Here is a 44957-nt window from a genome sequence, read left to right as displayed (position 1 = left end):
CCCCCCCCCCCCCCCCCCCCCCCCCCCCCCCCCCCCCCCCCCCCCCCCCCCCCCCCCCCCCCCCCGCTCCCACAGTTTTGTGAAACAGACGGGTGGTGTCGTCTGTGGCTTGTACTTTGGCCCGTCGAGGCATTCCATGTAGAGATCCTGGCCCGCCACCGCGTGAGGTGCGCTCATGACTCTGCAAGAATTGAATGCGTATGCCGTCGCCGGAAAGGTCGATGAGCTTAACCTGATCTCGATGGAAGGCGTGTTTTACGTGCTGGAGGCACGGATGCATGGCGCGGGGCATCCATTGCGCGATGCGCACGGCGAGATATTGCATCTGCGCTCGGTCGAGCATGCGCGTGAAGTGCTTCATGCCTTTCCCAAGTTGTCGTTCAACGTCGTGCATACCTCGGTTCAGGATGAAATGTGCGGTGCCAGCACCGAGGAAAGCCTGAAAGTACCGATCACTTTCCGTTCCGCGTGACAGGCCCGACACGGCTCATCAACGTGACGGCATCTGTGCTAGTCTGCTCGCCCTTTTGATTCCGGGCGCTCCGGGATGCGCTGTGCACGCACGGCAAGTTCCAGGGCCGTCCGCACAACGGAGCAGTGTCATGTCCGAAGTAAATCTGTCTACCGACGAAACCCGCGTCAGCTACGGCATTGGCCGTCAGTTGGGCGACCAGCTGCGTGACAACCCGCCTCCGGGCGTTAGCCTCGACGCAATCCTGGCTGGCCTGACCGACGCGTTCGCCGGCAAGCCAAGCCGTGTGGGTCAGGAAGAGATGTCCGCCAGCTTCAAGGTGATCCGCGAAATCATGCAGGCCGAAGCTGCAGCCAAGGCTGAAGCCGCTGCTGGCGAAGGCCTGGCTTTCCTGGCTGAAAACGCCAAGCGCGAAGGCATCACCACTCTGGCTTCCGGCCTGCAATTCGAAGTGCTGACCCAGGGTGAAGGCGCCAAGCCGACCCGTGAAGACCAAGTGCGCACTCACTACCACGGCACCCTGATCGACGGCACTGTGTTCGACAGCTCCTACGATCGTGGTCAGCCTGCAGAATTCCCGGTAGGCGGCGTTATCGCTGGCTGGACCGAAGCCCTGCAACTGATGAACGCCGGCAGCAAATGGCGTCTGTACGTGCCGAGCGAACTGGCTTACGGCGCTCAAGGCGTTGGCAGCATTCCGCCGCACAGCGTACTGGTATTCGACGTCGAACTGCTCGACGTTCTGTAAGACCTGAGTGTCGGAACGGGCTCGGTCATGTGGGAGCGGGCTTGCTCGCGAATGCGGTGTGTCATTCAGCGATGATGTTGAATGTCATGACCTCTTCGCGAGCAAGCCCGCTCCCACAGGGCTCGCTCCGACATGTTGCATTTTCATAGTTCAATCTTGTTGTGCAGCTCATTCGTCGGGCGCAACGCCCGGGCATAGCAGAACAGAAACAGATTGCGCACCAGTTCCTTGAGCACCACCGGCTCGCTGGAGCTTAAGCCATTGACGTCCAGATCACCCTGATCCTGCAGCTCGTTCAAGGCTTCTTCTTCAAGTACCGCACAAACTTCCCCGGTTTCCCGATGCAGGATTCTGAGGTAGGGGTGTGGGCGGTCCAGCCAGGCATCGATCAAATAAGTCATGAGTCTCATCTCCTTTGATGGGTTTCAATGAGAATAATTCTTATTCATCAAATAGCAAGGGCCTATTGGCGGTTTGTGTTTTTTTCTGTGGGAAATTGCTGGGTGTCAAAACGAATGGCGTTTGGCTATTGCGCGGGAATGCTGGGTGATTCGGGGAAGGGCGAAGCACCATCCCGCGCCGGGCGCGGGATGGAATGCAGCAGACTCAGACTTTTCTGACGAACTCGGATTTGAGTTTCATCGGGCCGATGCCATCGATCTTGCAGTCGATGTCGTGGTCGCCATCGCACAGGCGGATGTTCTTGACCTTGGTGCCGACCTTGACCACCAACGATGTGCCTTTGACCTTGAGGTCCTTGATCACGGTGATGGTATCGCCGTCCTGCAGGACATTGCCGACCGAATCCTTTTTCACTGTGTCATCGGACGCTGCTTCGGCTTCACCGCTGGCGGACCATTCGTGGGCGCACTCGGGGCAGATCAGCTGGGTGCCGTCTTCGTAGGTGTATTCGGAATTGCATTTTGGGCAGGGTGGCAGCGTGCTCACTAAGGCTCCTTGGATTCAGGATCGCTAAAAAGCGCACATTGTATAGGGTTTTTCAGGCGCAGGGAGCTGAAAGCAAAAGATCGCAGCCTTCGGCAGCTCCTACAGGGTTTTGTGGACACCTGTAGGAGCTGCCGAAGGCTGCGATCTTTTGATCTTAATGCGTGCGGGCGACTGCGAACTCACTCAACTCAACCAGCGCATCGCGGTATTCGCTGGCGGGCAGGGCGTCGAGGCACTTGATCGCACGGGCCACATAATCGCGGGCCAGTTGCGCGGTGTAATCCAGCGAACCGGAAGCTTCAACAGCTTCGCGAATGCTTTCCAGATCTTCGATACCACCTTTCTGGATCGCCTGACGAACCAGTGCAGCCTGCTCAGGAGTGCCTTCGCGCATGGTGTAGATCAGCGGCAGAGTCGGTTTACCTTCGGCCAGATCGTCGCCGACGTTCTTGCCCAGGGTTTCGGCATCGCCACGGTAATCCAGCAGGTCGTCGACCAATTGGAAGGCCACCCCCAGGTGATCGCCGAAGGTGCGCAGTGCTTCGCTCTGTTCTGGCGAGGCACCGGCCAGAGCGGCGGCACTGTGGGTCGAGGCTTCGAAGAGCATCGCGGTTTTGCCGCGGATGACTTCCATGTAGGTTTCTTCGGTGGTGCTGGCGTCGCGGACCTTCGACAGCTGCAACACTTCGCCTTCAGCGATGATGCGCGTGGCTTGCGAAAGGATCTTCATCACCGGCATGGAGCCCAGTTCGACCATCATTTCGAAAGAGCGCGAATACAGGAAGTCGCCCACCAGCACGCTTGGCGCGTTGCCCCACATGGCGTTGGCGGTCGAGCGGCCACGGCGCATGCCGGACATATCGACAACGTCGTCATGCAGCAAAGTGGCGGTGTGCAGGAACTCGATGGTCGCGGCCAACAGACGCAGGTCATCGCCTTCGCGGCCGAGTGCCTTGCCGCACAGCAGCACGAGCAACGGGCGCAGGCGTTTCCCGCCAGCCGAGGTAATGTAGTCGCCGATTTTCGATACCAGCGGCACTCGGGAAGTCAGCTGTTTCTTGATGATGCCGTCGACGGCGCTAAAATCGTCCGCCACCGCGCGGTAGAAAGCTTGGGGTTGCATCAGCGACAGTTGCTCCAGAAGGGTTGCGCGGCATGCTAGGACCCACGTCGGCGGGTGTCAAGGCACGATAGACGACCACTTGCAACGCTCAAGCAGCTTGCGTACAATCGCGCACCCTGAACTTCCTGGGCAGCACCTGCCTTACGCAATTGCAAACAGGCCTTCCAGCCTTATGCAGCCATGCCAGCCAATACCTCTTCTTATAAAGAGCTGGGTGAGCAGGATTATCGGAGAAATACCATGTCTTATGCAGTAATCGTTACTGGTGGCAAGCAGTACAAAGTTGCTCCAGGTGAATACCTGAAGATCGAAAAACTGGAAATCGCTACCGGCGAATCCGTTACTTTTGATCGCGTTCTGTTGGTTGCCAATGGCGACGACGTGAATATCGGCGCTCCAGTTGTTCCTGGCGCTACCGTTGTGGCTGAAGTGATCTCCCAAGGTCGTCACGATAAAGTCCGCATCATCAAGTTCCGTCGTCGTAAGCACCACATGAAGCGTATGGGCCACCGCCAGTGGTACACCGAGATCAAAATCACCGGTATTCAGGCTTAATTTCAGCCTAATTCCTCACTAGGAGAATTGAACTCATGGCACACAAAAAAGCTGGTGGTAGTACCCGTAACGGTCGCGACTCAGAAGCCAAACGCCTTGGCGTGAAGATGTATGGCGGCCAGGTTATCATTCCGGGCAACATCATCGTGCGTCAGCGCGGCACCCAATTCCACGCTGGCTACGGCGTTGGCATGGGCAAAGATCACACTCTGTTCGCTAAAATCGACGGCGTGATCAAGTTCGAAGTAAAGGGCGCCTTCGGTCGTCGTTACGTAAGCATTGTCCCGAAGACTGACGTCGTCGCGGCATAATTACGTAGTTGCTGGAAAAGCCCTGTCTTGCGACGGGGCTTTTTCGTTTGTGGGGTGAGTCTCTTGCAAAGCTGTTTGTGATGGGCTCCAGCGCTGTATTGGCGGTCGTTGATTGAGGTCGCTGCGCTCATTTTTGCAAGAGTCTTATGTCTAGGTTTTTTCGGCTCGTCCGTATGGCGAGAGGCGTTTTGTTATGAAGTTTGTTGATGAAGTATCGATTCGAGTAAAGGCCGGGGACGGCGGCAACGGTTGCATGAGCTTCCGTCGCGAAAAATTCATTGAAAACGGCGGCCCGAACGGTGGTGATGGTGGTGATGGCGGCTCGGTCTACATGGTCGCCGACGAAAACCTCAACACCCTGGTGGACTACCGTTACACCCGGCACTTCGATGCCGAGCGTGGTTCCAACGGCGGCAGCACTGACTGCACCGGCAAGAAGGGTGAGGAGCTGGTGCTGCGCGTTCCAGTTGGCACTACCGTTATCGATTCCGCGACTCAGGAAGTGATCGGCGACTTGACCAAGGCCGGCCAGCGTCTGTTGGTGGCTCATGGTGGCTGGCACGGTCTGGGTAACACTCGTTTCAAATCCAGCACCAACCGGGCGCCGCGCCAGACCACACCGGGCAAACCGGGTGAGCAGCGCGACCTGAAACTGGAAATGAAGGTGTTGGCGGACGTCGGTCTGCTCGGTTTGCCGAACGCCGGCAAAAGTACCTTTATTCGCTCGGTATCGGCCGCCAAGCCGAAAGTCGCCGACTACCCGTTCACCACTCTGGTGCCGAACCTGGGTGTGGTCAGCGTCGATCGCTGGAAAAGCTTCGTGGTGGCGGACATTCCGGGTCTGATCGAAGGTGCTTCCGACGGCGCAGGCCTGGGGATTCGTTTCCTCAAGCACTTGTCGCGTACCCGTCTGCTGCTGCACCTCGTCGACATGGCGCCGCTGGATGACACCAGTGCTCCGGATGCCGCTGAAGTGATCGTCAGCGAGCTGACCAAGTTCAGCCCGTCCCTGGCTGAGCGTGATCGCTGGCTGGTACTGAACAAATGCGACCAGATCCTTGAAGAAGAGCACGATGCTCGCGTCAAGGAAATCGTTGATCGTCTGGAGTGGACCGGTCCGGTCTACGTGATCTCGGCGATCGCCAAGCAAGGCACCGAGCGTCTTTGCCATGACATCATGCGTTACCTGGAAGATCGTGCCGATCGTCTGGCTAACGACCCGGCCTACAAGGAAGAGCTGGCCGAGCTCGATCAGCGTATCGAAGATGAAGCGCGTGCCCAGCTGCAGGCGCTGGACGATCAGCGTGCCCTGCGTCGCAGTGGCGTGAAGTCGGTTCATGACATCGGTGACGACGATTGGGACGAAGAAGATGTGGATGACGAAGACGGTCCGGAAATCATTTACGTGCGTGACTGATTCGTTGCGATAAACTTAAGCGCCGCTCACTAGAGCGGCGTTTTAGTATCTGGAAATCGGTAGTCACGAATAACGTTACGGGCAGCGCTGGGTCGTGCTGTCCTCAAGCTAAGGTTGAAGATGATGCGGAGCAAGGTGACAGGTGCGCAGCGTTGGGTCGTGAAGATCGGCAGCGCTTTGCTGACGGCGGACGGCAAAGGCCTGGATCGCGCGGCAATGGGTGTCTGGGTTGAGCAGATGGTTGCCCTGCACGAGGCGGGTGTTGAGCTGGTGCTGGTGTCCTCCGGGGCAGTGGCGGCGGGTATGAGCCGCTTGGGCTGGACTGTACGACCCAGTGCAATGCACGAGTTGCAGGCCGCTGCCGCCATCGGTCAGATGGGGTTGGTGCAGGCTTGGGAGTCGAGCTTCGCCGAGCATGGCCGACATACCGCGCAGATTCTCCTGACTCACGACGATTTGTCCGACCGCAAGCGCTACCTCAACGCTCGCAGTACCTTGCGCGCGCTGGTCGAGCTCAAGGTGATCCCGGTGATCAACGAGAACGACACCGTGGTCACTGACGAAATCCGTTTCGGCGACAACGACACGTTGGCAGCGTTGGTGGCGAATCTGGTTGAAGCTGATTTGCTGGTGATCCTCACCGATCGCGACGGCATGTTCGACGCTGATCCGCGCAACAATCCCGATGCCAAGCTGATTTACGAGGCGCGTGCCGATGATCCGGCACTGGATGCGGTGGCTGGCAGCACGGGCGGTGCACTGGGTCGTGGCGGAATGCAGACCAAGTTGCGCGCTGCGCGTCTGGCCGCGCGTTCCGGTGCGCACACCATCATTGTCGGCGGGCGCATTGATCGCGTGCTGGATCGTCTCAAGGCTGGCGAGCGCATCGGTACCTTGTTGTCACCTGAGCGCGGCATGCTGGCGGCGCGTAAGCAGTGGCTGGCCGGGCATCTGCAAACCCGCGGCACGCTGGTGCTGGATGCGGGGGCGGTGACGGCGTTGTCCCTGGGCAATAAAAGTTTGCTGCCGGTGGGCGTCAAACTGGTCCAGGGCAGTTTCCGTCGCGGCGAAATGGTGGTCTGCGTGGCGCCGGACGGTCGTGAAATCGCCCGTGGCCTGGCTAACTACAGTGCTCTGGAGGCACAAAAAATCATCGGTCAGTCGTCTGAGGCGATTGTCGGTCTGCTGGGTTACATGGCGGAGCCGGAACTGGTTCACCGCGATAACCTGATTCTGGTCTGAAGGAATACCTGAATGCGTGTGGCAAAAGGATTATTGGGCTTGTTGTTGGCGATGCCGCTGTTGGCTTCGGCTGATGAAATTGGCCAGGTGTCGACGGTGTTCAAGTTCGTCGGCCCGAACGACCGTATCGTTGTCGAGGCGTTTGATGACCCGAAAGTGGAGGGCGTGACTTGCTATCTGTCGCGCGCCAAGACTGGCGGGGTAAAGGGTGGGTTAGGTCTGGCTGAGGATCGCGCAGAAGCATCTATTGCGTGCCGTCAGGTCGGGCCGATCAACTTCAAGGGTGAGCTCAAGGATGGCGAGGAGGTGTTCAAGGAGCGCACGTCCCTGGTGTTCAAGACCATGCAAGTGGTGCGATTCCTCGACAAGAAGCGCAATACGCTGGTGTACCTGGTTTATAGCGATCGTTTGATCGAGGGCAGCCCGCAGAATGCGGTGACGGCGATTCCGATTTTGCCGTGGGCACACGCTCAATAAGCTAGCAAGGATCAAAATGTGGGAGCGGGCTTGCCCGCGAAGACTGGCTGACATTCAGCATCTATGTTGACTGTTACGCCGCCTTCGCGAGTAAGCCAGCTCCCACATTTTTTTGCGTGGTGTTTGCCAAATCGCAGGCAATAAAAAACCGACCCTGAGGTCGGTTTTTTAATGAGCGTGTCGCTTAGGCAGCAGCGGCAACGTTCAGGGCCTTTACGTGGCCATTCAGGCGGCTCTTATGACGAGCAGCTTTGTTCTTGTGGATGATGCCTTTATCGGCCATACGGTCGATAACTGGCACAGCCAGAACGTAAGCAGCTTGAGCTTTGGCAGCGTCTTTTGCGTCGATGGCCTTAACTACATTCTTGATGTAGGTACGAACCATGGAACGCAGGCTGGCGTTGTGGCTGCGACGCTTCTCAGCCTGTTTTGCACGTTTTTTGGCGGAAGGTGTGTTGGCCACCGTCGAGCTCCTCGAAAGACTTTTTAGGAAATAGCAAACAAAATAGGCCGCGAATCATGCCGATGAGTTGATGTCTTGTCAAGGGCGGTTGAGACGATCCGCTAAGTGGCAGGTATAGAGCGCCGGGATATTTCTTTCCGGCGTGCGACCTGTAAACTCGCGAGCTTTGGCTCTGTGCTGTTGCGGCGCGGAGTATCGCATAAGTGGGCGCGTTGTTCGCCTGCTGTTTATCGACAGGCAAAAACTCTTTCAATGAATCTGCTCAAATCGTTGGCCGCTGTCAGCTCTATCACGATGGTTTCCCGGGTGTTGGGGTTCGTTCGCGACACCCTTATCGCTCGCGCATTTGGTGCGGGAATGGCGACCGATGCCTTCTTTATCGCCTTCAAACTGCCCAATCTGCTGCGGCGGATCTTCGCTGAGGGAGCATTTTCCCAGGCGTTCGTGCCGATTCTCGCCGAATATAAAAGCCAGAAGGGCGAGGAGGCGACGCGAACCTTCATTGCCTACGTCTCGGGCCTGCTGACGCTGGTGCTGGCGCTGGTCACCGCGCTGGGCATGCTCGCGGCGCCCTGGGTCATCTGGGCTACGGCACCGGGTTTCGTCACGACCCCGGAAAAATTCGAGCTGACCACCGATCTGCTGCGGGTCACTTTTCCTTATATATTGCTGATCTCCCTGTCTTCATTGGCCGGCGCGATCCTCAATACCTGGAACCGCTTCTCGGTCCCGGCCTTCGTGCCGACCCTGCTCAATGTCAGCATGATCGTCTTTGCGGTGTTCCTGACGCCGTATTTCGATCCGCCGGTAATGGCTCTGGGCTGGGCCGTTCTGGTAGGTGGTCTGGCTCAGTTGCTGTTTCAACTGCCGCACCTGAAGAAGATCGGCATGTTGGTGCTGCCGCGCCTGAGTCTGCGCGATAGCGGTGTCTGGCGGGTCATGAAGCAGATGTTGCCAGCGATCATCGGCGTTTCGGTGAGCCAGATTTCGCTGATCATCAACACCATATTTGCTTCGTTTCTGGTGGCCGGTTCCGTTTCCTGGATGTATTACGCCGATCGCCTGATGGAATTGCCATCCGGTGTGCTGGGTGTGGCACTGGGCACGATTCTGCTGCCGACCCTGGCCAGGACTTATGCCAGCCAGGATCGCCACGAATACTCGCGGATCCTCGATTGGGGGCTGCGCCTGTGCTTCATGCTGGTATTACCGTGCGCCCTGGCGCTGGGGATTCTGGCTGAGCCGCTGACGGTTTCGTTGTTCCAGTACGGCCAATTCAGCGCATTCGATGCGGCCATGACTCAGCGCGCGTTGACTGCCTATTCCGTCGGCTTGCTGGGGATTATCGTGATCAAAGTGCTGGCGCCAGGCTTTTATGCGCAACAAAACATCCGGACTCCGGTAAAAATCGCGATTTTCACCCTGATCGTCACTCAGCTGTTCAACCTGGTGCTGATCGGTCCGCTGGCTCATGCCGGTCTGGCCCTGGCCATCAGCGCGGGCGCCTGCATCAATGCCGGGCTGTTGTTCTATCAGTTGCGCAAGCAGCAGATGTATCAGCCGCAACCGGGCTGGGCGAAGTTCGGTCTCAAACTGCTGGTGGCGGTGGCGGTGATGTCCGCGGTATTGCTGGGCGCAATGCACTTCATGCCGGCTTGGGCGGAAGGGCATATGCTAGAGCGTTTGCTGCGTCTGGGTGCATTGGTGATCGCTGGCGTGGTGGTCTATTTCGGCATGTTGCTGTTGATGGGCTTCCGTTTGCGCGACTTCAATCGCAAGGCTTTGAACTGAGGCTTTTGTCTCGATAAACACGGGCGGGCCGACGGTTTTGTCGGCTCGATCACTTTGGGTTACGGTGTTGCCTGTCGTCGGCCGCCGGGTGTGGTTATAATCGACCACTTTATGAGCAAGAAGCGCGTTATGCAGCTGGTTCGAGGCCTCCACAACCTGCGCCCCCAGCATCGGGGCTGTGTCGCCACTATTGGCAACTTTGACGGTGTTCACCGTGGTCACCAGGCTATCCTGGCCCGGCTGCGTGAGCGTGCGCTCGAGTTGGGCGTGCCCAGCTGCGTGGTGATTTTTGAGCCGCAGCCGCGAGAATTCTTCGCCCCGGACACCGCCCCGGCCCGCTTGGCCCGCTTGCGGGACAAACTGCAGCTGCTGGCCGAAGAGGGCGTCGACCGGGTGCTGTGCCTGGCGTTCAATCAGCGCCTGAGCAAACTCAGCGCGAGCGAATTCGTCGATACTATTCTGGTGGACGGCCTCGGCGTGCAGCATCTGGAGGTCGGCGACGATTTCCGTTTCGGCTGCGACCGGCTAGGGGATTTCGATTTCCTGCAACAGGCTGGCGTCCTTCAGGGGTTTACCGTCGAAGCGGCGCAGACCGTTGTGCTGGACGGCATTCGTGTCAGCAGCACTCAGGTGCGTAACGCCCTGGCCGCTGCCGATTTTGCCTTGGCCGAGCGGCTGCTCGGTCGTCCGTACCGGATTGCCGGGCGGGTCCTGCATGGCCAGAAGCTGGCGCGCCAGCTCGGTACGCCGACCGCCAACATACAACTCAAGCGTCGTCGTGTACCGCTGTCCGGGGTTTATCTGGTCAACATCGACATCGACGGCAAGGCCTGGCCAGGCGTCGCCAATATCGGCGTGAGGCCAACGGTCCAAGGTGATGGCAAAGCCCACCTTGAAGTACATCTTTTAGATTTTGCCGGCGATCTGTATGACCGGCGTTTGACGGTGGTTTTCCACCACAAGCTGCGTGAAGAGCAGCGTTTCGCCTCTCTGGAGGCGCTTAAGACGGCGATCAATGCGGATGTCGCCGCCGCCCGTGCCCTGTCGCACCTAGCGCCAATCGCTAATGAAGAGCCTTAAATGACCGACTATAAAGCCACGCTAAACCTTCCGGACACCGCCTTCCCAATGAAGGCCGGCCTGCCTCAGCGCGAACCGCAGATTCTGCAGCGCTGGGACAGCATTGGCCTGTACGGTAAGTTGCGCGAGATTGGCAAGGATCGTCCGAAGTTCGTACTTCACGACGGTCCTCCGTACGCCAACGGCACGATTCACATCGGTCATGCGCTGAACAAGATTCTCAAGGACATGATCATCCGCTCGAAAACCCTGTCGGGTTTCGACGCGCCTTATGTTCCGGGCTGGGACTGCCACGGCCTGCCGATCGAGCACAAAGTCGAAGTGACCCACGGCAAGAACCTGGGCGCGGACAAAACCCGCGAACTGTGCCGTGCCTACGCCACCGAGCAGATCGAAGGCCAGAAGTCCGAATTCATCCGTTTGGGTGTGTTGGGCGATTTCGCCAACCCGTACAAAACCATGGACTTCAAAAACGAGGCCGGTGAAATCCGCGCCCTGGCGGAAATCGTCAAGGGTGGCTTCGTGTTCAAGGGCCTGAAGCCTGTGAACTGGTGCTTTGACTGCGGTTCGGCCCTGGCTGAAGCGGAAGTCGAGTACGAGAACAAGAAATCCGCGACCATCGACGTGGCCTTCCCGATCGCCGACGAAGCCAAACTGGCTGCCGCGTTCGGTCTGCCATCGCTGGGCAAACCTGCTTCGATCGTGATCTGGACCACCACCCCGTGGACCATCCCGGCCAACCAGGCGCTGAACGTTCACCCGGAATTCAACTACGCCCTGGTCGACGTCGGCGACAAACTGCTGGTGCTGGCTGAAGAGCTGGTCGAGTCGTGCCTGGCCCGCTACAGCCTGGAAGGCTCGGTCATTGCGACCACCACCGGTAAAGCACTGGAACTGATCAACTTCCGTCACCCGTTCTACGATCGTCTGTCGCCGGTTTACCTGGCCGAATACGTCGAACTGGGCGCGGGCACCGGTGTGGTTCACTCCTCGCCAGCCTACGGCGTAGACGACTTCGTGACCTGTAAAGCCTATGGCATGGTCAACGACGACATCCTCAATCCGGTGCAAAGCAACGGCGTATACGCCACGTCGCTGGAGTTCTTCGGCGGCCAGTTCATCTGGAAGGCCAACCCGGCCATCGTCGACAAACTGTCGGAAGTCGGCGCGCTGCTGCACACCGAAACCATTGAACACAGCTACATGCACTGCTGGCGTCACAAGACCCCGCTGATCTACCGCGCCACCGCGCAGTGGTTCATCGGCATGGACAAAGAGCCTGCAACCGGCGAAACCCTGCGCAAGCGGGCGATCAAAGCCATCGAAGAGACAAAATTCGTTCCGGCCTGGGGCCAGGCGCGCCTGCACTCCATGATCGCCAACCGTCCTGACTGGTGCATCTCCCGTCAGCGCAACTGGGGCGTGCCGATCCCGTTCTTCCTGAACAAGGAAAGCGGCGAGCTGCACCCACGCACTGTCGAACTGATGGAAATCGTTGCCCAGCGCGTCGAAGTCGAAGGCATTGAAGCCTGGTTCAAGATGGACGCCGCCGAGTTGCTCGGTGAAGAAGCGCCGCTGTACGACAAGATCAGCGACACCCTGGACGTCTGGTTCGACTCGGGCACCACGCACTGGCACGTCCTGCGCGGCTCGCACTCGATGGGCCACGAGACCGGTCCACGCGCCGACCTGTACCTGGAAGGTTCGGACCAACACCGCGGCTGGTTCCACTCGTCGTTGCTGACCGGTTGCGCCATCGATGACCACGCGCCGTACCGCGAGCTGCTGACCCACGGTTTCACCGTCGACGAGTCCGGCCGCAAAATGTCCAAGTCTTTGGGCAACGTGATCGCGCCGCAGAAGGTCAACGACACCTTGGGCGCCGATATCATGCGTCTGTGGGTTGCTTCTACCGACTACTCGGGTGAAATGGCGGTTTCCGAGCAGATCCTGCAACGCAGTGCGGACGCCTACCGGCGCATCCGTAACACCGCGCGCTTCCTGCTTTCCAACCTGACCGGTTTCAACCCGGCCACCGACATCCTGCCGGCCGAAGAAATGCTGGCGCTGGACCGTTGGGCCGTGGATCGCACCCTGCTGCTGCAACGCGAGCTGCAAGAGCACTACGGCGAATACCGCTTCTGGAACGTCTACTCCAAGATCCACAACTTCTGCGTGCAGGAGCTGGGTGGTTTCTACCTCGACATCATCAAGGACCGTCAGTACACCACTGGCGCCAACAGCAAGGCCCGTCGTTCGGCGCAAACCGCGCTGTACCACATCAGCGAAGCGCTGGTGCGCTGGATCGCGCCAATCCTGGCGTTCACCGCCGACGAGCTGTGGCAGTACCTGCCGGGCGAGCGTAACGAGTCTGTGATGCTCAACACCTGGTACGAAGGCCTGACCGAATTGCCGGAAGGCTTCGAGCTGGACCGCGCCTACTGGGAGCGGATCATGGCGGTGAAGGTGGCGGTCAACAAGGAAATGGAGATCCAGCGTGCGGCCAAGGCCGTCGGTGGCAACCTGCAAGCCGAAGTGACGCTGTTCGCCGAAGACGCGCTGAGCGCCGATCTGGCCAAGCTGAGCAACGAACTGCGCTTCGTGTTGATCACCTCGACTGCCGCCGTTGCACCGTTGGTGCAGGCTCCGGCAGACGCGGTGGTCACCGAAGTCGGCGGCCTGAAGCTCAAAGTGGTCAAGTCGAGCCATGCCAAGTGCGCCCGTTGCTGGCACTGCCGTGAAGACGTCGGCGTGAACCCGGAGCATCCGGAAATCTGCGGTCGTTGCGTCGACAACATCAGCGGCGCTGGCGAGGTTCGTCACTATGCCTAATGCCGTTGGCCGTTTCGGACGGCTGAGCTGGCTCTGGTTGAGTTTGCTGGTCCTGGTCATCGACCAGGCCAGCAAGTTCTACTTCGAAGGCTCGCTGAGCATGTACCAGCAAATCGTGGTGATCCCCGATTACTTCAGCTGGACCCTGGCTTACAACACCGGCGCGGCGTTCAGTTTCCTGGCTGACAGCTCAGGCTGGCAGCGCTGGCTGTTCGCCCTGATCGCGGTGGTGGTCAGTGCGGTGCTGGTGGTCTGGCTCAAGCGCCTGGGGCGCAACGAAACCTGGCTGGCAGTCGCATTGGCGCTGGTGCTGGGTGGCGCGTTGGGTAACCTGTACGACCGCATTGCCTTGGGCCATGTGATCGATTTCATTCTGGTGCATTGGCAGAACCGCTGGTATTTCCCGGCGTTCAACTTTGCTGACAGCGCAATTTCTGTCGGTGCCGTGATGCTTGCACTGGATATGTTCAAAAGTAAAAAGACCGGAGAAACCGTTCATGACTGAACAGGTATTGGCTGAGCAACGCATTGGCCAGAACACGGAAGTCACCTTGCACTTTGCGTTGCGCCTGGAGAACGGCGACACCGTCGACAGTACCTTCGACAAAGCCCCGGCGACCTTCAAGGTTGGCGACGGCAGCCTGTTGCCAGGTTTCGAAGCCGCGCTGTTCGGCTTCAAGGCCGGCGACAAACGCACCCTGACTATCGAGCCGGAAAACGCCTTTGGTCAGCCCAACCCGCAAAACGTGCAGATCATCCCGCGCTCTCAGTTTAAGGATATGGAACTGTCGCCTGGCTTGCTGGTGATCTTCAACGATGCGGCCAATACTGAGCTGCCCGGTGTGGTGAAAGAATTCGATGACGCCCAGGTGACCATCGACTTCAACCACCCGCTGGCCGGTAAAACCTTGACCTTTGACGTCGAGATCTTCAACGTCAAAGCGCTGTAACTGACCGAACTCGGTCCAATGTGGGAGCGGGCTTGCTCGCGAAAGCGGTGTGTCAGTCGCCATTGATGTTACATGTGATGACGCTTTCGCGAGCGAGCCTGCTCCCACATTAAGATTTTCACTGTTTTCGAGCCCGGTGTTCGAATGACAGGTGGCATTACTATTTCTTGCGCGCAAGACACGAGGCACAGCATGCAAATCAAACTCGCCAATCCCCGTGGCTTTTGCGCCGGTGTGGACCGGGCGATCGAAATCGTCAACCGCGCCCTGGAAGTCTTCGGGCCGCCGATCTACGTGCGCCACGAAGTGGTCCACAACAAATTCGTCGTCGAAGACCTGCGCGCCCGCGGGGCGATCTTCGTCGAAGAACTGGATCAGGTGCCGGATGACGTGATCGTGATCTTCAGCGCCCATGGCGTTTCCCAGGCCGTGCGTACCGAAGCCGCAGGCCGTGGCCTGAAGGTGTTCGACGCTACTTGCCCGCTGGTGACCAAGGTACACATCGAAGTCGCGCGTTACAGCCGCGACGGCCGTGAATGCATCCTCATTGGCCATGCCGGCCATCCGGAAGTAGAAGGCACCATGGGCCAGTACGATGGCAGCAATGGTGGCGCGATCTATCTGGTCGAGGACGAGAAAGATGTCGCCGAGCTGCAGGTAAACAACCCTGAAAGACTGGCCTTCGTCACCCAGACCACCCTGTCCATGGACGATACCAGTCGCGTGATCGACGCCCTGCGTACTCGGTTCCCGGCGATCGGCGGCCCGCGCAAGGACGATATCTGCTACGCCACGCAAAACCGTCAGGATGCCGTCAAGCAGCTGGCAGACGAATGCGACGTGGTGCTGGTGGTCGGCAGCCCGAACAGCTCCAACTCCAATCGCCTGCGTGAACTGGCTGAACGCATGGCCACCCCGGCCTATCTGATCGACGGCGCCGAAGACCTGCAGAAGAGCTGGTTCGATGGTGTCGAGCGTATTGGCATCACCGCTGGTGCCTCCGCTCCGGAAGTATTGGTGCGTGGCGTGATCCAGCAGTTGCAGGCTTGGGGTGCCACCGGGGCCGATGAGTTGGCCGGGCGTGAAGAGAACATCACCTTCTCGATGCCTAAAGAGCTACGCGTCCGCTCCCTGCTCTGAATCTTCTCCTCCCGCGCACAGCGCCTGTTCAGTCTTATCGCTGCGCAGGCTGACGCGACCGGTCCGGGACAGCACCACCTGGTGCAGGCTGACCGGTTTGCGGCTGGCGCAAATATGTACCGTCCCCGCTTGAAAGGCACCGCTGGGCAACTGCGGTTCGCCCAGGCTGCTGAACTGTACGAAATTCTTGACCGGCCGATTGCCGACAATGGGCACTCGAGCGTCGCTCTGTTGCTCGACCAGCAGCGGATTGCTGCTGTCCTCCGGGCCTTTGCCGCTGACATCCAGAATGATCCGCCAACCCTGGCCCCAGTCGCCGTTGATTCCGTGTATCACCACACTCTGATTGCGTGTGATGGCAGCGGTTCTGGCATTACGCATACCACTGACAATCGACTGCGCCGCCTGTTCTCGATGGTTCGATTCTGTCAGTTCGGCGAACGCCGGACTGACCAACAGCAGAACAATCCCGACAATTGTCAGTCCCATGAGCAGTTCGATCAGGCTGAATCCTTGCTGATGCATGTTATCTCCCTCCCTGGAGTGCTGCGGTCCGCGCGATCCCTGCGCGAGTAATGGCAAAACAACCGTACATCTGTCGGTCGAATGTTCTAGCGTGTAGAAGCAGGTATAGCCGACGGCAACGGAGGGCACCGATGGATCATCGTACAAAAGGTTTCACGCTGATCGAGCTGCTGATCACGCTCGCCGTGTTTCTGATCCTGATCAGCCTGGCTGTTCCGGCGTTTACCCGCTCGGTGCAAAGCACCAAGGCCGACACCGAGATCGGCGACCTGCAACGCGCGCTCAATTTCGCCCGGCTTGAGGCGATTGACCGGGGCCTCACCACCCGGGTTCGCCCGACAGCCGGCGGCAGTGTCTGGACCGGCGAGCTGACCGTTTATGACGGTACCGGCAATCCGGCCAATGTATTGCGGGTTGTTCCAGCGATGAGCAGTGGCGCCACTCTGACGCTAACCTCAGGAGTGACCGCTATTGATTTCAACAATCTGGGCGGTTTGTCGGCGCCGTCCACGGCCGTCGTGATCAGTTATGTACTGGGGGCACAGAGCAGGACGCTGAATGTGTGTTTGAACGGACGAATTCTATTGGGTGGAAGTTGCGGATGAGGGGTTGGAGCAAGCGCGCACAGGAGGGCATGACGCTGATCGAGGTACTGGTCGCGTTGTTGGTTCTGGCCGTGGGGTTATTGGGCGCGGCGGCGATTCAGCTCAATGCGCTGAAGTACACCGACAGCTCGCGGATGACCAGCCAGGCGAGTTTTATCGCCTACGACATGATGGACCGCATTCGTGCCAACTCCGGCGCCGATTACACCGTCACGCCACCGACCTCCGGCAACCTGAGCGTGGCCCGGGATCAGGACCTTTACGATTTCACCAGCAACATTGTCAATTTCGGCGGCGCCATGGCGACCGGCAGCATTACCCGAAACCAACGGGTATACACCATCACCATTACCTGGGATGACTCGCGGGCCGCCAATACCGCCGACTCGCGCCGCAGTTTCGTCCTCACCAGTCGCGCCACCGTTGATCCGGCGACGACACCATGAACAGAAACAGCAAAGGTTTCGGCCTGATCGAGTTACTGATCGCCCTGGCGTTGAGTCTGGTCGTGATTCTGGGCGTGGCGCAGATCTTCATCGCCGCTAAAAACACCTACGTCAGCCAGAACACTGCCGCTGGCATGCAGGAAGATGCACGGTTCGTCCTGAGTAAAATGATTCAGGAAATCCGCATGGTCGGCATGTTCGGTTGCCTGGGCACGATTATCGACGCCAGCTCGGCAGGGAATTTCAATGCCAGTCAGATCACGCCGATCAGTTGGGACAATGCCAACCTCAAATTAACGCTTGTCACCGCCGATGTCGGCGGCAGTGGCGGGGTGCCGACCTGGACGGTGGTTTCGGACTGTCGCAACACTGCAACGGCCTACTCCGGCCTACGAACGACAACATCCGGGCAGTTGGCATTTCCGATCCGGCGGCTGATCTACAGCTTCAGCAACAATCAACTGCTGATGGGCTCTGGTGCCGGCACGCCGACGCAGCAGGTGCTGGTGAACAATGTCAGTGCCTTCAAGGTGAGCTTCGGCCTCGCGAGCTCCGCCACGGATACGGCTGCCTCCAGCTACAGCAGCAACCCATCCGATCCGGCACGAATCCGAAGTGTGCGACTGACGCTGACACTGACCGACCCGAACCACCGGGTCAGCGATCAAACCTTCAACGTGGTTGCCGCCTTGCGCAACCGGTTGCCATGAGGGGAGGGCCGATGAATATTTCTCCCATGACCCCTCACGCCCAACGTGGCATGGCACTGTTGGTCAGTCTGGTGTTTCTTCTGGTGCTGACATTGATTGGCCTTTCGTCGATGCAGAGCGCTACGTTGCAGGAAAAAATGGCCGGCAGCGTGATCCTGCGCAACCAATCGTTCCAGGGCGCGGAAGCGGCATTGCGTATCGGCGAAAGCGCGGTGCAGTTGAATACCTATTCATTACCGGTTTGCAGCGGTACCAGCCAATGTGCGCCGCCGGCCGAAGCGTCGGTCATTACCGCCGCCGGGTTCAACTCCACCTCGGGGGTGACCTGGATCGCCTCCGGCAGCGGCTTTTACGGGGTGCAGAACATCGGCACCACCCTGACGGCCGTGAACGTACCGAGCAACACGTCGGCAACGCTGTACCGGGTGACCGCCGTGGGCATCGCGGGCAATTCGCGCAGTGTGGTGGAGAGTATCTATGCGAAGTACTGAGGCCCGCACAGGCTGGCGCCGTTGGTTGTTGCAGTTGTTCTTCGGCGCGGCGTTGAGCCTTTATCTGGCAGCGCCGACTTACGCCTTCACGCCCTCGGATTCGCCGCTGTTGAACGCCGCCGCCGTGGCGCCCAATGTGATGCTATTGCTCGACGACTCGAAGAGTATGAACAGCATTATCTGGGCGGCAGGCTTCGATCCGACGGTCGCACGTACCCCGGTGACTATTTGCCTCTCCAATGGTTCGTGCAACAAAGGCCGTGAGCTTGACATGACCGATAACAATGTTGCCCTGTCGAGTTTGACTCACGGGACATGTTCGAAGGATGGATGGTACGGTTTTTATAAAAACAGCCTTCTCGGTCTGGATTCACTTTGCCTGAAGCTTCCCGATCCGGTGGGACGCGAAGATACGCTCTATTCGGCGAAATACTTGTCGTACCTGATCAGCCTGGCCAACAACTCCGACCGGGATTTCACCGATGGTTCGATTCCAAATGATTACCGCATGAACGTGGCGCGCAACATTTCCAAGACGTTGGTGTCCAGCAACCGCTCGCTGCGCATCGGTCTGTCGACGTTCAACCTGGCGGTCGGCAACCATAAGAATGACGGCGGTTATATCGTTCGTTCGGTCAGTGATTTGTCGGCGGTCAGCGGTACCGTGACCCAGGCTCAGGCCGATGCCAACTACAACGAATTGATCGCGGGAATCGACGAACTGAGCGCGCAGGCGAATACGCCGCTGGCTGAAGCCTATTACGAGGTCACCCGCTATTTCCGTGGCATGACGCCGTACAACAACTCGACACCCACCACCTATACCAGTCCGATTCAGTATCGCTGTCAGAGAAATTACGGCGTGGTAATCACTGGCGGTTTGCCGACCTACGACCATACCTTTCCGACTGACGACCCACTCGGTGACGGCGCATTACCGAACTGGGACGGTATCAGCAGTAACGATGGCGCCAACCGTTTTGGCGACAACGAGGGCGACACCCTGTTCCTGGATGACATCGCCAAGTTCGCCTTCGACATCGACATGCGCTCCACGGGGACCGATGCTACGGGCAAAAGCTGGAATGCCGTGGATTTCCCCCGGCAGAACATGAATACCTATACCGTGGGTTTCACCGCGGCAAACCAGATGTTGGCGGACGCTGCGACCTACGGACAGGGACGATACTACCAGGCGACTGATGGCACGGGACTGAACAGTGCACTTTCTTCGGCTTTGAGCGACATCACCTCCAAGGCCGGATCAGGTGGCAGCGGCGTTACCAGCGGCACGACCCTGACCAGCAACTCAGCCTACTTCCAGACCACCTACGACCCCAAGGACTGGCGCGGCACCATCAAGTCTTTTGGCTTCACCTCGGCGGGCGCGGTCAACACGGCCGCGGCGCTGTGGACGACCGACACCACCATCGTGCCCGGTGCTACCGTCCCGACCTACCAGTCCTGGAATACCCTGACCAAAGCTGCTGTCACTCTGGCCTACAGCAACTTCTCCCCGGTCCAGCAGGATTCCCTCAACCTGGGGCTGCCCGTCGGCATCACCGGCAGCGATCTGGTGGAGTGGAGCAAGGGCACCAACAAAACCGGGTTGAGAACGCGCAGTGTATTGCTCGGCGATATCATCAATTCGCCTCTCGTACTGGCCGCGCCCACGGACCAAACCGCGTCCGATCTGGTAGGGGATACTACCTACAGCACCTATCTGGCTACCAAAGCCGCCAACATGAATGCCAGCCTGGTGGTGAACGCCAACGACGGTTTTGTAAACGTCATCAACTCGACCAACGGTGTCAGACGTTACGGCTATATGCCTTCCAGCGTGCTGCCATCATTGCGCTACATCGCTGATCCCACTTATATCAACGGTGTGAGCCACAAATATCTGGTCGACGGTCAGGTCGGCGTGTTCGATGCCCAACTCGACAGCGCCTGGAAAACCCTGGCGATTGGTGGAACAGGGGCGGGCGGCAAAACCTTCTATGCGCTGCAACTGTTCGACGCCTCGGCCGGTAACGTGATTAACGCGTTGTGGGAAATCAGTGCGCCGACCACAGCCAGTACGGCGAACGTTTTCAATGATCTGGGTTATGCCTATGCGCGCCCCGAAGTGGCACGCTTGGCCGATGGTCGCTGGGCCGCGTTTATCTCCAACGGTTATGGCAGCAACTCCGGGGTGGCAGCACTTTATGTGGTGGATATCCGCGACGGCTCGCTGATCAAGAAAATCGTGGTCGACAGTACAGAAACCACCAACGGCCTGTCGTCGGTGAAGCTGCGGGTCAACTCGCAGAATGTGGTGCAGGCCGCTTATGGGGGCGACCTGAAAGGGCGGTTGTGGAAGTTCGATTTGAGCGGCACCACCACCGATACCTGGGGTGTGGCGTTTTCCGGCAAGCCGTTGTTCACCACCGCGGGCGGCGCGACTCAGCCGATCACGGTACAACCGCTGCTCGCCGATCATGCATCGGGCGGCAAGCAAGTGTTTTTCGGCACCGGCAAACTCAATGAGAGCGCCGACAAGACCAATAAGGATCTGCAGGCGTTCTACGCGGTATGGGATGCGGAGGGTGGCGCGGGGCAAATCACCACTTCCAGCTTGCAGGCGCAGGCGGTGACCGGCGTGTTCTCTGGCAGCAGCGGGCAATTCATCACCACCAGCCAGAATGAGGTGACCTACCCGGCAAAGAAAGGCTGGTACTTGCCGCTGGTCTACAACAACGTACTGACGGGGGAGCGGGTGATCAATCAGGCCAGTCTCGTGGCAGGGCGAATCGTTTTTACCACGGCCAGTATGGATACCGTTGACCCCTGTGCCGGCTTCGGCTCCGGCAAACTGGTCGAACTCGATGCGTTCAGCGGTAAGATGCTCAACTATGCGGTGCTCGACACCAATGCTGACGGGGTGGTCGACAGCACTGACACGATTTCCAGCGGGGTGATCTTCACTGGTGGGATCCCGACCCTGAATGCGGTCGTCAATGACGCATCCCGCAAGATTGTGAACGACTCCGGCGGTGGCGTGACCACTCTGGTGGAAAAATCCGGTGGCGGCAGCGGCCGTCGCATCATGTGGCGACAAATACAGTAAGTGAGAGTTGAGGCATGCGCAGATCCAATCGAGGTTTTACCCTGATCGAAATCATGATCGTGATTGCGATCATCGGGATCGTCATCACCATTGGCTATCCGAGCCTCACCGAGTATGTAAAAAAGGGCCGTCGTACTGAAGTGGCTGGTCTGCTTTCCGAGCAGGCACAGATCCTGGAGCGCTTCTATTCGAAGAATAATGTCTATACCAATGCCACCGGTCTGAGCGCCGGCAATGATTTCTATACCATCACCCCGACCCTGACCGATCAGACCTTCCTGCTGACGGCAACACGCAAGGCCGGTTCGAGCATGGCGAGCGACAAGTGCGGTAATTTCACGCTGACCAATACTGGCGTTCGGGGCATGGTCAATGCAACGTCCGGCCTGACCACCAAGGATTGCTGGGGTCGCTGAGTTTATTTTTCAGGCGCCCTTTGCGCCTTCTGTCTATTGAACGGTTGGATCAGAACATGAGCAGGCAACAGCAAGTGGTGATTGTCGGCGGCGGCGTGATTGGCCTGCTGACGGCGTTCAATCTCGCCTCCGAAGTACAGAGCGTCGTGCTGCTGGACCGCTCGAATGTCGGTCAGGAGTCGTCCTGGGCCGGTGGCGGGATCGTTTCGCCACTCTACCCGTGGCGCTACAGCCCGGCGGTCACTGCGCTGGCTCATTGGTCCCAGGATTTTTATCCACAGCTGGCGGAACGTCTGTTCGCCGCCACGGGTGTCGATCCTGAAGTGCACACCACCGGGTTGTACTGGCTGGACCTGGATGACGAAGCCGAAGCGCTCGCCTGGGCCAAACGGGAAAACCGCCCGCTGCGGGCTGTGGATATCTCTGCGGCACATGATGCGGTGCCGGTATTGGGCGCTGGTTTTTCGCGGGCGATCTACATGGCCGATGTGGCCAATGTGCGCAATCCACGGTTGGTGAAATCCCTCAAGGCAGCCTTGCTGGCGCGGCCGAACGTGACAATTCATGAGCAGTGCGAGGTCAGCGGGTTTATTCGTGAGGGCGCTGCGGTGGTCGGGGTACAGACTTCGATGGGGGCCATTGCGGGTGATCAGGTGGTTTTGACCGCAGGGGCCTGGAGCGGTGACTTGCTGAAAAAGCTGGGCCTGGAGCTGCCGGTCGAACCGGTCAAAGGCCAGATGATTCTCTACAAGTGCGCGGCGGACTTCCTCCCAAGCATGGTTCTGGCCAAGGGTCGTTATGCCATTCCTCGGCGTGATGGGCACATTCTGATCGGCAGTACGCTGGAGCATGAAGGCTTTGACAAGACACCGACCGACACTGCGCTGGAAAGCCTGAAGGCCTCGGCGGTGGAGTTGATTCCGGCGCTGGCGGAAGCCGAAGTGGTGGGGCATTGGGCCGGGTTGCGACCGGGGTCGCCGGAAGGGATTCCTTATATTGGCCGGGTACCGGGATTTGACGGGCTCTGGCTCAACTGCGGGCATTACCGCAATGGCTTGGTGCTGGCGCCGGCGTCGTGTCAGTTGTTTGCGGATGTGATGTTGGGACGGACGCCGATTATCGACCCGGCACCGTATGCCCCAGCCGGGCGTATTTGACCGCATGATTTTTGTTGTCGGTCAGATCGCCTTCGCGGGCAAGCCTCCCTCCTACAGGTTTGAGTCGATCAATAAGTTTGTGAACGACATCAAATCTGTAGGAGCGAGGCTTGCCCGCGAAGAGGCCCTCAATCCAACCCCAATTTCTTGAGCCTGTAACGCATCGACCGAAACGACAGATTCAACCGCTGAGCCGCTGCCGTGCGGTTCCAGCGGGTTTCTTCCAGGGCCTGGAGGATGAGTTTGCGTTCGACGTTTTCCAGATAGGCTTCCAGGTTGTCGATCTGCGTCAGGTCCGGCACGCCGCCATCCGGGTTGCAGTTGCCTTCGGCCAGCCGCAGGTCGCTGGCTTCGATCTGTTTGTTCTCGCACAAGGTGTGGGCCCGCTCAAGCATGTTCTCCAACTCCCGAACGTTTCCTGGAAAACGATAGCTTTTCAGTGCGTCGAGGGCTTGCGGGTGGAGTTTTGCCGCGGGTTGGCCAGTGCCAGTTGCCAGTCGCTTGAGCATATTGTTGGCCAGAAGCTCAATGTCATCGCGGCGTTCGCGCAAGGGCGGTACCCGCAATTCGATCACATTAAGGCGGTAGTACAAGTCCTGGCGAAAGCGTTCGGCGGCGACTTCGGTATCGAGGTCTTTGTGGGTGGCGCAGAGAATGCGCACATCCACCACGGTTTCCTGCTGTCCACCGATGCTACGCACGGCTTTCTCTTGAATGGCCCGCAAAAGTTTGACCTGCATTGCCAGTGGCAGGTCTGCCACTTCATCGAGGAACAAAGTGCCGCCATGGGCGGCCTGGAATAGCCCGGGTTTGTCTTCGATGGCACCACTGAAACTGCCTTTGCGATGGCCGAAAAATTCGCTTTCCATCAATTCCGAAGGGATCGCTCCGCAGTTCACCGGCACAAATGGTCGGGTGGCGCGTGGGCCTTGGTCGTGGATCAGTCGGGCGACCAGCTCCTTGCCGCTGCCGGACTCGCCGCTGATGTACACCGGGGCCTGGCTGCGGGCCAGTTTGTCGATTTGTTTGCGCAGACTGCGCATTGGCAGGGAGTCGCCCAGTAGCCGACGGTCGATGACGCTGCTGGCACCGCCTGGTGCCGGCAGACTCAAGGCGCTGGTGACCAGTTCGCGCAAACGGGTGAGGTCGACCGGTTTGGTCAGAAAATCGAAGGCGCCAGCCTTGAGGGCGTTGATTGCCGTTTCCAGGCTGCCGTAGGCGGTAATCATCGCCACTGGCACTTGCGCATAGCGCTGCTGGATATGCTGCACCAGTGCCAGACCGGTGCCGTCGGGCAGGCGCATGTCGGTCAGGCACAGGTCGAATGTCTCCCGTGCCAGCAGAGCTTGCGCTTCTGCGAGGTTGCGGGCACTAAAGGTATCGAGTTTCATCCGTCCCAGGGTAATTTCCAGGAGTTCGCGGATATCCGGCTCATCGTCGACGATCAGGATTTTTTGCCGTGGGCTTATGTTCAACTTTGTTTCCGTCCGTGAGCAAAAGTGATGCGAAAGCAGCCGCCTTGGCGTGGTTTGAAGTCTAGGCGGGCCTGATTGCTTTCGCACAGCTCACGGGACAGATAAAGCCCCAGGCCAGTGCCCTGGCTGCTGGTGGTGAAGAACGGTTCGAACAAATGCGAGCGCTGGTCCGGCGCCACGCCGGGGCCATTGTCCAGGACTTCAAGGGTAGGCAACTGGCTGTCCGGGTCAATAAACAACTCGAGCCAGACCTGCGCCTGATCATGGTTCAGGGCACTATGGCGCCAGGCGTTGCGCAACAGATTGTCGAGAATCTGGGTCAGCTGATTCGGATCCATCAGGGTTGTGAAGTCCCCCGAACCGATTCGCAGGTGAACTAGCTGACGCTCGGTCGCACCCTCGCGGGTTTCGGCCACGAAGTGCTCCAGCCATGGCCGCAAATCCAGCCGTTGCGGCACGGTTTGCTGGCGACGGGACAGTTGCAGGACGTTTTCGATTACCCGATTCATTCGCTGAGAGTGGTCTTGAATAATCTGTGTCAGACGCCGATCCGCGCCGTTCAGTTCCTCGGATTCCTGCAGTAACTGGGCGGCATGACTAATGGCACCCAGTGGATTGCGGATTTCATGGGCAATACCGGCAGTCAGGCGGCCGAGGGCGGCGAGTTTAAGTTGCTGGGCCTGCTGGGCGATTTGGGCGAGGTCTTCGAGAAAAACCAGCGTCTGGTGGTGCGGGCTTTGGTCCAGGGCAATGAAGCTCGGTTGCAGCTCCAGGCCATTGCTGGCGATTTTCAGGCTTTGCGGGCGCAAAGTCGGATTGTTGAACCAAAGTTGGAGTCGCTCGACCAAAGGCATCGAATGGTCGTCGATCAGTTGGCCATCGAGTTTTTCCTGCCCCAGCAAGGTCAAGGCGCTGTGATTGGCCAGTTGCACACGCCGTTGGTCGTCGAGCACCAGAATGCCCGTGCGCATACGTTGCAGGATCAGTGCGTTGAGGGCTTCGAGGCCGAGCACTTCACTGGCTCGCTGCTCGGCCAGGGTTTCGCTGACTTCAACTCTTCGAATCAAGCCTTGCACCAGCAATGCCGCGACAAAGCACAGAGCACCGAGCGTGCCGATTTGCAGGTAATCATTGGGACTGGTGGGGTGGCTGAAGCTCAGAAGGAAGCTCAAACCCACGATGCCGAGGGCGCCAACAGCCGCAATCAGCAGGCCAATGCGCCCGCGCAGCAGGGTATTGCTGATGACCACTGACACGATCAACAGGTTGCCGATGGCGCTGGGCATGCCGCCAGCGGCATAGAACAGACCGCATAGCAGCAGGACATCGACCAGCGCCAGGCCGAACAACTGCGCCGGGCGACGGGTGTTCTCCAGAAAGACCACCAGCAGGATATTCAGCACCAGGTACAACCAGCTGCCGTTGCGCAGCAAGTCGTCATTGGCAAACGTCAGCAACTGGCTGTCCATATTGCTGGAGATCAACAGCACCAAGGTGATGCCGATGCTTAAACGGTAGAGGTGATAGAGGCGCAGCAGTCGCTGGGCCTGTTTGTTGCCGGGACTGGACGTCTCAGCGATCACTGGAACCCGGGCCTTGCTCAAGGTGAGCCTGGCTGCAATACCACTGTTGTTGAAGGCTCAGCGCGCGGTCGCGGGGCAGATGTACGCCGCAATGAGCGCAACGGACCATGGGCGGAGCATCTTGCTCTCGCGGCGTGTTGGCGCCCGAAACCGGGGCCTTGAACTTGCGCCAGAGCCATACCGCAGCGGCAATCAGTGCGATCCAGAATAATAAACGAAGCATGGTGAGCTGCTTTTTGAGTAGTGAATTGGCAGTTTAGCCAAGGACGGGTCGGTCGCACAGCGCAATACGCTCACCCCTGAAATCCGGTAATAAAAAAGGCGCCTCGAAAGGCGCCTTCTCGGCACAACACTCAGCGTCAGTCGAACACGCCGAAGGTCATGTAGCTGAACCACGAGCGGTCGGCGTTGTTGGCTTCAGACTCGTGCTGCTCTTCTTCGATCACATCGCCGTTTTCATCTTTTGGCTTGAGTTCGTTCGGAATCGAGTCCTTGGCGTCCTGGAACTGCCTCTGCACGTCCTGGTTGGCGCGGGTTTCACCCGGTGGCAGCGGCGGACGGGATTCGATCAGGCCCAGGGTGGCCTTGCTCAGCCACGAACGGTTGTCGGCTTCGTCCTTCGAGGGCACGAACTGACCGTCCACCAGGCTTGGGTGGTTCGGGTAGTTGAGCTTCAGGGTTTCGAGGCTGGTTGCGGCCAGTTCGTCCAGGTGCAGACGCTGGTAGGCTTCAGTCATCACTGCCAGGCCGTCACCGACCGAAGGTGTTTCCTGGAAGTTTTCCACCACGTAGCGACCACGGTTCGCGGCGGCGACATAGGCCTGACGGGTCAGGTAATAGTCGGCAACGTGAATCTCGTAGGAAGCCAGCAGGTTGCGCAGGTAGATCATGCGCTGCTTGGCGTCCGGCGAGTAGCGGCTGTTCGGGAAGCGGCTGGTCAGCTGGGCGAACTCGTTGTAGGAGTCGCGAGCGGCGCCCGGGTCACGCTTGGTCATGTCCAGCGGCAGGAAGCGCGCCAGCAGGCCGACGTCCTGGTCGAAAGAAGTCAAACCCTTGAGGTAGTAGGCGTAATCGACATTCGGGTGCTGCGGGTGCAGGCGAATGAAACGCTCGGCGGCGGATTTCGCAGCCTCAGGCTCGGTGTTCTTATAGTTGGCGTAGATGAGCTCGAGTTGAGCCTGATCGGCGTAGCGACCGAACGGATAACGTGACTCCAGGGCCTTCAGCTTGGCTGTGGCGGCGGTGTAGCTATTGTTGTCCAGATCGTGCTGAGCCTGCTGGTACAGCTCGACTTCGCTCAGGTTTTCGTCTACGACTTCCTTCGATGAGCAAGCAGCGGTCAATGCGAGGATGGCGATCAGCAGCAGGTGTTTCACTTGCATGGCGGCTTGCGTCCCTATGACGGCCGCTGTCTTGGGCGGGGCCGTCCTGTTATGATGAGTGCCCCGTTGAAAAGCCTCGGGGCAAAAGACGCCGTATTTAACCACAAGCGCGCAGCCGAAACCAAAGGCTGTGCCGACGCCTAGTCTGAGCATGTCCGATAAAATTGAACTTCGCGCAGAGGTGCCGTCCGAATTGGGCGGCCAACGCCTCGATCAAGTCGCCGCACAATTATTCGCTGAGCACTCGCGCTCGCGCCTTTCCGCCTGGATCAAAGACGGCCGCCTGACTGTGGATGGGGCGGTTATCCGCCCGCGAGACATCGTTCACGGTGGCGCCATTCTTGAACTGACTGCCGAGCAGGAAGCTCAGGGCGAATGGATCGCTCAAGACATCGAGCTGGACATCGTCTATGAAGACGACGACATCCTGGTGATCAACAAGCCTGCGGGCCTGGTGGTGCATCCGGCTGCCGGCCACGCCGACGGCACCTTGCTCAACGCTTTGCTGCACCACGTGCCGGACATCATCAATGTGCCCCGCGCCGGTATCGTGCATCGCCTGGACAAGGACACCACCGGTTTGATGGTGGTGGCCAAGACCATTCAGGCGCAGACACAGCTTGTCACGCAATTGCAGAGCCGTAGCGTAAGCCGGATCTATGAGTGCATCGTGATCGGTGTCGTGACAGCCGGCGGCAAGATCAACGCGCCGATCGGTCGCCATGGCCAGCAACGCCAGCGCATGGCCGTGATGGAAGGTGGCAAGCAAGCCGTCAGCCATTACCGCGTGCTCGAGCGTTTCCGTTCCCACACGCACGTGCGGGTGAAGCTGGAAACCGGTCGTACACACCAGATTCGCGTGCACATGGCGCACATCAACTACCCGTTGGTCGGAGACCCTGCCTATGGCGGTCGTTTCCGAATTCCGCCGGCCGCCAGTGTGACCATGGTCGAATCCCTGAAAAATTTCCCGCGTCAGGCGCTGCATGCGCGCTTCCTGGAGCTGGATCATCCGACCACCGGTAAACGCATGAGCTGGGAATCGCCTCTGCCGGATGACTTCGTCTGGTTGCTGTCGCTGCTCAAGCAAGACCGCGAGGCGTTCATCGGATGAGTGACTGGCTGATTCCCGACTGGCCTGCGCCTGCCGGGGTGAAAGCCTGCGTTACCACCCGTGCGGGCGGCGTCAGTCTGGCGCCGTTCGACAGCCTCAACCTCGGCGATCATGTCGACGACAACCCCGAAGCTGTCGCCGAAAACCGCCGTCGCCTTACCGATCATTTCTCTATTCAACCAGCCTGGTTAAAGCAGGTTCACGGCATTGTCGTGGCCCACGCGGATCCAGGCCTGGTAGCCACTGCCGATGCCAGCTGGACGGCAACACCCGGTATCGCCTGCGCGGCGATGACCGCTGATTGCCTGCCAGCACTGTTCTGCGACCGCGCCGGCACCCGCGTCGCTGCCGCCCATGCCGGTTGGCGCGGGTTGGCGGCGGGTGTGCTGGAGGCGACCCTCGACAGTCTGGCCGTGCCGCCTGAAGACGTGCTGGTCTGGCTTGGCCCGGCCATTGGCCCACAAGCCTTTGAAGTCGGCCCGGAAGTACGCGATACCTTCGTCCAGCAATTGCCTGAAGCCGCCAAAGCCTTTGTGCCGAGCCAGAATGCCGGCAAGTTCATGGCCGACATCTATGAGCTGGCGCGTTTACGTCTGGCCGCTCGCGGGGTTACCGCTGTTTATGGTGGCGGTTTATGCACCGTGACCGATCCACGCTTCTTTTCTTACCGCCGCAGTCCACGCACCGGCCGGTTTGCCTCCTTGGTCTGGCTTGAACGCTAGACTTCTCTGATCTGCATCAACATCACGACGCTTGAATCTCCCAGAATCGACCGCATCTATAGCGGTATCTGGCAGGTTTCTTCATTCAGGATGTTTATAGGTCCGGCCTGCTCAAAAGGAAGGTGACCCATGCGTATAGACCGTTTAACCAGCAAGTTGCAGTTAGCCTTGTCCGACGCCCAATCCCTGGCCGTCGGCCTCGATCATCCGGCCATTGAGCCGGCGCATTTGATGCAGGCCATGCTTGAACAGCAGGGTGGTTCGATCAAACCGCTGCTGATGCAGGTGGGTTTTGACGTCAACAGCTTGCGTAAAGAGCTGACCAAAGCCCTAGATCAGCTGCCAAAAATCCAGAACCCGACTGGCGACGTGAACATGTCGCAGGATCTAGCGCGTCTGCTTAATCAGGCCGATCGCCTGGCCCAGCAGAAGGGCGACCAATTCATCTCCAGCGAACTGGTGCTGCTCGCCGCCATGGACGAGAACAGCAAGCTCGGCAAATTGTTGCTGGGCCAGGGCGTGAGCAAAAAAGCCCTGGAAAATGCGATCAACAACCTGCGCGGCGGTGAGGCAGTCAATGACGCCAACCACGAAGAATCACGCCAGGCGCTGGACAAATACACCATCGACCTGACCAAGCGCGCCGAAGAAGGCAAGCTCGATCCAGTGATCGGCCGTGACGACGAAATTCGCCGCACCATTCAGGTCCTGCAGCGCCGCACCAAGAACAACCCGGTGCTGATCGGTGAGCCTGGCGTGGGTAAAACCGCCATCGCCGAAGGCCTGGCCCAGCGCATCATCAATGGCGAAGTGCCGGATGGCCTGAGAGGCAAGCGTCTGTTGTCTCTGGACATGGGGGCGCTGATTGCCGGTGCCAAATACCGCGGCGAGTTCGAAGAACGCCTCAAATCCTTGCTCAATGAACTGTCGAAGCAGGAAGGGCAGATCATTCTGTTCATCGACGAACTGCACACCATGGTCGGCGCCGGCAAGGGCGAAGGCTCGATGGACGCCGGCAACATGCTCAAGCCTGCATTGGCTCGTGGTGAACTGCACTGCGTCGGCGCGACCACGCTCAACGAGTACCGCCAATATATAGAAAAGGACGCAGCGCTCGAGCGACGCTTCCAGAAAGTCCTGGTGGATGAGCCAAGCGAAGAAGACACCATCGCCATCCTGCGCGGCCTGAAAGAGCGTTACGAGGTTCACCACAAGGTGGCGATCACCGACGGCGCGATCATCGCCGCGGCCAAACTCAGTCATCGCTACATCACCGACCGCCAGCTGCCGGACAAAGCCATCGACCTGATCGACGAAGCCGCCAGCCGCATCCGCATGGAGATCGACTCCAAGCCGGAAGTGCTGGACCGCCTGGAGCGTCGCCTGATTCAGCTGAAGGTGGAGTCCCAGGCGCTGAAGAAAGAAAGCGACGACGCGGCAAAGAAACGTCTGGAAAAACTGCAGGAAGAAATCACCCGTCACGAGCGCGAATACTCGGATCTCGAAGAAATCTGGAACTCGGAAAAAGCCGAAGTCCAGGGTTCGGCGCAGATCCAGCAGAAAATCGAACAATCCCGCCAGGAACTGGAAGCCGCACGCCGTAAAGGCGACCTGAACCGCATGGCCGAGCTGCAATACGGGGTGATCCCGGACCTGGAGCGCAGCCTGCAAATGGTCGACCAGCACGGCAAAAGCGAAAACCAGTTGCTGCGCAGCAAGGTGACTGAAGAAGAGATCGCTGAAGTCGTGTCGAAGTGGACCGGCATCCCCGTGGCGAAAATGCTCGAGGGCGAGCGCGAAAAACTGATGAAGATGGAAAGCCTGTTGCACCAGCGTGTGATCGGTCAGGACGAAGCGGTGATCGCTGTCTCCAACGCGGTGCGGCGTTCCCGCGCCGGGTTGTCCGACCCGAATCGCCCGAGCGGTTCGTTCATGTTCCTCGGCCCGACCGGTGTCGGCAAAACCGAGCTGTGCAAGGCGCTGGCCGAATTCCTGTTCGATACCGAAGAGGCGATGGTGCGGATCGACATGTCCGAGTTCATGGAGAAACATTCCGTGGCTCGACTGATCGGTGCGCCACCGGGCTACGTGGGCTATGAAGAGGGCGGTTACCTGACCGAGGCGGTGCGTCGCAAGCCTTATTCGGTGATCCTCCTGGACGAGGTCGAGAAGGCCCACCCGGACGTGTTCAACATTTTGCTGCAAGTGCTTGAAGATGGCCGTTTGACCGACAGCCATGGCCGCACGGTGGATTTCAAGAATACCGTGATTGTCATGACCTCCAACCTCGGATCGGTGCAGATCCAGGAGCTGGTAGGGGATCGCGAAGCGCAGCGGGCTGCGGTGATGGATGCGATTTCCACGCACTTCCGGCCGGAGTTCATCAACCGGGTCGACGAAGTGGTGATTTTCGAGCCGCTGGCTCGGGATCAGATCGCCGGCATTACCGAGATCCAGTTGGGTCGTCTGCGTAGCCGCCTGACCGAGCGCGAGCTGAAGCTTGAGCTGAGCCCGGAAGCGATGGATAAGTTGATCGCCGTCGGTTACGACCCGGTCTATGGCGCACGACCGCTCAAACGGGCGATCCAGCGCTGGATCGAGAACCCGTTGGCACAGCTGATTCTGTCGGGTCGATACATGCCAGGCGAGACGGCCAAGGGCACCGTGGAAAACGACGAAATCGTTTTCGTCTGATTCCCGCCGGCAGCAAATTGAAAGAGGCCTCGCATCGCGAGGCCTTTTTTTCGCCAGGCTGTTGAACTCAAAGGAAAAGGCTTGTAAAGTGCGCCCCGCAGTCAGTCACCCGCCAGGGTTTCCGCTCCCCAAGCTGGAATCCAAAATAAGTTGCAAATCATTAACTTGAAAGCAATTTAGGGGGTTGACAGAGGTGCTGAAGATTGTAGAATAGCGCGCCTCAGACACACGAACGCAGCGATGCGAACGGGTCGAAGAGAACGCAGTAAAGCTTCAAAGTTGTAAATTGAAATGTGTAGTTCCGTGATAGCTCAGTCGGTAGAGCAAATGACTGTTAATCATTGGGTCCCAGGTTCGAGTCCTGGTCACGGAGCCAATTTCAAACCGGGGTATAGCGCAGTCCGGTAGCGCGCCTGCTTTGGGAGCAGGATGTCAGGAGTTCGAATCCCCTTACCCCGACCATTTTTGGGTCGTTAGCTCAGTTGGTAGAGCAGTTGGCTTTTAACCAATTGGTCGTAGGTTCGAATCCCACACGACCCACCATTTTTGAAACCAGTTAACGCTGGAATCGAATCTTAAGATCAGACGCCAAAAGCTCTGTTCGCAGAAGGCGCCTTTCAAAGGTGCCTTTTTTTTACCGGGGTATAGCGCAGTCCGGTAGCGCGCCTGCTTTGGGAGCAGGATGTCAGGAGTTCGAATCCCCTTACCCCGACCATATTAAAAATCCTCGTATCGAAAGATACGGGGATTTTTTTTGTCTGCTGCAAATGCAGAAAAGCCCTGCTTCTCGACGCAGAGGCAGGGCTTGGGCCTTCAGAGGCTTAACTATTGTCTTTCAGGTGCTCGAACAAGCCCTTTGGCATTTTTTTGCCATTGGCTTCGTAGTTGGCTTTCACGTTATCAAAAGCCTCTTGTTCCGAGATTTGGCCGTCATGGTTGGTGTCGATCTTGTCGAAATCGGCCTTGGGCGCCACTTTCAAAAACTCCGCGCGGGATACCTGGCCGTCATCATCGGTATCGGTCCGGGCCATCGAAGCATCGCCGCACTTGCCTTCGCCACATTTACCTTCGGGCGTCTTCACGACCTGTTCCGCCGAGGCCAGCAGGTAGCCTTGAGTCAGCGGCTGCGAAGCGAATACGGAGCCGGACAACATCACGCCGCCGGCCAGGACAGCGCCGAGCAGGCCAACGGTGTTTTTGCTGAGAGTAGTGGTACGGGACATTACAAATCTCCTGGGTTGCACAACACAACCGCTCGATAAAGGACGCCACGTGAGTGCGGCGATGACCGAAGCAGGCAGTGCCTTGCTCGGGTGTGGCCATTTAGCGGGCGTGGTGTATCGCTACTGTGTCGCGCAAGGGGGGCTTTGTAAGCGAAGGGATGGAATCAGGGGGGAGATACAGTGAGAAACACAAGTGCCTGGAAGTTGGACCGAGGCGCCTGCATCGCGGGCAAGCCACGCTCCCACAAGATCATTAGTGGTCGCACATTTTGTGTACGACACAGATCCACTGTAGGAGCGTGGCTTGCCCGCGAAGAGGCCCTAAGTAACGCCGAAAATCTTAATGCAGCTTCAGCCGCGGCTCAGTCCCGCGCCCAATCTTGCTACCCAGCATCAACATCGCTGTGCGGAACGCGCCATATAGCGCCATCTGGTGCATGCGATACAGCGATACGTAAAACATCCGCGCCAGCCAGCCCTCGAGCATGACGCTGCCGGTCAGGTTGCCCATCAAGTTACCCACAGCCGAAAAACGCGACAGCGAAATCAGCGAACCATAGTCGGTGTATTTGTACTCCGGAAGGGCTTTGCCTTCGATCCGCAGTTTCAGCGATTTGGCCAGCAACGAAGCTTGCTGGTGCGCAGCCTGGGCACGCGGCGGCACATTGCGATCAGTGCCCGGTTGTGGGCAGGCCGCGCAGTCACCGAAGGCGAAGATGTTCTCGTCGCGGGTGGTTTGCAGGGTCGGCAATACTTGCAGCTGATTGATGCGGTTGGTTTCCAGGCCATCGATGTCCTTGAGGAAGCCCGGCGCACGAATCCCGGCGGCCCAGACTTTGAGGCTGGCGTTGATCACTTGGCCATCGGCGGTAATCAGGCTGTCTGCCGTCACTTCGCTGACTGCCGCATTGGTCATGACGTTGACCCCGAGTTTCTCCAGGGTTTTATGCACAGGGCCGCCGATCCGTTCCGGTAGCGCAGGGAGCACCCGTGGCCCGGCTTCGATCAGGGTAATGTGCATGTTTTCCGGTTTGATCCGGTCCAGGCCATAGGCCGCGAGTTCATGGGCGGCGTTGTGCAGTTCCGCTGCCAGTTCGACCCCGGTGGCACCGGCACCGACGATGGCCACGCTGATTTGTTGCACCGTGTCGGTTTGCCCGGCATGGGCGCGCAGGTAGTGATTGAGCAGTTGCTGATGGAAGCGCTCAGCCTGTTTGCGGGTATCAAGGAACAGACAGTGCTGCGCCGCGCCTTGAGTGCCGAAGTCGTTGGTGGTGCTGCCGACGGCAATCACCAGCGAGTCGTAAGGCACTTCGCGCGCCGGAACCAGCTCCAGACCGGCCTCGTCGTAGGTGGCGGCCAGCTGGATTCTCTTCTGTGCGCGATCGAGCCCGCTCATACGCCCCAGCTGGAACTCGAAGTGGTTCCATTTTGCCTGGGCAACATAGTTGAGTTCGTCTTCGGAAGAGTTCAGGGAACCTGCCGCCACTTCGTGCAACAACGGTTTCCAGATGTGGGTCAGGTTCGCGTCGACCAGCATTACACTGGCCGTGCCGCGTTTGCCCAGAGTCTTACCCAGACGGGTAGCCAACTCCAGACCGCCGGCGCCGCCGCCAACGATGACAATACGATGAGTCATGGGGATATCTCGCAAGGCTAAAAGAAATCGGTGCAATTACCCGAGCGAGCGCGATGCAACTCATAGCGTCAGGTAACTGATAAGTCGGCTCAACAGGCCTAAACCCATGGTCACTGCCAACACCAGCACCAGGAGCATCCACGGCCGGAAAGGCCGGCGCTCGACTTGGTGCTGGGACAGGTTCAGGTACTCTTCGACATGCTTCTGGTCGTCGGGGTTCAGGCGGCTGGTCATAAAGGCCTCGTCAGGTAGACGTTGCTGAATGTGTAGACGCTACAGCGCGCAGCGATGTCGCGACCTATCCGGTATGGAACGGAGCATAGTTGCTGGCGGGAATGGCGAATGATTCCACTTTGTAACACTCGGCGACCAACTCCTGCAACGGACTCACAGGCTGATCCCGACGTCGAAAACGATGCTGCGCCCCAGGTTGCTGCGCAGGAAATCCGGGGCTTCCGGGTGGGCGAACAACACTCGGGCGAAGGTCGGGCCGACCAGCGACAACGAGCGCCAGCCCTGACGCAGGTATTCGGTGGGCGGCGGAAAGTGGCTGTTGAGGTCCAGCACTTCGCGCTTGAGGCTGGCGAAGGCGATGATGTCCAGATCCCCCAGGTCCATGCCACGCTCTTTGTAGTTGTGGGCTTTTTTGCGCAAGGTCGGCGCCAGTCTCAGCAGAAATTCATTGGCCGGGATGCGCCGGGGCTTCGCCTCGCGGCGCACTAGCTGGCTCAGGGAAAACGCGCTGCGTCGACGTTGCAGCTCGTCGCGCCATTCATCGTTGAGGCGCCGACCCTCGTCGAGCACGAAGAACACTTCGAAGTTCGCGTCGCGGAACAACACGTCCGGAGGCTCCCCGGCGGGGGCAAATTCGTCGGCGCGATAGGGAATGTTCAGGCCTTGCAGCAGGCGCTGGCAAACCCAACGCTCACGCTCCCATTTGCGGGCATTGGAGAGGAACGTGTTGGCTTGCTCGGCCGCAATGGTCAGCAGGCGTAAATAATCTGAATCATCCATAGGCCCAAGCTTAGCGTTCAAATGTGATCTGAATAATAAGTCTGTCGCAAAAGAAAAAAGTCTGTCGGGATTTCTTCAGCCGTTTTTTCTGGTATGCCTATGGGTGTTCATCACCGAATATCCTCTGCCGCCGTGTCAGGTCTGTCCCTGATTATCTGGCCCGGGTTCTTGCGCTTGATCCACCCATTCCCAGAACAGCTGATAGCCGACCGCGAGTATCACAGGGCCGATAAACAGGCCGAGGATACCGCCCGTGACCATGCCGCCCAAGGCGCCGATCAGCACCACGGGCATCGGCACATCGACACCACGACCCAGCAGCAGCGGTTTGAGGACGTTATCGACCAATCCCGCGATGAAGACATAAATGGCAAACACAATGGTCGCCGTACTGGCACCTTCGCTCATGAAAACAAAGACGATGACCGGAAGGGTAATCAGGGTGGCCGGTAACTGCATGATGCCAAGAAGCAGCACCGCCAAGGCGAGAAGGCCGGCTCCGGGGACGCCCATGAACACAAAGCCGATGCCCACCAACAGCATCTGGATGAAGGCGATACCGACCACCCCCAACGCCACTGCCCGGATGGTTGCGGTGCACAGATCGGCGATTTTCGGCCCGTTGATTGGACCGCTGAAACGCGTAACGATTTGCACCGCGCTACGATGGCCACTTTCTCCATACGCTAAAAAAATACCGGCAACAATCAGGGCGACGATGAATAAAAGGAGCCCCATGCCGACACCCGCAAGCTTGCTCAGCAGGGAGAGGCTGACACCTTTGATCTGCGGCATGAACTTGTGTGCCAGATCGGGCAGGTCAGTGGTGGCTTGCGCCCACAAGTTATAAATAGGTTCGCCCACCAGTGGCCAGCTGGCTACCGCATCGGAGGGTGGCGGAATATGGAAACTGTCGGTCTTGACCATGGTCATGACCTTCTCCACGGAATCCGCAATCGAGGCTCCCAACAAATAAATAGGCACCATAAGAATACTGATGACGACCAATACGATCAGCGTTGCGGTGAGCCCGTCTTTATTCCCAAGCTTGCTTTTGAACCTGACTTGCAAGGGGTAGAGGGTGATTGCCAGGATCACCGACCACAGCATCAGATCGAGGAACGGGCTGAATATCTGAAAGCAGAACATCACCAGAACGGCAATCACTCCGGCACGAATCAGCACATCGAGCAGGTCTCGGGAAAAAACCTTTTCGAGCATGGGTATGGGAACCATGGATTACCTCCTGTAGAGAGTGGCAAGGGCCTGCATTTGGTAAGTCCAGCCCTGGTCGCAAGTGAGCCGGTGAACATGCCGCTCAGCGACTCTTGTCCTCCCGACCCATCCAATCCACCGGATGTATCGCGAGATAGCTGTCGACTGCAGAGCCTATTGTTGGAAAGAACGCTGTTTCGCCAAGCCGCGCAAAAAGCCCGAATCGCTTCAGCTTGTCCTTGACCGGGTCCTTCATCTCGGCCACGCACAACTTGATACCCGCCGCGTGCAACGTTTCGTCCAGTTCCGCCAACATGTCGGCGGAGGTCACGTCCACGCTGGTGACGGGTTCCGCCGCAACAACCAGCCAGCGCACTGGCGTAGGCGATGCAGCCACGGCGTCCAGCACTCGGTCATGGAACAACTCGGCGTTGGCGAAAAACAACGGCGCATCCCAGCGAAACAGGACCAGGCCGGGTACAAGGCGCGCGTCGGGATAGCGCTTGATGTCGTGATAACCCTTCACGCCGTCTGCGCGTCCCAGGACGGCAGAGTAAGGACGCCAGCCATCCCACAGAAATTCGATGACGGCGATCACGATGGCCAGGCCGATCCCCTCGATCGCACCCAGCACGGCCACGCCGATGGTGCAGACGATTGACAGCCAGAACTCCCAACGCTGGATTCGATAAATGCGTCGCAGGTCGGTGACTTCAATCAGGCCGATGGCGGAGGCGATCACCACCGCAGCCAGTGCGCTGGTAGGTAAATCCTTCAACAGGTCTGGTGCCACCACCAGCAGTAAGGCAACAGCAAGCGCGCCGATGACGCCGGTCAACTGGGTTTTGGCGCCTGCAGCCTCGGCCACGGGCGTACGTGACGAACTGCTGCTGATCGCAAAACCCTGAAAAAAACCGGCGGCCAGGTTGGCGACGCCGAGGCCCACCATTTCCTGGTTCGGGTCCACATAGGTGCGGGTCCGCGCCGCATAGACACGTGAGAGCACGCTGGTATCGGCGAACGAAACCAGGGCAACGGCGCAGCCGCCGATCAGGACGGGGACGATGTCATCGCGGGTGATCCAGGGGATGGCGAACGCAGGCAAGCCTTGCGGAAGAGAGCCAAGAACTGACACTCCCGCACGCGCTGCAAGGTCCAGCACACCCACGGCGACGGTCGCCCCTGCCACGGCGATCAGAATGCCCGGCACGCGTTTGTTGCCCTTGAGCAGCAGAATCACGGCCAAGGTGCCTGCGCCGACCATGAAGGCGGTCCAGTTGGTTTTCCCCTCCATTACAGCCGTAGCGATCGCCCACAGGTTTCTCAGCGGGCCGTCGGATTCAATCGAAAAACCGAAAAACTTCGGCAGTTGGCTGATCAATACCGTCAGCGCGATCCCGTTCATGTACCCGTAGCGGATCGGTTTGGAAAGAAGCTCCGTGACAAAGCCCAAGCGCGCTATGCCGGCCAGGATGCACACCACCCCAGATACGATCGCCATCATGCTCGCAAGGGCGATGGCACGATGCGGATCACCGCCGGACAGTGGCAGCACGACGGCGAGAATGACGGCAGCCAGCGAGGAATCCGGCCCCAGCACCAGAATCCGGCTGGGTCCGAACAGCGCATAAGCGAGTAGCGGAACGATGGTCGCGTAAAGGCCATAGATGCCGGGTACGCCCGATGCCACCGCGTAGGCGATGCCGACAGGCACCAACATCGTGGTCAGCACCAGTCCGGCCACGAGGTCGTGCCGCAACCAGGTTATTTTGTAACCGCGCAGCGTGCGTAGTCCGGGCAGCCAACGACTCCAACCGGTGTCGCCGCCGGTGTTGCGATGGGCAATGCGTCCCGGTTCCGGGACGGGAGGCGAAGCATCCGAATGGCTCATAGGACTGTGGCCCTTTGGTGTACAGCGCAGATCCGCTTGAACGTGCCGGTCAGAATTTTTCCGGAATTCGCCGCAGCGGATAATCCGGTTCACGATAGCCGCCTGATTTCTGCCGTTTGGGCAAAATCACCTTCTCGCGCGGTACATTCTTGTACGGAATACGGCTGAGCAAATCAGAGATGATGTTGAGGCGGGCCCGCTTCTTGTCGTTCGAGTTGGCCACAAGCCACGGAGCATGATCGGTGTCGGTCGACTTGAACATGTCGTCACGTGCGCGCGAGTAGTCATACCAGCGGCTGTATGACTTGAGATCCATGGGCGTCAGTTTCCAGGTTTTGCGGCCATCCTTGATCCGAGCCTCGAGCCGGCGAGTCTGCTCCTCTTCGCTGACTTCCAGCCAATACTTGAACAGCATGACGCCCGAGTCGACCATCATGCGTTCCATGAGGGGGGCCAGGGCCAGGAAACGGGTCACCTGCTCATCGGTACAAAATCCCATCACGCGCTCGACCCCTGCGCGGTTGTACCAACTGCGATCGAAGATCACCACTTCGCCAGCCGCGGGCATGTGCGCCAGGTAGCGCTGTATATACATCTGGCTCTTCTCGCGATCGGTCGGTGCAGGTAGCGCCACCACCCGAAAGACACGCGGGCTCACCCTCTCAGTGAGCGCCTTGATCGTCCCACCCTTGCCGGCGCCATCCCGCCCTTCGAAGACGATACAGATCTTGATGCCCTTTTGTTTCACCCATTCCTGCAACTTGACCAGTTCGACATGCAGTCGGCGTAACTGCTCAAGATAGTCTTTGTTCTTCAGTTTCAAGGGTTCAGCGGAGTTGCTTTTTACAGGGGTTTTCTTCTTGTCCTTTGCCATGACCCAAGCCTCACCTATGCCAGTCGCTGACTACCGATAGATGGACCCTGCAGGTGCAGCTATCAGCTTGCAGATCGCGCATTGCTTCGAGCAAACCTGGCGTCAGTCGTGGACGGCCCTCTGCTCTTGACGTTCAACTCCATCACCAACCGCGTGAGTCTAGTCCATGAATCAACCCTCTACAGGGTTGCTACAGGGCATTGCACAAAACGGATAGCGATCTGCGCAAAGCGGCTATTGCCCCGTGCCCGGTGTCTCTACCCTCGGCTGTACGGACGTTAGCCGCGTTACCGACTCTTAAAAAAACAACAACAAGAGATAGATGCCATGCGCAAGATCGACGTACATGAGGTGATCGACAACGCTCGATTCAACCGCTTTCACTGGATGGTGCTGTTCTGGTGCGCCCTGATCATCATCTTCGACGGATACGATTTGGTGATCTACGGTGTGGTGTTGCCGATGCTGATGAAAGAGTGGGGGCTCAGTCCCCTGCAAGCCGGCGCGCTGGGAAGTTATGCATTGTTCGGGATGATGTTCGGGGCGCTGTTTTTCGGCCCGCTGTCGGACAAGATTGGCCGCAAGAAAGCCATCACCCTGTGCGTGATGCTCTTCAGCGGTTTTACCGTGCTCAATGGTTTTGCTCGTAACCCCACCGAGTTTGGCCTCTGCCGGTTCATTGCCGGACTGGGCATTGGCGGGGTGATGCCCAATGTCGTGGCGCTGATGAACGAGTACGCGCCGAAGAAAATCCGCAGCACGCTGGTGGCGATCATGTTCAGCGGTTACTCGGTGGGCGGCATGCTCTCGGCGGGGCTCGGCATCGTGCTGATCCCCAGTTTCGGCTGGCAGTCGGTGTTTTACGTGGCGGTGCTGCCGTTGCTGTTGTTGCCGTTAATCATGTACTTCCTGCCTGAATCGGTGGGTTTCATGCTGCGTCAGGGGCGCAATCAAGAGGCGCGCAACGTTCTGGAGCGGGTTGACCCGGCTTACGTTGCACTCGCCAGCGATCAGTTGCACATGAGCGAAGTGAAGGGCACTGGCACCCCGGTGTTGCAACTGTTCCGCGAGGGTCGTGCGCTGCGCACGCTGATGCTGTGGCTGGCGTTTTTCTGCTGCTTGCTGATGGTCTACGCCTTGAGTTCCTGGCTGCCGAAACTGATGGCCAACGCCGGTTACAGCCTGGGCTCGAGTCTGTCGTTCCTGTTGGTACTCAACTTCGGTGCCATTTTCGGCGCGGTCGGCGGCGGGGTGCTGGGCGACAAGCTCAACCTGCCGCGTGTGTTGGCGGTGTTCTTCGTCGTTGCTGCGGTATCGATCACCTTGCTGGGCTTCAACAGTCCGATGCCGGTGTTGTACCTGCTGATCGCCCTTGCCGGCGCCACCACCATAGGCTCGCAGATTCTGTTGTACGCCTGCGCCGCGCAGTTCTACTCCATGACCATCCGCTCCACTGGTTTGGGCTGGGCGTCGGGCATCGGCCGCAACGGCGCGATCGTCGGTCCGCTGCTGGGCGGTGCCTTGCTGGGGATCAGTCTGCCGCTGCAACTGAACTTCATGGCGTTTGCCTTGCCCGGTGCGGTGGCCGCTCTCGCCATGACCGTGTTCGCCATCAGCAGCCAGCGCAGCGCCAAAGGTGCCACCCAGACGCTGGCGCCGACCAGCGCCTGAACCCGGCAGTGGCGGCACGGCGTCACGCCGTGTCGCCGGCCTGGGCACCCACACATTTTTCCGAACAAGAGCGACCGGGCCTGTGCCACGGATCGCCTGATGCGTCTTGCGGCGAGGTTTCATGAAAGCGTTATTCCAGGACTTTTCCCTGTCTGCTGCCGTCGCTGGATTTATCGCCACGGTGATTTCCTACGCAGGCCCCTTGGTGATCATCTTTCAGGCCGCCGAGACCGCGCACCTCTCGCGGGAAGTGTTGTCGTCCTGGGTCTGGGCGATTTCCATCGGCAGCGCCGTGCTCGGTATCGGTTTGAGCCTGCGTTACCGCGTCCCGGTGATCATCGCGTGGTCGGCACCGGGCTCGGCGTTGCTGGTGGCACTGTTGCCGGGAATCTCCATGCCGGAGGCGGTGGGCGCTTACCTGGTCAGCAGCCTGATCATTTTCCTGGTCGGCGTGTCGGGGGCGTTTGACCGGATCATCGGCAAACTGCCCGCGGCGATTGCGGCGGCGATGCTGGCGGGGATTCTGTTCAGCTTCGGCACGGGGTTGTTCGTCTCGTTGCAAGGCAAGCCATTGCTGGTGCTGGCGATGTTTGCCACGTACCTGATCTGCAAGCGGGTGATGCCGCGCTATGCGGTGTTGATGGTGCTGCTGGTGGGCTGTTCGATGGCGTTTCTTGCCGGTGATTTGCACCGCGAAGCGCTGGTGATCGGTTTGGCCACGCCGGTGTGGATCACCCCCGCGTTCAGCTTGAGTGCAATGCTGAATGTCGCCTTGCCGCTGGTGATGGTGGCGCTGACCGGCCAGTTTGTTCCCGGCATGGCGGTGCTGCGTGCCAGCGGCTACCCAACGCCGGCCGGCCCGATCATCGCCAGCAGCGCGTTGGGCACTGCGCTGTTGGCACCGTTCGGTTGTCACGGGTTGAATCTGGCGGCGATTACCGCCGCCATTTGTACCGGTCGCGAGGCCCATGAAGATCCGCGCAAACGCTATGTGGCCGGGGTCGTGGGCGGGCTGTGTTACCTGGTGCTGGGGATCTTCGGTGCCACGCTGGTTTCGTTGTTTTCGGCGTTCCCCAAGGAACTGATCGCAGCCCTGGCCGGGCTGGCGCTGTTCGCCGCGATAGCCGGGGCGTTGGCCGGCGCAATGGCCGTGCCGAGTGATCGCGAAGCCGCGCTGGTGACCTTTCTCACCACCGCCTCGGGCATGTCGCTGTTTGGTTTGTCCGCCGCTTTTTGGGGGCTGATTTTCGGCATGGTCACGCACGTGCTGTTGAGTGCCCGGCGTCCCGCGCCGGCGATTCAAGCGGCTCCTGCGCAGGAGGTGGCGCGCTGATCGAGTAGTTAATCGAAACCCGATCCTTATCCGTTTTCACCATCCCTCGCGGCGAATCCGCCACGGGTGGAGCACTTCAACCTGTCGATCAATAACAATAAGAGAACAGCGATGAAACAGATTTTTCCAGCAACCGGTTCAGTGTTGTCCCTGGCGGTCGTCTCGGGTTTTTCCAGTGGCGTGATGGCCGCCGAGGGCGGCTTCATCGAAGACACCACGGCCACCTTGCAGGCGCGTAACTACTACTTCAGTCGGGACTTTTCCGACATCGTCGGGGCCAATCAACAGTCGAAGGCCGAAGAGTGGGCGCAAGGCTTCATCCTCAACGTCAAGTCCGGTTACACCCAGGGCCCGGTCGGTTTTGGTGTGGATGTCATCGGCCTGCTCGGCCTCAAACTCGACAGCAGCCCGGACCGGGTCAATACCGGTTTGCTGCCGGTGCACGATGATGGTCGCGCGGCAGATGATTACAGCCGTCTGGAAGGCGCGCTGAAGATGCGTTACTCCAAGACCGAGCTGAAAGTGGGGGAGTTGCAACCCAACGTGCCGGTGCTGGCCTTCAGCGATATCCGGCTGCTGCCGCCCAGCTATCAGGGCGCAAGCATCAGCTCCAGTGAAATCGATGGCCTGACCTTGCAAGGCGGCCACTTGAATTCGACAAGCCTGCGCAACGAGGCCGGCGACGAAAAGATGCAAGCCATGCTCGGTCATGTACCGCAGCGTCAGGTCAGCAGCGATGGTTTCAACTTTGCTGGCGCCGACTACGCCTTCAATGACAAACGCAGCTCGGTCAGTGCCTGGTTCGGGCAACTGGAAGATATCTACAACCAGCGCTTTCTCGGTCTTAAACACAGCCAGCCGATGGGCGACTGGACCTTGGGTGCCAACCTCGGCTATTACGATTCGCGCGAAGACGGCAAAAAGTTGCTGGGCAATATCGACAACCAGGCGTTCTTCTCCTTGCTGTCGGCCAAGCGCGGCGGCCACACGTTTTATCTCGGCTATCAGGGCATGTTCGGCGACAGCGCCTTCCCGCGGGTGTTTGCCAACATCTCACCGCTGGGCAACGAGGTGCCGACCTACGAGTTCGCCTACACCGATGAACGCTCCTGGCAAGCGCGTTACGACTACGACTTCGCGGCCCTCGGCATGCCCGGCCTGACCAGCACCGTGCGTTACATCACCGGCAATAACGTCGACACCGGCAAGGGCTTTGAAGGCAAGGACCGCGAACGCGATCTGGACATCGGTTATGTGCTGCAGAGTGGCAGCCTCAAAGGCCTCGGCATCCGTGTTCGCAATGTGATGGCGCGTTCCAACTACCGCAGTGATATCGACGAAAACCGCCTGATCCTCAGCTACACGTGGAAGCTGTTATGAGCCCGCGGTCACAGATCTGTGGTGCAGTCACCCATGACTTCGTACGTCACGCGATGGGTCTGGCCCTGATGATCGACGTACTCCATGGTCGCAGGCACAACCCCGCAGGCGGTTGCGGTGTTCGTCACTGAAACCACCTTGGCGATGTCCAGCGGCTGCGCCGGGTTGTGCGAGGTGGCGGCTGGCGCGTTGCCGGCGGCCAGGGCCGAGGTGGCGGCGAGGGTCAAAAACAGGCTGATCAAGGTTTTCATTTTTCCGTACTCCGTGTTGATTCCGATGGCTCAATTCTAGGCTTTGCCCACGACCGATAAAGGGGCCTCGGCCTGATTCAGCCTTACAGGAAACGTAACAATCGCTGGTTCTTTTTGATCGGGTACATATCCGTTTCTGCGGTAATGGCTGCTTATGGTTCCGCCCTTACGGCGGGGGCGGCTACCGCGGTATCCATGCCGCGGAGCCCCCTGCGCAACGCCTGCGTTCGGCCTCAGGGAAAGGGGCAGATCAAGATCAAAAACCAAAGCAGAGCCACGGCAAGATCAAAAGATCGCAGCCTCGCTTCGCTCGACAGCTCCTACAGGGAAATGCGTGCACTTGAAGTCAGGCCGGCCGGTAGGCCGCCTCGCTTTTGCTTTTGCGATGCACGCCCCCTCGAGAGGCCGAGCGGAGGTTCTGCGCAGTGGGCAACCCGGCATGGATGCCGGGTTAGCCGCGCACGGCCATGGATGGCCGATCGCGGCGG

43 protein-coding genes and 4 tRNA genes are annotated in these 44957 nt (G+C 59.1%); 30 read left to right on the top strand and 17 right to left on the bottom strand.

The window, feature by feature from the left end; all coding sequences use genetic code 11:
• Positions 1-175: 175 nt before the first annotated feature.
• Positions 176-472 (top strand): DUF6482 family protein, encoded by a 297-nt coding sequence (locus tag AC1RQB_RS23990; protein WP_063342476.1) that lies wholly within the window; start codon positions 176-178, stop codon positions 470-472.
• Positions 473-602: 130 nt separating this feature from the next.
• Positions 603-1220 (top strand): BamJ family beta-barrel-assembly machinery protein, encoded by a 618-nt coding sequence (gene bamJ, locus AC1RQB_RS23985; RefSeq protein ID WP_007901858.1) that lies wholly within the window; start codon positions 603-605, stop codon positions 1218-1220.
• A 143-nt stretch (positions 1221-1363) separates the two neighbouring features.
• Here bamJ and AC1RQB_RS23980 read toward each other — a convergent pair whose 3' ends face one another.
• The 3 genes from AC1RQB_RS23980 to AC1RQB_RS23970 all read right to left on the bottom strand — a co-directional run bounded on the left by AC1RQB_RS23980 (position 1364) and on the right by AC1RQB_RS23970 (position 3291).
• A complete protein-coding gene (locus AC1RQB_RS23980) occupies positions 1364-1621 on the bottom strand; it encodes a PA4570 family protein (protein WP_008068398.1) in 258 nt (85 codons plus the stop codon).
• 205 nt (positions 1622-1826) lie between these two features.
• Positions 1827-2168, bottom strand: a complete 342-nt coding sequence (locus AC1RQB_RS23975; RefSeq protein ID WP_007970912.1) for a zinc ribbon domain-containing protein YjdM — start codon at positions 2166-2168, stop codon at positions 1827-1829.
• A gap of 154 nt (positions 2169-2322) precedes the next feature.
• Complete coding sequence (locus tag AC1RQB_RS23970) at positions 2323-3291, bottom strand: polyprenyl synthetase family protein (RefSeq protein ID WP_030129461.1); 969 nt, start codon at positions 3289-3291, stop codon at positions 2323-2325.
• 240 nt (positions 3292-3531) lie between these two features.
• Here AC1RQB_RS23970 and rplU point away from each other — a divergent pair, with 240 nt between their 5' ends.
• The 5 genes from rplU to AC1RQB_RS23945 all read left to right on the top strand — a co-directional run bounded on the left by rplU (position 3532) and on the right by AC1RQB_RS23945 (position 7293).
• Complete coding sequence (gene rplU / locus AC1RQB_RS23965; RefSeq protein ID WP_007901869.1) at positions 3532-3846, top strand: 50S ribosomal protein L21; 315 nt, start codon at positions 3532-3534, stop codon at positions 3844-3846.
• 35 nt (positions 3847-3881) lie between these two features.
• Positions 3882-4157, top strand: coding sequence for a 50S ribosomal protein L27 (rpmA, locus tag AC1RQB_RS23960; RefSeq protein ID WP_007901871.1), 276 nt, complete (start codon positions 3882-3884; stop codon positions 4155-4157).
• Positions 4158-4350: 193 nt separating this feature from the next.
• Positions 4351-5574: an Obg family GTPase CgtA gene (gene cgtA, locus AC1RQB_RS23955; RefSeq protein WP_007901876.1), complete on the top strand. Its 1224-nt coding sequence runs from the start codon at positions 4351-4353 to the stop codon at positions 5572-5574.
• A 123-nt stretch (positions 5575-5697) separates the two neighbouring features.
• Complete coding sequence (proB, locus tag AC1RQB_RS23950; protein WP_063342477.1) at positions 5698-6816, top strand: glutamate 5-kinase; 1119 nt, start codon at positions 5698-5700, stop codon at positions 6814-6816.
• A gap of 12 nt (positions 6817-6828) precedes the next feature.
• Positions 6829-7293 (top strand): CreA family protein, encoded by a 465-nt coding sequence (locus AC1RQB_RS23945; protein WP_063342478.1) that lies wholly within the window; start codon positions 6829-6831, stop codon positions 7291-7293.
• A 184-nt stretch (positions 7294-7477) separates the two neighbouring features.
• Here AC1RQB_RS23945 and rpsT read toward each other — a convergent pair whose 3' ends face one another.
• Positions 7478-7756: a 30S ribosomal protein S20 gene (gene rpsT, locus AC1RQB_RS23940; protein ID WP_007901883.1), complete on the bottom strand. Its 279-nt coding sequence runs from the start codon at positions 7754-7756 to the stop codon at positions 7478-7480.
• Between the two features lie 252 nt (positions 7757-8008).
• On the opposite strand from rpsT, the gene murJ reads away from it, so the two are divergent.
• The 6 genes from murJ (at position 8009) to ispH (ending at position 15549) form a co-directional block, all read left to right on the top strand.
• Positions 8009-9547, top strand: a complete 1539-nt coding sequence (murJ, locus tag AC1RQB_RS23935; protein ID WP_063342479.1) for a murein biosynthesis integral membrane protein MurJ — start codon at positions 8009-8011, stop codon at positions 9545-9547.
• Between the two features lie 129 nt (positions 9548-9676).
• Complete coding sequence (gene ribF, locus AC1RQB_RS23930) at positions 9677-10627, top strand: bifunctional riboflavin kinase/FAD synthetase (protein WP_063342480.1); 951 nt, start codon at positions 9677-9679, stop codon at positions 10625-10627.
• Positions 10628-13459 carry an isoleucine--tRNA ligase gene (gene ileS, locus AC1RQB_RS23925; RefSeq protein WP_207267406.1) on the top strand — a complete coding sequence of 944 codons (2832 nt, stop codon included), beginning with the start codon at positions 10628-10630 and terminating at the stop codon, positions 13457-13459.
• On the top strand, positions 13452-13964 hold the full coding sequence (lspA, locus tag AC1RQB_RS23920) for a signal peptidase II (RefSeq protein ID WP_007901890.1): 513 nt from the start codon (positions 13452-13454) through the stop codon (positions 13962-13964). The genes ileS and lspA overlap by 8 nt, the downstream gene beginning before the upstream one ends.
• Positions 13965-13971: 7 nt before the next feature.
• On the top strand, positions 13972-14409 hold the full coding sequence (gene fkpB, locus AC1RQB_RS23915) for an FKBP-type peptidyl-prolyl cis-trans isomerase (protein WP_176466970.1): 438 nt from the start codon (positions 13972-13974) through the stop codon (positions 14407-14409).
• Between the two features lie 192 nt (positions 14410-14601).
• On the top strand, positions 14602-15549 hold the full coding sequence (gene ispH, locus AC1RQB_RS23910; RefSeq protein WP_007901894.1) for a 4-hydroxy-3-methylbut-2-enyl diphosphate reductase: 948 nt from the start codon (positions 14602-14604) through the stop codon (positions 15547-15549).
• Here the strand turns inward: ispH and AC1RQB_RS23905 are convergent.
• Complete coding sequence (locus AC1RQB_RS23905; RefSeq protein WP_063342482.1) at positions 15526-16074, bottom strand: GspH/FimT family pseudopilin; 549 nt, start codon at positions 16072-16074, stop codon at positions 15526-15528. The genes ispH and AC1RQB_RS23905 overlap by 24 nt on opposite strands.
• Before the next feature lie 131 nt (positions 16075-16205).
• Between AC1RQB_RS23905 and AC1RQB_RS23900 the strand changes: the two genes are divergently transcribed.
• Genes AC1RQB_RS23900 through thiO form a run of 7 tightly spaced genes read left to right on the top strand, consistent with a single transcriptional unit; the run spans position 16206 to position 23008 of the window.
• Complete coding sequence (locus tag AC1RQB_RS23900) at positions 16206-16679, top strand: GspH/FimT family pseudopilin (protein WP_008068412.1); 474 nt, start codon at positions 16206-16208, stop codon at positions 16677-16679.
• Positions 16676-17125: a type IV pilus modification protein PilV gene (pilV, locus tag AC1RQB_RS23895; RefSeq protein WP_063342483.1), complete on the top strand. Its 450-nt coding sequence runs from the start codon at positions 16676-16678 to the stop codon at positions 17123-17125. Before AC1RQB_RS23900 ends, pilV begins: the two co-directional genes overlap by 4 nt.
• Positions 17122-17835, top strand: coding sequence for a PilW family protein (locus AC1RQB_RS23890; protein WP_063342484.1), 714 nt, complete (start codon positions 17122-17124; stop codon positions 17833-17835). The genes pilV and AC1RQB_RS23890 overlap by 4 nt, the downstream gene beginning before the upstream one ends.
• An 11-nt stretch (positions 17836-17846) precedes the next feature.
• Entirely contained in the window at positions 17847-18326 is a 480-nt protein-coding gene (locus AC1RQB_RS23885; protein ID WP_207267403.1) for a pilus assembly PilX family protein, read from the top strand.
• Positions 18313-21435 carry a pilus assembly protein gene (locus AC1RQB_RS23880; protein ID WP_063342485.1) on the top strand — a complete coding sequence of 1041 codons (3123 nt, stop codon included), beginning with the start codon at positions 18313-18315 and terminating at the stop codon, positions 21433-21435. Before AC1RQB_RS23885 ends, AC1RQB_RS23880 begins: the two co-directional genes overlap by 14 nt.
• Before the next feature lie 14 nt (positions 21436-21449).
• Positions 21450-21851: a type IV pilin protein gene (locus tag AC1RQB_RS23875; protein WP_063342486.1), complete on the top strand. Its 402-nt coding sequence runs from the start codon at positions 21450-21452 to the stop codon at positions 21849-21851.
• 56 nt (positions 21852-21907) lie between these two features.
• Positions 21908-23008: a glycine oxidase ThiO gene (thiO, locus tag AC1RQB_RS23870; RefSeq protein WP_063342487.1), complete on the top strand. Its 1101-nt coding sequence runs from the start codon at positions 21908-21910 to the stop codon at positions 23006-23008.
• Between the two features lie 128 nt (positions 23009-23136).
• Here thiO and AC1RQB_RS23865 read toward each other — a convergent pair whose 3' ends face one another.
• The 4 genes from AC1RQB_RS23865 to AC1RQB_RS23850 all read right to left on the bottom strand — a co-directional run bounded on the left by AC1RQB_RS23865 (position 23137) and on the right by AC1RQB_RS23850 (position 27448).
• Positions 23137-24483, bottom strand: a complete 1347-nt coding sequence (locus tag AC1RQB_RS23865) for a sigma-54-dependent transcriptional regulator (RefSeq protein WP_063342488.1) — start codon at positions 24481-24483, stop codon at positions 23137-23139.
• Positions 24480-26066: a sensor histidine kinase gene (locus AC1RQB_RS23860; protein ID WP_063342489.1), complete on the bottom strand. Its 1587-nt coding sequence runs from the start codon at positions 26064-26066 to the stop codon at positions 24480-24482. The genes AC1RQB_RS23865 and AC1RQB_RS23860 overlap by 4 nt, the downstream gene beginning before the upstream one ends.
• Positions 26056-26289 carry a PP0621 family protein gene (locus tag AC1RQB_RS23855; protein ID WP_007901926.1) on the bottom strand — a complete coding sequence of 78 codons (234 nt, stop codon included), beginning with the start codon at positions 26287-26289 and terminating at the stop codon, positions 26056-26058. The genes AC1RQB_RS23860 and AC1RQB_RS23855 overlap by 11 nt, the downstream gene beginning before the upstream one ends.
• Before the next feature lie 136 nt (positions 26290-26425).
• Positions 26426-27448: an outer membrane protein assembly factor BamD gene (locus AC1RQB_RS23850; protein WP_008068432.1), complete on the bottom strand. Its 1023-nt coding sequence runs from the start codon at positions 27446-27448 to the stop codon at positions 26426-26428.
• A gap of 151 nt (positions 27449-27599) precedes the next feature.
• On the opposite strand from AC1RQB_RS23850, the gene rluD reads away from it, so the two are divergent.
• The 7 genes from rluD to AC1RQB_RS23815 all read left to right on the top strand — a co-directional run bounded on the left by rluD (position 27600) and on the right by AC1RQB_RS23815 (position 32693).
• Positions 27600-28562 carry a 23S rRNA pseudouridine(1911/1915/1917) synthase RluD gene (gene rluD / locus AC1RQB_RS23845; protein ID WP_007901932.1) on the top strand — a complete coding sequence of 321 codons (963 nt, stop codon included), beginning with the start codon at positions 27600-27602 and terminating at the stop codon, positions 28560-28562.
• Positions 28559-29284 (top strand): peptidoglycan editing factor PgeF, encoded by a 726-nt coding sequence (gene pgeF / locus AC1RQB_RS23840; RefSeq protein ID WP_063342490.1) that lies wholly within the window; start codon positions 28559-28561, stop codon positions 29282-29284. Before rluD ends, pgeF begins: the two co-directional genes overlap by 4 nt.
• 129 nt (positions 29285-29413) lie before the next feature.
• Positions 29414-31978: an ATP-dependent chaperone ClpB gene (gene clpB, locus AC1RQB_RS23835; protein WP_008068434.1), complete on the top strand. Its 2565-nt coding sequence runs from the start codon at positions 29414-29416 to the stop codon at positions 31976-31978.
• Positions 31979-32278: 300 nt separating this feature from the next.
• Positions 32279-32354 (top strand) — tRNA-Asn (locus AC1RQB_RS23830).
• Positions 32355-32363: 9 nt separating this feature from the next.
• Positions 32364-32440 (top strand) — tRNA-Pro (locus AC1RQB_RS23825).
• A 5-nt stretch (positions 32441-32445) separates the two neighbouring features.
• Positions 32446-32521, top strand: a tRNA-Lys gene (locus AC1RQB_RS23820).
• A 95-nt stretch (positions 32522-32616) separates the two neighbouring features.
• Positions 32617-32693: transfer RNA gene (locus tag AC1RQB_RS23815), tRNA-Pro, on the top strand.
• A 106-nt stretch (positions 32694-32799) separates the two neighbouring features.
• Here the strand turns inward: AC1RQB_RS23815 and AC1RQB_RS23810 are convergent.
• The 7 genes from AC1RQB_RS23810 to ppk2 all read right to left on the bottom strand — a co-directional run bounded on the left by AC1RQB_RS23810 (position 32800) and on the right by ppk2 (position 39834).
• Positions 32800-33201 (bottom strand): HvfA family oxazolone/thioamide-modified RiPP metallophore, encoded by a 402-nt coding sequence (locus tag AC1RQB_RS23810; protein WP_008068435.1) that lies wholly within the window; start codon positions 33199-33201, stop codon positions 32800-32802.
• 340 nt (positions 33202-33541) lie between these two features.
• Complete coding sequence (locus tag AC1RQB_RS23805; RefSeq protein WP_008068444.1) at positions 33542-34840, bottom strand: NAD(P)/FAD-dependent oxidoreductase; 1299 nt, start codon at positions 34838-34840, stop codon at positions 33542-33544.
• 60 nt (positions 34841-34900) lie between these two features.
• Positions 34901-35074 (bottom strand): DUF3094 domain-containing protein, encoded by a 174-nt coding sequence (locus tag AC1RQB_RS23800; protein ID WP_007901951.1) that lies wholly within the window; start codon positions 35072-35074, stop codon positions 34901-34903.
• A gap of 153 nt (positions 35075-35227) precedes the next feature.
• On the bottom strand, positions 35228-35854 hold the full coding sequence (locus AC1RQB_RS23795) for a DUF1780 domain-containing protein (protein WP_007901952.1): 627 nt from the start codon (positions 35852-35854) through the stop codon (positions 35228-35230).
• Positions 35855-35989: 135 nt separating this feature from the next.
• Positions 35990-37090 (bottom strand): AI-2E family transporter, encoded by a 1101-nt coding sequence (locus AC1RQB_RS23790; protein WP_063342491.1) that lies wholly within the window; start codon positions 37088-37090, stop codon positions 35990-35992.
• A gap of 82 nt (positions 37091-37172) precedes the next feature.
• Positions 37173-38960 carry a SulP family inorganic anion transporter gene (locus AC1RQB_RS23785; protein ID WP_063342492.1) on the bottom strand — a complete coding sequence of 596 codons (1788 nt, stop codon included), beginning with the start codon at positions 38958-38960 and terminating at the stop codon, positions 37173-37175.
• Positions 38961-39009: 49 nt separating this feature from the next.
• Positions 39010-39834, bottom strand: coding sequence for a polyphosphate kinase 2 (gene ppk2, locus AC1RQB_RS23780; RefSeq protein WP_007901960.1), 825 nt, complete (start codon positions 39832-39834; stop codon positions 39010-39012).
• Positions 39835-40161: 327 nt separating this feature from the next.
• Here ppk2 and AC1RQB_RS23775 point away from each other — a divergent pair, with 327 nt between their 5' ends.
• The 3 genes from AC1RQB_RS23775 to AC1RQB_RS23765 all read left to right on the top strand — a co-directional run bounded on the left by AC1RQB_RS23775 (position 40162) and on the right by AC1RQB_RS23765 (position 44218).
• Positions 40162-41505, top strand: coding sequence for an aromatic acid/H+ symport family MFS transporter (locus tag AC1RQB_RS23775; protein WP_063342493.1), 1344 nt, complete (start codon positions 40162-40164; stop codon positions 41503-41505).
• 121 nt (positions 41506-41626) lie between these two features.
• Positions 41627-42838 (top strand): benzoate/H(+) symporter BenE family transporter, encoded by a 1212-nt coding sequence (locus AC1RQB_RS23770; protein WP_063342494.1) that lies wholly within the window; start codon positions 41627-41629, stop codon positions 42836-42838.
• A gap of 111 nt (positions 42839-42949) precedes the next feature.
• A complete protein-coding gene (locus AC1RQB_RS23765; RefSeq protein ID WP_063342495.1) occupies positions 42950-44218 on the top strand; it encodes an OprD family porin in 1269 nt (422 codons plus the stop codon).
• A gap of 8 nt (positions 44219-44226) precedes the next feature.
• Here AC1RQB_RS23765 and AC1RQB_RS23760 read toward each other — a convergent pair whose 3' ends face one another.
• The gene (locus tag AC1RQB_RS23760; protein ID WP_063342496.1) at positions 44227-44469 is read right to left on the bottom strand and encodes a DUF2790 domain-containing protein; all 243 of its coding nucleotides are present in this window, start codon (positions 44467-44469) and stop codon (positions 44227-44229) included.
• Between the last annotated feature and the right edge of the window lie 488 nt (positions 44470-44957).

Source organism: Pseudomonas sp. GW822-FHT02E03 (assembly GCF_058802325.1).
The sequence above is the reverse complement of the archived record's forward strand: the minus strand, read 5'-3'. Positions and strand labels throughout refer to the sequence as shown.

What these genes read in the sequence shown, in the direction of transcription:
- AC1RQB_RS23990 (WP_063342476.1), top strand. Translation starts at nt 176, where the DNA reads ATGACTCTGCAAGAATTGAATGCGTATGCCGTCGCCGGAAAGGTCGAT.
- bamJ (WP_007901858.1), top strand. Translation starts at nt 603, where the DNA reads ATGTCCGAAGTAAATCTGTCTACCGACGAAACCCGCGTCAGCTACGGC.
- AC1RQB_RS23980 (WP_008068398.1), bottom strand. Translation starts at nt 1,621, where the DNA reads ATGACTTATTTGATCGATGCCTGGCTGGACCGCCCACACCCCTACCTC.
- AC1RQB_RS23970 (WP_030129461.1), bottom strand. Translation starts at nt 3,291, where the DNA reads ATGCAACCCCAAGCTTTCTACCGCGCGGTGGCGGACGATTTTAGCGCC.
- rplU (WP_007901869.1), top strand. Translation starts at nt 3,532, where the DNA reads ATGTCTTATGCAGTAATCGTTACTGGTGGCAAGCAGTACAAAGTTGCT.
- rpmA (WP_007901871.1), top strand. Translation starts at nt 3,882, where the DNA reads ATGGCACACAAAAAAGCTGGTGGTAGTACCCGTAACGGTCGCGACTCA.
- cgtA (WP_007901876.1), top strand. Translation starts at nt 4,351, where the DNA reads ATGAAGTTTGTTGATGAAGTATCGATTCGAGTAAAGGCCGGGGACGGC.
- proB (WP_063342477.1), top strand. Translation starts at nt 5,698, where the DNA reads ATGCGGAGCAAGGTGACAGGTGCGCAGCGTTGGGTCGTGAAGATCGGC.
- AC1RQB_RS23945 (WP_063342478.1), top strand. Translation starts at nt 6,829, where the DNA reads ATGCGTGTGGCAAAAGGATTATTGGGCTTGTTGTTGGCGATGCCGCTG.
- murJ (WP_063342479.1), top strand. Translation starts at nt 8,009, where the DNA reads ATGAATCTGCTCAAATCGTTGGCCGCTGTCAGCTCTATCACGATGGTT.
- ribF (WP_063342480.1), top strand. Translation starts at nt 9,677, where the DNA reads ATGCAGCTGGTTCGAGGCCTCCACAACCTGCGCCCCCAGCATCGGGGC.
- ileS (WP_207267406.1), top strand. Translation starts at nt 10,628, where the DNA reads ATGACCGACTATAAAGCCACGCTAAACCTTCCGGACACCGCCTTCCCA.
- lspA (WP_007901890.1), top strand. Translation starts at nt 13,452, where the DNA reads ATGCCTAATGCCGTTGGCCGTTTCGGACGGCTGAGCTGGCTCTGGTTG.
- ispH (WP_007901894.1), top strand. Translation starts at nt 14,602, where the DNA reads ATGCAAATCAAACTCGCCAATCCCCGTGGCTTTTGCGCCGGTGTGGAC.
- AC1RQB_RS23905 (WP_063342482.1), bottom strand. Translation starts at nt 16,074, where the DNA reads ATGCATCAGCAAGGATTCAGCCTGATCGAACTGCTCATGGGACTGACA.
- AC1RQB_RS23900 (WP_008068412.1), top strand. Translation starts at nt 16,206, where the DNA reads ATGGATCATCGTACAAAAGGTTTCACGCTGATCGAGCTGCTGATCACG.
- pilV (WP_063342483.1), top strand. Translation starts at nt 16,676, where the DNA reads ATGAGGGGTTGGAGCAAGCGCGCACAGGAGGGCATGACGCTGATCGAG.
- AC1RQB_RS23890 (WP_063342484.1), top strand. Translation starts at nt 17,122, where the DNA reads ATGAACAGAAACAGCAAAGGTTTCGGCCTGATCGAGTTACTGATCGCC.
- AC1RQB_RS23885 (WP_207267403.1), top strand. Translation starts at nt 17,847, where the DNA reads ATGAATATTTCTCCCATGACCCCTCACGCCCAACGTGGCATGGCACTG.
- AC1RQB_RS23880 (WP_063342485.1), top strand. Translation starts at nt 18,313, where the DNA reads ATGCGAAGTACTGAGGCCCGCACAGGCTGGCGCCGTTGGTTGTTGCAG.
- AC1RQB_RS23875 (WP_063342486.1), top strand. Translation starts at nt 21,450, where the DNA reads ATGCGCAGATCCAATCGAGGTTTTACCCTGATCGAAATCATGATCGTG.
- thiO (WP_063342487.1), top strand. Translation starts at nt 21,908, where the DNA reads ATGAGCAGGCAACAGCAAGTGGTGATTGTCGGCGGCGGCGTGATTGGC.
- AC1RQB_RS23855 (WP_007901926.1), bottom strand. Translation starts at nt 26,289, where the DNA reads ATGCTTCGTTTATTATTCTGGATCGCACTGATTGCCGCTGCGGTATGG.
- AC1RQB_RS23850 (WP_008068432.1), bottom strand. Translation starts at nt 27,448, where the DNA reads ATGCAAGTGAAACACCTGCTGCTGATCGCCATCCTCGCATTGACCGCT.
- rluD (WP_007901932.1), top strand. Translation starts at nt 27,600, where the DNA reads ATGTCCGATAAAATTGAACTTCGCGCAGAGGTGCCGTCCGAATTGGGC.
- pgeF (WP_063342490.1), top strand. Translation starts at nt 28,559, where the DNA reads ATGAGTGACTGGCTGATTCCCGACTGGCCTGCGCCTGCCGGGGTGAAA.
- clpB (WP_008068434.1), top strand. Translation starts at nt 29,414, where the DNA reads ATGCGTATAGACCGTTTAACCAGCAAGTTGCAGTTAGCCTTGTCCGAC.
- AC1RQB_RS23810 (WP_008068435.1), bottom strand. Translation starts at nt 33,201, where the DNA reads ATGTCCCGTACCACTACTCTCAGCAAAAACACCGTTGGCCTGCTCGGC.
- AC1RQB_RS23805 (WP_008068444.1), bottom strand. Translation starts at nt 34,840, where the DNA reads ATGACTCATCGTATTGTCATCGTTGGCGGCGGCGCCGGCGGTCTGGAG.
- AC1RQB_RS23800 (WP_007901951.1), bottom strand. Translation starts at nt 35,074, where the DNA reads ATGACCAGCCGCCTGAACCCCGACGACCAGAAGCATGTCGAAGAGTAC.
- AC1RQB_RS23795 (WP_007901952.1), bottom strand. Translation starts at nt 35,854, where the DNA reads ATGGATGATTCAGATTATTTACGCCTGCTGACCATTGCGGCCGAGCAA.
- AC1RQB_RS23790 (WP_063342491.1), bottom strand. Translation starts at nt 37,090, where the DNA reads ATGGTTCCCATACCCATGCTCGAAAAGGTTTTTTCCCGAGACCTGCTC.
- AC1RQB_RS23785 (WP_063342492.1), bottom strand. Translation starts at nt 38,960, where the DNA reads ATGAGCCATTCGGATGCTTCGCCTCCCGTCCCGGAACCGGGACGCATT.
- ppk2 (WP_007901960.1), bottom strand. Translation starts at nt 39,834, where the DNA reads ATGGCAAAGGACAAGAAGAAAACCCCTGTAAAAAGCAACTCCGCTGAA.
- AC1RQB_RS23775 (WP_063342493.1), top strand. Translation starts at nt 40,162, where the DNA reads ATGCGCAAGATCGACGTACATGAGGTGATCGACAACGCTCGATTCAAC.
- AC1RQB_RS23770 (WP_063342494.1), top strand. Translation starts at nt 41,627, where the DNA reads ATGAAAGCGTTATTCCAGGACTTTTCCCTGTCTGCTGCCGTCGCTGGA.
- AC1RQB_RS23765 (WP_063342495.1), top strand. Translation starts at nt 42,950, where the DNA reads ATGAAACAGATTTTTCCAGCAACCGGTTCAGTGTTGTCCCTGGCGGTC.
- AC1RQB_RS23760 (WP_063342496.1), bottom strand. Translation starts at nt 44,469, where the DNA reads ATGAAAACCTTGATCAGCCTGTTTTTGACCCTCGCCGCCACCTCGGCC.